52 protein-coding genes, 1 tRNA gene and 1 pseudogene are annotated in these 54,976 nt (G+C 60.9%); 30 read left to right on the plus strand and 24 right to left on the minus strand.

Translation table 11 applies throughout. From position 1 onward, the window contains the following. The first annotated feature begins 283 nt into the window (after nt 1–283). On the plus strand, nt 284–661 hold the full coding sequence (locus tag NW822_RS04760) for a hypothetical protein (RefSeq protein WP_414361752.1): 378 nt from the start codon (nt 284–286) through the stop codon (nt 659–661). A gap of 89 nt (nt 662–750) precedes the next feature. Here the strand turns inward: NW822_RS04760 and NW822_RS04765 are convergent. Then, a tRNA-Leu gene (locus NW822_RS04765) sits at nt 751–833 on the minus strand. Between the two features lie 120 nt (nt 834–953). Between NW822_RS04765 and tgt the strand changes: the two genes are divergently transcribed. From tgt to NW822_RS04790, 5 genes are all read left to right on the plus strand, one after another. Further along, nucleotides 954–2,057 carry a tRNA guanosine(34) transglycosylase Tgt gene (tgt, locus tag NW822_RS04770; RefSeq protein ID WP_414403683.1) on the plus strand — a complete coding sequence of 368 codons (1,104 nt, stop codon included), beginning with the start codon at nt 954–956 and terminating at the stop codon, nt 2,055–2,057. A gap of 114 nt (nt 2,058–2,171) precedes the next feature. Further along, nucleotides 2,172–2,303, plus strand: coding sequence for a hypothetical protein (locus NW822_RS04775; RefSeq protein ID WP_414403684.1), 132 nt, complete (start codon nt 2,172–2,174; stop codon nt 2,301–2,303). 21 nt (nt 2,304–2,324) lie between these two features. Beyond that, nucleotides 2,325–2,795: a hypothetical protein gene (locus NW822_RS04780; RefSeq protein WP_414403685.1), complete on the plus strand. Its 471-nt coding sequence runs from the start codon at nt 2,325–2,327 to the stop codon at nt 2,793–2,795. A gap of 331 nt (nt 2,796–3,126) precedes the next feature. Further along, nucleotides 3,127–4,368, plus strand: coding sequence for a hypothetical protein (locus NW822_RS04785; protein ID WP_414403686.1), 1,242 nt, complete (start codon nt 3,127–3,129; stop codon nt 4,366–4,368). A gap of 6 nt (nt 4,369–4,374) precedes the next feature. Further along, a complete protein-coding gene (locus tag NW822_RS04790; protein ID WP_414403687.1) occupies nt 4,375–4,713 on the plus strand; it encodes a hypothetical protein in 339 nt (112 codons plus the stop codon). Here the strand turns inward: NW822_RS04790 and NW822_RS04795 are convergent. From NW822_RS04795 to NW822_RS04810, 4 genes are all read right to left on the minus strand, one after another. Further along, nucleotides 4,710–6,389, minus strand: coding sequence for a hypothetical protein (locus NW822_RS04795; protein WP_414403688.1), 1,680 nt, complete (start codon nt 6,387–6,389; stop codon nt 4,710–4,712). The two genes, NW822_RS04790 and NW822_RS04795, sit on opposite strands and share 4 nt — an antisense overlap. A gap of 132 nt (nt 6,390–6,521) precedes the next feature. Next, nucleotides 6,522–7,430 (minus strand): shikimate dehydrogenase, encoded by a 909-nt coding sequence (locus NW822_RS04800; RefSeq protein WP_414403689.1) that lies wholly within the window; start codon nt 7,428–7,430, stop codon nt 6,522–6,524. A gap of 57 nt (nt 7,431–7,487) precedes the next feature. Further along, a complete protein-coding gene (locus NW822_RS04805) occupies nt 7,488–8,135 on the minus strand; it encodes an SIMPL domain-containing protein (protein WP_414403690.1) in 648 nt (215 codons plus the stop codon). 135 nt (nt 8,136–8,270) lie between these two features. Beyond that, on the minus strand, nt 8,271–8,582 hold the full coding sequence (locus NW822_RS04810; RefSeq protein WP_414403691.1) for a hypothetical protein: 312 nt from the start codon (nt 8,580–8,582) through the stop codon (nt 8,271–8,273). A 183-nt stretch (nt 8,583–8,765) separates the two neighbouring features. Here NW822_RS04810 and NW822_RS04815 point away from each other — a divergent pair, with 183 nt between their 5' ends. Beyond that, on the plus strand, nt 8,766–9,041 hold the full coding sequence (locus NW822_RS04815) for a DUF4404 family protein (RefSeq protein ID WP_414361735.1): 276 nt from the start codon (nt 8,766–8,768) through the stop codon (nt 9,039–9,041). A 433-nt stretch (nt 9,042–9,474) separates the two neighbouring features. Here NW822_RS04815 and NW822_RS04820 read toward each other — a convergent pair whose 3' ends face one another. After that, the gene (locus tag NW822_RS04820) at nt 9,475–9,687 is read right to left on the minus strand and encodes a DUF2555 domain-containing protein (protein WP_414361733.1); all 213 of its coding nucleotides are present in this window, start codon (nt 9,685–9,687) and stop codon (nt 9,475–9,477) included. Between the two features lie 100 nt (nt 9,688–9,787). Further along, nucleotides 9,788–10,138, minus strand: a complete 351-nt coding sequence (locus NW822_RS04825; protein ID WP_414361731.1) for a hypothetical protein — start codon at nt 10,136–10,138, stop codon at nt 9,788–9,790. 224 nt (nt 10,139–10,362) lie between these two features. On the opposite strand from NW822_RS04825, the gene gltX reads away from it, so the two are divergent. Beyond that, a complete protein-coding gene (gene gltX / locus NW822_RS04830) occupies nt 10,363–11,802 on the plus strand; it encodes a glutamate--tRNA ligase (RefSeq protein WP_414403692.1) in 1,440 nt (479 codons plus the stop codon). Between the two features lie 148 nt (nt 11,803–11,950). Here the strand turns inward: gltX and def are convergent, their stop codons facing one another. Beyond that, nucleotides 11,951–12,484 (minus strand): peptide deformylase, encoded by a 534-nt coding sequence (gene def, locus NW822_RS04835; protein WP_414361727.1) that lies wholly within the window; start codon nt 12,482–12,484, stop codon nt 11,951–11,953. Nucleotides 12,485–12,524: 40 nt separating this feature from the next. Next, entirely contained in the window at nt 12,525–14,114 is a 1,590-nt protein-coding gene (gene purF, locus NW822_RS04840; RefSeq protein WP_414403693.1) for an amidophosphoribosyltransferase, read from the minus strand. 542 nt (nt 14,115–14,656) lie between these two features. On the opposite strand from purF, the gene NW822_RS04845 reads away from it, so the two are divergent. The 3 genes from NW822_RS04845 (at nt 14,657) to NW822_RS04855 (ending at nt 18,987) form a co-directional block, all read left to right on the plus strand. Then, nucleotides 14,657–15,334, plus strand: a complete 678-nt coding sequence (locus NW822_RS04845) for a hypothetical protein (RefSeq protein ID WP_414403694.1) — start codon at nt 14,657–14,659, stop codon at nt 15,332–15,334. A 347-nt stretch (nt 15,335–15,681) separates the two neighbouring features. Next, the gene (locus NW822_RS04850) at nt 15,682–16,764 is read left to right on the plus strand and encodes a glycosyltransferase family 4 protein (protein WP_414403695.1); all 1,083 of its coding nucleotides are present in this window, start codon (nt 15,682–15,684) and stop codon (nt 16,762–16,764) included. A gap of 57 nt (nt 16,765–16,821) precedes the next feature. Then, nucleotides 16,822–18,987: a glycogen debranching N-terminal domain-containing protein gene (locus NW822_RS04855; RefSeq protein WP_414403696.1), complete on the plus strand. Its 2,166-nt coding sequence runs from the start codon at nt 16,822–16,824 to the stop codon at nt 18,985–18,987. Nucleotides 18,988–19,012: 25 nt separating this feature from the next. Here NW822_RS04855 and ispF read toward each other — a convergent pair whose 3' ends face one another. Both ispF and NW822_RS04865 read right to left on the minus strand, forming a co-directional pair. Then, nucleotides 19,013–19,486 carry a 2-C-methyl-D-erythritol 2,4-cyclodiphosphate synthase gene (gene ispF / locus NW822_RS04860; RefSeq protein ID WP_414403697.1) on the minus strand — a complete coding sequence of 158 codons (474 nt, stop codon included), beginning with the start codon at nt 19,484–19,486 and terminating at the stop codon, nt 19,013–19,015. 262 nt (nt 19,487–19,748) lie between these two features. Beyond that, on the minus strand, nt 19,749–20,063 hold the full coding sequence (locus tag NW822_RS04865) for a TIGR02450 family Trp-rich protein (RefSeq protein WP_414403698.1): 315 nt from the start codon (nt 20,061–20,063) through the stop codon (nt 19,749–19,751). Nucleotides 20,064–20,171: 108 nt separating this feature from the next. Between NW822_RS04865 and NW822_RS04870 the strand changes: the two genes are divergently transcribed. The 9 genes from NW822_RS04870 (at nt 20,172) to NW822_RS04910 (ending at nt 31,386) form a co-directional block, all read left to right on the plus strand. Beyond that, nucleotides 20,172–20,567: a hypothetical protein gene (locus NW822_RS04870; RefSeq protein WP_414403699.1), complete on the plus strand. Its 396-nt coding sequence runs from the start codon at nt 20,172–20,174 to the stop codon at nt 20,565–20,567. Nucleotides 20,568–20,690: 123 nt separating this feature from the next. Continuing rightward, nucleotides 20,691–22,043, plus strand: coding sequence for a TldD/PmbA family protein (locus NW822_RS04875; RefSeq protein WP_414361718.1), 1,353 nt, complete (start codon nt 20,691–20,693; stop codon nt 22,041–22,043). Between the two features lie 135 nt (nt 22,044–22,178). After that, a complete protein-coding gene (locus NW822_RS04880; RefSeq protein WP_414403700.1) occupies nt 22,179–23,648 on the plus strand; it encodes a glutamate-cysteine ligase family protein in 1,470 nt (489 codons plus the stop codon). A gap of 226 nt (nt 23,649–23,874) precedes the next feature. Beyond that, nucleotides 23,875–24,891: a M14 family metallopeptidase gene (locus tag NW822_RS04885; protein WP_414361714.1), complete on the plus strand. Its 1,017-nt coding sequence runs from the start codon at nt 23,875–23,877 to the stop codon at nt 24,889–24,891. Nucleotides 24,892–24,969: 78 nt separating this feature from the next. Next, nucleotides 24,970–25,824: a GTP-binding protein gene (locus NW822_RS04890; RefSeq protein ID WP_414403701.1), complete on the plus strand. Its 855-nt coding sequence runs from the start codon at nt 24,970–24,972 to the stop codon at nt 25,822–25,824. 84 nt (nt 25,825–25,908) lie between these two features. Beyond that, a complete protein-coding gene (locus tag NW822_RS04895) occupies nt 25,909–26,733 on the plus strand; it encodes a hypothetical protein (protein WP_414361710.1) in 825 nt (274 codons plus the stop codon). Nucleotides 26,734–26,745: 12 nt separating this feature from the next. Beyond that, entirely contained in the window at nt 26,746–28,833 is a 2,088-nt protein-coding gene (uvrB, locus tag NW822_RS04900; protein ID WP_414403702.1) for an excinuclease ABC subunit UvrB, read from the plus strand. Between the two features lie 78 nt (nt 28,834–28,911). After that, the gene (locus NW822_RS04905) at nt 28,912–30,714 is read left to right on the plus strand and encodes a mechanosensitive ion channel family protein (RefSeq protein ID WP_414403703.1); all 1,803 of its coding nucleotides are present in this window, start codon (nt 28,912–28,914) and stop codon (nt 30,712–30,714) included. Between the two features lie 18 nt (nt 30,715–30,732). After that, nucleotides 30,733–31,386 (plus strand): DUF721 domain-containing protein, encoded by a 654-nt coding sequence (locus NW822_RS04910; protein WP_414403704.1) that lies wholly within the window; start codon nt 30,733–30,735, stop codon nt 31,384–31,386. Here NW822_RS04910 and NW822_RS04915 read toward each other — a convergent pair. Further along, nucleotides 31,356–32,207: a prepilin peptidase gene (locus NW822_RS04915; protein ID WP_414403705.1), complete on the minus strand. Its 852-nt coding sequence runs from the start codon at nt 32,205–32,207 to the stop codon at nt 31,356–31,358. The two genes, NW822_RS04910 and NW822_RS04915, sit on opposite strands and share 31 nt — an antisense overlap. Nucleotides 32,208–32,275: 68 nt before the next feature. Beyond that, nucleotides 32,276–32,476: a hypothetical protein gene (locus NW822_RS04920; RefSeq protein WP_414403706.1), complete on the minus strand. Its 201-nt coding sequence runs from the start codon at nt 32,474–32,476 to the stop codon at nt 32,276–32,278. Nucleotides 32,477–32,796: 320 nt separating this feature from the next. Between NW822_RS04920 and NW822_RS04925 the strand changes: the two genes are divergently transcribed. The 3 genes from NW822_RS04925 (at nt 32,797) to NW822_RS04935 (ending at nt 35,447) form a co-directional block, all read left to right on the plus strand. After that, the gene (locus NW822_RS04925; protein WP_414403707.1) at nt 32,797–35,049 is read left to right on the plus strand and encodes a ComEC/Rec2 family competence protein; all 2,253 of its coding nucleotides are present in this window, start codon (nt 32,797–32,799) and stop codon (nt 35,047–35,049) included. Between the two features lie 96 nt (nt 35,050–35,145). Then, a complete protein-coding gene (locus tag NW822_RS04930; RefSeq protein ID WP_414361698.1) occupies nt 35,146–35,235 on the plus strand; it encodes a cytochrome b6-f complex subunit PetN in 90 nt (29 codons plus the stop codon). 47 nt (nt 35,236–35,282) lie between these two features. Continuing rightward, nucleotides 35,283–35,447 (plus strand): hypothetical protein, encoded by a 165-nt coding sequence (locus NW822_RS04935; protein ID WP_414403708.1) that lies wholly within the window; start codon nt 35,283–35,285, stop codon nt 35,445–35,447. On the opposite strand, the gene NW822_RS04940 is transcribed toward NW822_RS04935, so the two are convergent. From NW822_RS04940 to NW822_RS04950, 3 genes are all read right to left on the minus strand, one after another. Then, on the minus strand, nt 35,448–35,861 hold the full coding sequence (locus NW822_RS04940; protein ID WP_414403709.1) for a DUF309 domain-containing protein: 414 nt from the start codon (nt 35,859–35,861) through the stop codon (nt 35,448–35,450). Between the two features lie 4 nt (nt 35,862–35,865). Continuing rightward, nucleotides 35,866–38,385: a GAF domain-containing protein gene (locus NW822_RS04945; RefSeq protein ID WP_414403710.1), complete on the minus strand. Its 2,520-nt coding sequence runs from the start codon at nt 38,383–38,385 to the stop codon at nt 35,866–35,868. A gap of 123 nt (nt 38,386–38,508) precedes the next feature. Next, a complete protein-coding gene (locus tag NW822_RS04950) occupies nt 38,509–39,327 on the minus strand; it encodes a TatD family hydrolase (RefSeq protein WP_414403711.1) in 819 nt (272 codons plus the stop codon). 162 nt (nt 39,328–39,489) lie between these two features. On the opposite strand from NW822_RS04950, the gene NW822_RS04955 reads away from it, so the two are divergent. The 3 genes from NW822_RS04955 to NW822_RS04965 all read left to right on the plus strand — a co-directional run bounded on the left by NW822_RS04955 (nt 39,490) and on the right by NW822_RS04965 (nt 43,718). After that, complete coding sequence (locus tag NW822_RS04955) at nt 39,490–40,080, plus strand: thioredoxin family protein (RefSeq protein WP_414361690.1); 591 nt, start codon at nt 39,490–39,492, stop codon at nt 40,078–40,080. 393 nt (nt 40,081–40,473) lie between these two features. Then, the gene (locus tag NW822_RS04960; protein WP_414403712.1) at nt 40,474–40,677 is read left to right on the plus strand and encodes a hypothetical protein; all 204 of its coding nucleotides are present in this window, start codon (nt 40,474–40,476) and stop codon (nt 40,675–40,677) included. 122 nt (nt 40,678–40,799) lie between these two features. Continuing rightward, nucleotides 40,800–43,718, plus strand: coding sequence for an ATP-binding protein (locus NW822_RS04965; protein ID WP_414403713.1), 2,919 nt, complete (start codon nt 40,800–40,802; stop codon nt 43,716–43,718). Between the two features lie 4 nt (nt 43,719–43,722). Here NW822_RS04965 and rlmN read toward each other — a convergent pair whose 3' ends face one another. Next, nucleotides 43,723–44,811, minus strand: coding sequence for a 23S rRNA (adenine(2503)-C(2))-methyltransferase RlmN (rlmN, locus tag NW822_RS04970; protein ID WP_414403714.1), 1,089 nt, complete (start codon nt 44,809–44,811; stop codon nt 43,723–43,725). A gap of 122 nt (nt 44,812–44,933) precedes the next feature. Here rlmN and NW822_RS04975 point away from each other — a divergent pair, with 122 nt between their 5' ends. Then, nucleotides 44,934–45,530 carry a chromophore lyase CpcT/CpeT gene (locus NW822_RS04975; protein WP_414403715.1) on the plus strand — a complete coding sequence of 199 codons (597 nt, stop codon included), beginning with the start codon at nt 44,934–44,936 and terminating at the stop codon, nt 45,528–45,530. A 1-nt stretch (nt 45,531) separates the two neighbouring features. Here the strand turns inward: NW822_RS04975 and NW822_RS04980 are convergent, their stop codons facing one another. The 6 genes from NW822_RS04980 to ebsA are packed head-to-tail and all read right to left on the minus strand — an operon-like array spanning nt 45,532 to nt 51,325. Next, nucleotides 45,532–46,059, minus strand: coding sequence for a hypothetical protein (locus NW822_RS04980; RefSeq protein WP_414403716.1), 528 nt, complete (start codon nt 46,057–46,059; stop codon nt 45,532–45,534). Between the two features lie 39 nt (nt 46,060–46,098). After that, the gene (locus tag NW822_RS04985) at nt 46,099–48,045 is read right to left on the minus strand and encodes a DNA polymerase III subunit gamma/tau (protein ID WP_414403717.1); all 1,947 of its coding nucleotides are present in this window, start codon (nt 48,043–48,045) and stop codon (nt 46,099–46,101) included. Between the two features lie 57 nt (nt 48,046–48,102). Then, nucleotides 48,103–48,576: a hypothetical protein gene (locus NW822_RS04990; RefSeq protein ID WP_414403718.1), complete on the minus strand. Its 474-nt coding sequence runs from the start codon at nt 48,574–48,576 to the stop codon at nt 48,103–48,105. A 48-nt stretch (nt 48,577–48,624) separates the two neighbouring features. Then, nucleotides 48,625–49,278, minus strand: coding sequence for a dephospho-CoA kinase (coaE, locus tag NW822_RS04995; protein ID WP_414403719.1), 654 nt, complete (start codon nt 49,276–49,278; stop codon nt 48,625–48,627). An 18-nt stretch (nt 49,279–49,296) separates the two neighbouring features. Further along, nucleotides 49,297–50,964, minus strand: a complete 1,668-nt coding sequence (gene cimA / locus NW822_RS05000) for a citramalate synthase (protein ID WP_414403720.1) — start codon at nt 50,962–50,964, stop codon at nt 49,297–49,299. After that, nucleotides 50,954–51,325: a type IV pilus biogenesis protein EbsA gene (gene ebsA / locus NW822_RS05005; RefSeq protein ID WP_414361670.1), complete on the minus strand. Its 372-nt coding sequence runs from the start codon at nt 51,323–51,325 to the stop codon at nt 50,954–50,956. Before ebsA ends, cimA begins: the two co-directional genes overlap by 11 nt. Before the next feature lie 179 nt (nt 51,326–51,504). On the opposite strand from ebsA, the gene larE reads away from it, so the two are divergent. From larE to NW822_RS05020, 3 genes are all read left to right on the plus strand, one after another. After that, complete coding sequence (gene larE, locus NW822_RS05010) at nt 51,505–52,368, plus strand: ATP-dependent sacrificial sulfur transferase LarE (RefSeq protein WP_414403721.1); 864 nt, start codon at nt 51,505–51,507, stop codon at nt 52,366–52,368. Between the two features lie 3 nt (nt 52,369–52,371). Then, the gene (locus tag NW822_RS05015) at nt 52,372–54,174 is read left to right on the plus strand and encodes a DUF3769 domain-containing protein (RefSeq protein WP_414403722.1); all 1,803 of its coding nucleotides are present in this window, start codon (nt 52,372–52,374) and stop codon (nt 54,172–54,174) included. Between the two features lie 253 nt (nt 54,175–54,427). After that, on the plus strand, nt 54,428–54,709 hold the full coding sequence (locus NW822_RS05020) for a DUF1830 domain-containing protein (RefSeq protein ID WP_414361666.1): 282 nt from the start codon (nt 54,428–54,430) through the stop codon (nt 54,707–54,709). A 23-nt stretch (nt 54,710–54,732) separates the two neighbouring features. Here NW822_RS05020 and NW822_RS05025 read toward each other — a convergent pair. Further along, nucleotides 54,733–54,976: pseudogene (locus NW822_RS05025) on the minus strand (hypothetical protein); the annotation flags it as partial.

A 54,976-nucleotide genomic window follows, 5' to 3' on the forward strand; every position in this document is an offset into this window, starting at 1 on the left:
CTTAGGGATCTTATGCCCCCAAACGAACTAAGCGGGAGCCGTACTGCCTGACTTGAGGGAAATGCCCTTGTTCTGGGAGGGTGATCCCAGGGGCTTGGCTTTCAAGAAACTATCACGTAAAGGCAAGAAAATCTCGACGACCCTCGCTTAACACATTTAGCATTAGTTTTACTTATCTTAAAAATAAGCAGGTTCTAGTACTTTTAAGTTGAAACTTTCCGATTAGAGACTTATGATGGTCGGGCGGACTTCAGGATCAGGCTTTTGGGGGTAGGGCAGCCTTATGAACAAGCTTCAAGACAGTCTGGTGAAGGCTCTCACCATTGACGGAGCACTGGGCATCGCTTTGGGGGACTGGAAGACCGGAATGTGTCTGGGGTTTAAGGGCACCAACAGCCCTGCCTTTCCCGAAGCTAACCTGGAGCTGGCCATTGCGGGAAACACCGAGGTGATCCGCGCCAAGATGCGAGCTGCAGAGTCTCTTAAGCTCACCGACAGAATCGAAGAGATACTTATTATTCTGGAGACTCAGTATCACCTGATGTATCTAATTAAGCACATACCTGGGCTATTTTTCTATCTGGCTTTGGATCGAGAGAAAGGCAACTTGGCTCTTGCTCGTATCAAGCTCTCCCAAATTGAAAAAGAGCTGACTCTCTAACCTCACAGGAGTTCCGCAGCCAAGCAAGATTCTTTTAGAGCTTGCTCTACGTTGAGGTAATGGGGTAGGTAGCAACCAATCCAAAGAGATGCGGAACCGGGGACTTGAACCCCGATGGCATTGCTGCCACTAGAACCTGAATCTAGCGCGTCTACCATTCCGCCAGTTCCGCAGCGATCTATAAGCATGCCCAAGAAAGGGGATCCCTGTCAAGGGCTGGGGGGGTTTTAGAAGGGGATCCGACTCTTATGCTAAGCTCGGCTGCGCAGGCAGTGGATCCAGAGCGCTGACCTTGGCGGCTTTTACTTTTGTTTGCGAGGGCACCTGCCCCAACACGCAGGCGCGGGCGGGTTATTTCATTACCCCCCATGGCGAGATCCCGACCCCCTGCTTTATGCCGGTGGGAACGCTGGCCAATGTGAAAACCCTCACGCCTGCTCAACTCAAGGAGACCGGCGCCCACATTATCCTTAGCAACACCTATCATCTGCACCTACGCCCTGGCGAAGAGATCATTCAAGCGGCGGGGGGCCTGCACCGCTTCATGGCCTGGCCAGGCCCCATCCTCACGGATTCGGGCGGCTTTCAAGTTTTTAGCCTCAGCGCCATCCGCCAAATCGACGAGGAAGGGGTAACGTTTCGCTCGCCTTACGATGGGCGAATTATTCACTTCACTCCTGAGCTCTCCATCCAGATCCAAAATGCTTTGGGGGCAGACATCATCATGGCCTTTGACGAGTGTCCGCCCTATCCTGCCAGCCCTGAGGCGGTGGCAGCAGCGGTGCGGCGGACTACTCAATGGCTGAAGCGCTGCGTGGAAGCCCACCGCCGCTCCGATCAGGCTTTGTTTGGCATTGTTCAGGGGGGGGTTTACCCGGAGCTGCGTCGGCAGGCAGCGGAAGCAGTCTGTCGGCTGGATCTACCCGGCTATGCCATCGGCGGCGTCAGCGTAGGAGAGCCGGTGGAGCTAATGCACGCGGTGGTGCGACAAACAGCCCCCCTCTTGCCAGCCGATCGCCCCCGTTATCTCATGGGGGTGGGCACCTATGCCGAGATGCGGGCGGCAGTGGCTGCCGGCGTGGACTTGTTTGACTGTGTCATTCCCACGCGCTATGCCCGCCACGGCACCGTGATCAGCCGCGGCCAACGCTGGAACATCAAGAATGCCGAACACCGCCGCAGCCTGGATCCCATCGATCCTGAGTGCCCTTGCTACACCTGCCGCCACTTCAGCCGCGCCTATCTGTGCCACCTCATCCGCGCCCAGGAGATCCTGGGCTACACTCTGCTTTCCATCCACAACATCACGGAGCTCGTGCGCTACACCCAAAGAATGCGCCAGGCCATTCTGGAAGGCAAATTTCATGAGAACTGGGATCCGTGGCGCGAGGGCTGAGCCTCCTCAGGGGTCTTTGTTTACATCCCTTCTAAATACTCCCAGGCTAGCCTTCCTACTCGTTACGATGAGAGGACAGCCCAGCCTTCACCTTAGGGAGGAGCAAAGAGGAGCATGGCTATCCGCACCCTGCAAAGTGTCATTGAGCAGCATATTGCTGGGCTGCCTGGCCTTATTGCCGTCTTGATAGGGCGAGTTACGGATGGCAAAACGGTAGCCAAGGTAACTTACGCCAGCGACACCTAGGAAGAGCAGGCGCTGGAACTTTTGGGCACCTACGCCAGCGATCTATTGCAGGCCAACAACCGCCTTTGCCAAACGGTCAGCCCTGAGGAGGAGGCGGATTACCCCACAGCGGGCTCGTCTCAGGTGCGGGTGATTCTGAAGTCTTTCCCCAAAAGTCTCTACTTTGTTTTGTTTTTAACCCGCTCCATCATCGACCTCAAAGCAATTTCAGAGCGCATCAAAGCCATCCTCATCGACGGCAAACCGCTGCTGCCTCCTGTTCAAGACGACACTCTATCCACTGCTCAGGCTTTGATTAGCTACGCCAAGCGCTACGCTCCGGATCCCAACTTTGTCATGCTGCGCTTGTCCCTGAAAACGGGCATTGACCGCAACCGCCTTGAAAAAGGCACCCTGAACTCCCAGGAGCTCCACATTCTCCACAAAGCGGTATCTGACGTATTGGGGGTAGAGCACTTGCCTATTGCTTTTCCCAACACTCATTCTCGTTGAGCCAACACAACATGGCTTACGCTACGCTGCGCGAACCGATAGCTTACGGGCTTCCTGCTTCCCAGACTTATTTTTTGGTACAGAGGCCGCAGCGTTCTGCCGCCGTGCGACCCACGGCGGGAAACTCTCCAGAGATTTAACTTGTTCTCCTCAATTGCAGCACAACGGCTTTCATCCCGACACTGATTTGCTCTTGAGTAAACCCAATATGGCTTACGCCACCTACGGAACACAAATACAGTGCAGTGCTTCCCGTCGATTAAGCTAAAGGCTAAAGTTGTGGGAGTCGTTAACTGTTCTCCCTTCCTATCCCCTCGAGCTCAGGCCATCTATGTTGGAGCATTTACGCCTTGACCGCGCTCGCAAGCTAATTTCTCTCTTCGGTGAGCCGGTAATTTTCCACTGCCACCACTACAACCTATTTCTGCAGCAGACCATTGAGGATCCCGACTGGATTGATGGGGTGAGCATCCTGCGCACGGCAGCTCAGGAGATTTTCTACAGCTTGCTCCAGGGCGCTTTTAAAACCTTGGGAGTGCAGCAGGCAGCAGAGCGGCTGGCGGTGGCGTGCCAGTTGTTCGGCTTTCTCGGCTTGGGGCGACTGGAGCTGCAGGCCAGCCCCAGCGGTGGCGAAGCCCAGCTCACCCACTCCCACTACGCAGAAGGCTGGCTGAGCAAGTACGGGGATCAGGCTAACCGCACCCGCCCCATCGATCATCTAGCCGTGGGCTATGTGGCGGCGGCGCTGGATGCCACTTTTGGCGAGCTGGGCAGCTACACGGCAGAGGAAACGGAGTGCATGGCGGTTACGCGCAAGGATCGCTGCCTGATCCAGGCTACTCGGCTGCCACGGCCTCAGACTTTGGTTCCTAGCCCCGGCATGGGCAAGCTCATTGAATGTCCAGCCGATCTGCCCAAGCCGATAACAGCGGTGGACTATGACGCGGTCAACGAAGCTCTGTGGAGCCTGCCTTTGGCAGGAGATGAACGGGGGCAGATTCGCGCCTTCAACGTGCTGCTCACGCGCATGCCTGCCAATTACTACAACCGCATCCAGTACCGCTTTTTGGAAGAGCTGAAAGCAGTGCAACCCGGTCTGCAGCAGGTGGCAGAGGATCTAATTCGCGAATCGGGCCATGTCTGTGTCTTCTACACCTTGGGCAACATCATGGAGTCCCTGGAGTGGGAAACCCTTGTGGGGCCAATGCTGGAAAAGGATACCGACTGGATCCACGGGGCCTATGCTGTAGCCAGCAGCTTGGGGTTCGGTCGTTGGCAGGCTTTGGAGGTGGTGAGCAATCATTCCTGCCGGGTGGCTATTGACGGCAACTACGAGACCAACTACTTTTTGGCTTCCTACCCACGGGCAGACTATCCGAGCTGCTATTTTGCCCAAGGGGCGGTGCCGGCGCTGATGAACCTGGTTTACAACGGCAACATTCAGCAGAAGCCGATTCTGGATCAAGTCTTCTACAACCGCCTCTTCCAGCGGGGTGGGCTGTTTTACGGGAAGGAGACCAAAGCCAGAGAGAAAGGGGATCCCTGGTGTGAGTTCTACGCCGAGCGGATTTAGGGATCCATGCAGGTGCGCATCCTGAGGCGGCGAGAGTGTGGAAGGGGCTGGGCCACAGACCTGCTGCTGTCGCGCTGCCTGAGCTGGCCGGAGGTGGAAGAGCTAGCCCGGGAGATAGGGGCCACCTGCCGCTGTTTTCAAAAGCAACTGGTGTGGTTGGATCTGCCGGCAGGGCGAATTACCGCTTCCTTGCGGGTACCTCGCCTAACTTTGCGGCTCTACGACGCCGCTGTGGAAGCCCAGGTTCTAAACTGCTTGCAGCAGTTGGTGAAGTCGGCTGATCCTGAGGCCCAGGAGCTCTACAGCACTCCCTCAACAAGCGCCCTGCATGCTGGCCAGCCTTAGAGCTGACAAGTGCGACGGCTGTGCTCCAGCTCCGGTTCAATCCAGGAGAGGGAAAAGTGACTCACGCAGGGCAACTGGGGGAAGCGGCGGGCTAGTTCTGCCATCTGAATTTCCAAGCTGGGCCGTTTTCGCTGCGCTTGTCCCCACAGGCCGGCAATAGCCGGACACACAAAGGTTTGAGGAGAAGCCACAGCCAAGACTCGCTCCACTTGCTGCACCACACAGGAGCCATCCTCGCACTTGGCATAGGCCATCGGGTGCCACTCCATGCCGGGATCAAAGCGATCCCAAGGCTGGAGACGGGCATCAAACCCCTCTCCTACCTCCAGATTGCCCTCGGGGAAAAAGACGGCCCCGGTCGGGATCCCAAGGCTTTGGGCCGGTTGGGCAGCTTGCCGTAGGTAATCGAGGATCCCATGGCGGGCAAACTCGACGCTGAGCTGCCAGAGCTGCTCTTGCCAGCGCTCCTGTCGGAGAGCGGCGCTAGGGGTGGGCGTGGGATCCGGCGGCCCTGCTTCTGGACGGGGAGCCGCCAAATTCTCTAAACCGCTATTCCCTGAATCACCTTCTAAATCAGCAGGGGTGGAATCCCCATTCCCAGCTGCTCTGCTTTGGGCCATCCCGTCCCTTAGTTCTGGAGAAAGCGGCCGCTCCCTGCTTGCGCTAGGCTTGGGATTCCCTGGCTGGCGCCACCGGGGCTCTTCGGCATAGGTGGCATCCAGATGGAGAACATCCGCCACAGTAATATAGCCCTGGCTGAGGTAACGCTCCAGCAAGGCTCGGCCCGCCGGGTTTTCTGCCAAATCCAGGTAGGCTTGCCGGGCCGCCTCCCCATGGATCCACAGATCCCGAACAGTGGCTGCCACACTGGATCCCCCAGAGCCGCGGGGATAGCGAATGTAGTCGAAGAGGATCCCATCCGGCTGCCGCTGCAGGATGCGGCGGATTAGCTCGGCAAAATCCCGTCGCGCCACGGGATGGAAGGGATCCACAAACACCTCATCCGGGCTGCCCAAATCTTCCGCAAGGGCTGTCGCCGGATCTAAGACGGTGGTGAGGCCACGGCCGTTGCGGGCCAGAACTTTCTGGCGATCTGGGAGAAGCCCGTAGCTGTAGCCGAAATTGAGGGAAAACACCCAGGCATAGGCCGATAGCCCCCGCCGTCGCGCCGCCTTGAAAGCCAAATCCAACAAATCAGCATTGGGCTGCAGGCTGGGCCAGATCCCGCCCGCTCCATCAGGCAGAACGGAGCGGCCATCGTGAAGCGTCTCGATAAAAACTCGGTTGTAGCCCAGGTTCACCACTTGGTCAAACACCTGATCCAGTACGCCCGGCTTGGCATCACAGGGATGCAAGCGCACCCAAATGGCTTGGATTTGGGGCCAACGGCGGCTACGGCAGGCCATCAAGGCAGCGCGATGTTCGGCTAAGACTTGGGTGTATTCGGCCCAAGCGGCCTCTGACTGGGTGGCCCGCTGGCGCAGTTGAGCCTTGCGCGCCACTTCCTCAGGGGGTTGCCGGCAGAAGGCATCGAGCTGAGGAGCAGACAGGGATCCTGTCTGGTTCTCGCTGCCCTGAAGCGCGGAACCGGAGTCCGGGAAAAGAGAATGGCCAAACCTAGGGAATTGGGCCTGGGCGGCAATTCCGGATCCCAGCCACATCAGTGCGCCAAGCACACCTACAAGCCATTTCCGCTGCCGCCTCGGCAACCTGAACACCCTTAACCCCATCGAGAATTGCTTTAGCTCTATCTCCCCCTAGAGATCGGCAGGCCCGAGGCAATTGTTCCCGCCCCCAGCCAATTGCGCTCAACTTTGAGAGGAGAGCTGGGGCTTGGGATCCCTTGCCCTATCTGCCTCAATCTGGGCCAACTGCTGCCGGGCCGCCTGCCGCATCACCTCCACCGGCACAGGCTTGCCCCCCAGCCAGAGGGAGAGGGCCTTGGCCCCCTGGTGGATCAGCATCTCCAGGCCACTGATGGGGGTATGGCCTAACTCTGCGGCCATACGCAGCAGGGGAGTGGGATCCGGTACATAGATGAGATCGTAGACAACGGCGCCAGCGGGCAGAAGGTGCAGCTGCTCCCGGCTAAGGGGAGACAGCTCGGCAGGGGATCCCGGCTTGTACATGCCCACGGGGGTGGTGTTGACCACAAGGGAAGTCTCGGGCAAGTGGCGATCCAGCTCGGCCCAGCTCAGCGTTTCCACCTGCGGCCAGGTCTGTTGCAAAGCCTGTAACTTCTCAGGGGATCGCCCGGCCACCCGTACTGGCCCCAACTCCAACTCCAAACAGCCCTGGATGGCCGCCCGCGCCGCCCCGCCACAGCCCAGGATCAGGGTCGGGATCCCTTTTTCCAAGCCCCGCAAAGGCTGAACAAAGCCGTCGATATCGGTGTTGGTGCCGCCCCAGCCTCCCTCCGGCAAGGCGTAGACCGTGTTTACTGCTCCCACCTTTGCCGCCCGCGCTTCCACCTGGCTGAGCAAAGGCAGAATCGCCTGCTTGTGGGGAATGGTGACGTTAAACCCCCGCACCCCGATGGCCGCCAGCCCGGCCACCGCCACCGCCAAGCGCTCTGCCGCCACCGGAAAGGGCACATAGCAGTAGTCTTCTCCCATGGCCGCCAAAGCGGCGTTGTGCATCGCCGGGGATAGGCTGTGGGCCACCGGATCCCCGATCAGGCCCAGTAACTGGGTGCTTCCTGAAATCCGTCTGTCCACTCTAGTCCCTTAAGGGATCCCTCTAACGTCCTCAGATCCAGAAGCGCAGGGGAGCAGCTAGTAGCGGATCTCCAGGGTAACTTGGGCACGCACTGTCTGCCGCCCTCCTTCCACTGGCGTGGAGGCTGCCTGTAGACGAGCGTACTCGGCTCCACCGCTGCCTGCTAGAGGGAGCAGGGGTGCAACATAGCTATCGCTGTGAACCTGGATGCCCTCCACAGAACGGATGCTCAGGTTCAAGGCCTTCAACACATCGCTGGCTTGACGTTGGGCATCTTCCACGGCCTGGGTCAGGGCACGGCTGCGCGCCTGCAGTAAGGTGGCCTCATCCGCTCGGAAGCTGACCGATTCCACCTGGGTGGCTCCGGCGGCCACGGCTTCATCCAGCACCTCTCCGGCTCGGGCTATGGGTACTTCAAATTGCAGGCTGTTTTGCCCCTGTACCCCGGTCAGGCGGGGTGGGCTCTGCTGGTAGTCGTATTGGGGATAGAGAGAAATGCCGGTGGTCTGCAGGGCGCTCACCTGCAGCTCTTTGAGGCGGTTCACCAGGCGTTCCGAGCGCTCGGCCACCTGTTGCTGGACCGCTTGGGCTGTCTCCCCTTGGAGCACCACCCCCAGCCGGATTACGGCAATGGAGGTTTCCACTGCAACAGATCCCTGGCCGGTTACCGTCAAGGTTCGGGATCCCTCACCGGGACTGGCCATTGCCCCGCCTCCAGCGATTGCGTTCCAACCCAACAGTGCCAGCGCCAGTACCACGCCCAGCCAGGCCACCCCCTTCAGCCTTTTCCATCCTTTGAGCCTGTCCATTGCTTCCCCCTTTCAGTCGTTAACCCCAGCCTACTCCCACCGTTCCTCCACCTGATCTGACAAAAGCCCCAGCCACCAGTTCCCTAACCTCACCCAGCCGCTGCGTTCTTGCCCCCCCGGATTGCGTATCCGCACATAAAACACGCGTTGATACATGGAAGTGCTGCCGGAAAAAGGCCCCAGCCGCCAATACCGCGGCTCCCGGCTCAGAATGGAGTAGCCATGCTTTGCCGCCCACCGCTGCAGCAGCTCCTGGCTGCGTCTTTGTTCCCAGACAAAAATTCCCAGGAACAGGGCAACGGCAACCCCTGTCCCCAGCAGGGCCAATGCCAGCTCAGACATAGGGATAGACAGCAAGGCTATTGCCCATCCTATGGGAGTTGCTCCAAGGCTGGGATCCCCGGCTGCAAAAGTTAACCTTTGCCGCCTCAGCCGCTCCCAAAAGAGGGATCCCCGCTCCTGCCCACAGGGCGTATGATTGAGTCAGCGTGGTCAAAACTCGATTTTAATAAGGTCTTTTTGAGAATGGCTGCCTCGAAACTGCGACAACTGCTGCATGACCTGGATGTTGAGCTGCAAAAAACCCCTGGCTTGGATGAAAAGCAGCGGCAGCACATTGCCGCTATTCGCCAGGAGGTAGAGGCGGTGCTGGCCGAGCTGGGATCCCCAAGCAAGGGCCAACAAAACCAAGGGCGCAAAGATCGCATTGGGGAAGCGCTGGCCCTATTTGAAACCTCTCACCCCAACCTCACCCTGATCCTGGAGCAAGTGATCGACACATTGGCAGGGATGGGTCTGTAGTTCCCCCAGTGGGTATCCGAGGGTTTCAGAATGAACAGCCAAGACCGCTTAGATCGAGCAGAACAATTCCTAGCTCAGGCAGCCGAGCAGATTGCGGCCAACAGCCGCGAGATCCAAGAGCTACGCCAGGCCATCCGAGAAAGCCACGAGCAAAATATGGCCCAGGCGCAAGGTTTGAGAGACTTACAGGAAGTTGTCCGCGAGACCCGCTCAGATTTAGCACACTTGGCTGAATGGGCTGAGGAAGTAACTCAAGCTCTCATCACTCTTACTGCATTGCAACAAGAGCACGAACGCGCCATCCAGGCCATCAACCAGCGTCAGATCGAGAATGACCGGAGGTTTAACGTTCTTCTCGAAGAAGCGCGCTATCTTATTCGCAGACTTCCTCTCCCCCTTCTACTTGAGGAGGGGGAATTCTTTCTGAGCAAATCTAGTCCTCATCCACTTCCCACTCCAACAGGTGGGCGTAGGGAGCCACCAGCTCGGGAGAGTAAAAGGCAATAGCCCGCAGGGTGTGCCAATCTTCTAGGCAGTCAAAGACGTTAGGGTACTCGTTGCGCTCCAGCCGCTCTGCAATGGCCGCCACATCGGCTGCAGTGAATTGGCGGGGATCCCTGGCTTCTACTTTGGATCGGGCAGACATAGGTAGCCTGAAACACTACAAGCCGATCTTAGCCTCTCGGCCCGACGCCCCCTGGCCGAAAACGCAAATTTGCAACAGGGCAGGCTGGGATCTGCCTTGACTAGCGGAGGAGCTCGGAGTCTAAAACAGGCTCTGTCTGGGTGACGCGATAGTAGCCGGCCTGGGTGCGAACCGAGGCTTGATAGGGGCTGGGCAAATCCAGCGAGCGCAAGGGCGGGATGTTGGTGCGCTGGTTGAGCAAAGTGGTGAAGAAGGCGGTAACTTGCTGGGCCTGGGAGCGCACCACTTCCTCAGGGAAAATGACTGGATCGGCCTCCTTGCCCGTATCCAGCAAGATTCGATCTAGAGCCTCCCCCACCGGATAAGAAGGGTAGGCAATTTGGGCAAAAGCCGATCCAACCGGGATCCCGGCAGCCAGATAGCCCAGAACAATTGCCAAGGTCAGACGCATGTGCTGTGGTTCCTCCTACGCTACAGCTTGTTCCTCAACACCGGAAAAAGCAGGATCTGGGCTTTGCCCACCAACTTTTACCCCCAAGGAGCCTACCTCTTGACCGGCAGCTAAGGCGGATTCTACCCAAAATGCGCCAACTGGCAACCGCTTGCGGATCCCAACGTGACAAGGGATCCCCTTGCCGACTAGGATGGGGATGCTCTGTTCGGGAGCTGTTGCCTGTGAGTGTTCGCGTTCGTCTTGCCCCTAGCCCAACTGGCAACTTGCACATCGGCACTGCCCGGACGGCGGTGTTCAACTGGCTCTACGCTCGCCGCCACGGTGGCCAGTTCATTTTGCGCATCGAAGACACGGACCGCGAGCGCTCTTCCCCCCGCTACACCCGCAACATCCTAGCGGGGCTGGCCTGGCTGGGACTGGACTGGGACGAAGGGCCTATCTACCAGTCCAACCGCATCGCGCGCTACCGGGAAGTGGTGCAGCAGCTTTTGGAGCGGGGGTTGGCCTACCGCTGCTACGTTACTGAGGAGGAGCTGGAAGCAATGCGGGCTGCCCAGAAGGCCGCCGGCAAAGCCCCCCGCTACGACAACCGCCACCGTTTTCTCACGGAGGAGCAGCGACGGGCCTACGAGGCCGAGGGGCGGCAGCCGGTGATCCGATTTAAGATTGAGGAGCCGATGGAGGTGTCGTGGGTGGATCTCATCCGTGGCCCCATTACCTGGAACACCCAGGACTTAGGGGGGGACATGGTAATCGCGCGGGCAGATGGCTACCCTCTCTACAACTTGGCAGTGGTGGTCGACGATATTGACATGGGCATCACCCACGTCATCCGCGGCGAAGACCACATTGGCAACACCCCCAAGCAGATCTTGCTCTACCGCGCACTGGGGCATGAACCGCCGCAATTTGCCCATTCTCCCTTGATCCTGAACCAAGAAGGGAAGAAGCTCTCCAAGCGGGATGGAGCCACATCGGTAACCGAGTTTCAGCAAATGGGCTTTTTGCCAGAGGCCCTCAAAAATTACCTGGCTTTGCTCAGTTGGTCTCCCCCGGATGGGGAAGAGATTTTCCCGTTGGAAAAGGCGGCTACGATGTTTGACTTCGACCGGGTCAACCGGGCCGCTGCTCGTTTTGATTGGGACAAGCTGAACTGGATCAACAGCCAGTACATCAAGCGGCTTTCGCCAGCGGAGTTGGTGGAGCGACTTACCCCCTTTTGGCAGGCGGCGGGATTTGATCTGACATCGGTGCCCGATCCCACCTGGTTGGAGGATGTGGCCTGCCTGGTGGCTGAGGGTATCGACCGCCTGGCGGAGGCCCCTCCCCTGAGTCGCTTCTTGTTTGTAGAGCCCCTTAGCTACAGCCTGCCTGCCCTGGAACAGTTGCGCTTGCCAGGAGTCGTAGAGGCGATGGCCGCCACAGCATCTGCGTTGGCCACCGCCGAGCTGCCCCAGCCAGTTACTGCCGACAGCCTACAGCCGCTGGTGGAGCAGGTGGCTCAAAGCCAGGGGATGAAAAAGGGCTTGCTCATGAAAAGCCTGCGGGCTGCTTTGACAGGGGAGCTGCAGGGACCGGATTTACTGACCTCTTTTGCGCTATTGCATCGGCGAGGCTGGGCTCTGGGGCGGCTGGAAGCAGTGCGGAAGGTAGTGGCCTAGCTATCTCTCTGGCCGCCGACCAAACCGCGCAGCAGTGGGGCGAACCCAGTTTTCTTGGGCTAGGTCGGCTTCCCCTGGCTGGACAACAAAAGCGCCGCCCGTGGGATTTGATAGCCCCAGCCTAGCCTGGGGTGGCTAGACGCCTCAGCTAGGGCAAGGTGTACTCCCGCCCCAGAATTTGGGCTTGATACTCGGCTTCAGTCAGCACTTGCTGCGGCTGCCGATCTAGGAACAACTGGCCCAAGAGGTGATCGTATTCGTGCTGGAAAATCCTTGCTGGGAAGCCCTGCCAAGTTACCCTCTGCTGGACACCTTCTGGAGTGTAATACTCCACCTCCACCTCGCGGGCGCGGGCCACTAGGCCACGGCAGTTGGGTACGCTCAGGCAACCTTCCCACCCCAGCACCTGCTCCTGGCTCAAGGCCAAGGGACGGGGGTTAACCATGACCACCGGCTCCATCTGGGGTGCGTCGGGATAGCGAGGGTTGGGGCGGGAGGCCACAATGATGACCTGGAGGGGGGATCCCACCTGAGGAGCAGCCAAGCCCACCCCCTGGGCCTCCTTCAGGGTAGCCAACATGCCTTCTACGAGATCCTGCAAGGCCGGCGTTCTGAACTCTGTCACTGGGTTGGCTACTTGCCCTAGGATGGGATCCCCTAGTTGTCGCAGGCGCAAGGTCATAACGTGCTCTCAGACCCCTCTGCAGACTCTCCAGCATTTCCTAGCGATCCTTGCGGCTGGCTGCCGTCTCCAGAGCCAGCTTGGAGCGCTTCAGCCCTTCAGGAACGGGAATGGGGTAGTGACCGGTAAAGCAAGCAGAGCAGAAGGAATTGGGATCCTGGCCTGTAGCGGCCAGCATGCCTTCCCAGCTCAAGTAGGCCAGTGAGTCCACCCCAATCTTCTCAGCAATTTCTGCCACCGAATACTTGGCGGCAATCAACTGATCTTGGCTGTCGGTGTCAATGCCGTAGAAGCAGGGATGGGTAACTGGCGGGCTGGAGATGCGCATGTGAACCTCGGTGGCCCCCGCCTGGCGCAGGGCCTTGACGATCTTTTGGCTGGTGGTGCCCCGCACAATTGAGTCGTCTACAATCACAATCCGCTTCCCCCGCAGCACGTCTTCGAGGGGGTTGAGCTTCATACGAATGCCCCGCTCCCGCATCGACTGGGTGGGTTGGATAAAGGTGCGGCCCACGTAGCGGTTTTTAATTAGCCCCTCGGTGTAGGGGATCCCCAACTGGCGGGCATAGCCAATGGCTGCCGGTGTGCCGGAATCAGGCACTGCTATTACCCAGTCAGCTTCCGCCGGGGCTTCTTTGGCCAGTTGTTCCCCCAGCCGCACGCGGTAGGAATAGAGGCTCTCTCCATGCATGCAACTGTCGGGGCGGGCAAAGTAGATCATCTCAAAGATGCACAGTTTGGGGTTGGGCTCCGCCCAGCGCAGGGATTGCAGCCCTTGACGGTCAATCCACACCAGCTCCCCCGGCTCCACCTGGCGCAGATAATCCGCCCCGATGATATCCAAAGCACAGGTTTCTGAGGCCAACACGTAGTGCAGCGGCCGGGCTTCAGGGGGGTTGAACGTGCCGTCGCTGCAGAGGATCCCTGCCATCTCCGGCTGCAGCAGCTCCTCTAGGGCAGGGTTGCTGCTCAAAAACCCCAACACCAGTGGGCGCACGCCATAGGGATCCCGCGCCCCCATCAGGCCTTCTGGCGTACCGATAACCAAACTGAAAGCCCCGCGGCAGCGCCGCAAAGCCTGACAGGTGGCTCCCACCCAGTCTTGACCTTGGTTCACCGCTTGGGCAATGGCGTGGGCAATGCACTCCGAATCAGTGCCACCGGTGAGGTGGCACTCGGCAGCTTCCAGTTCTTTGCGCAGCTCTTCGGCATTAACCAAGTTCCCATTGTGAGCCAAAGCTAGGGGCCCCAAGCGGGTTTCCACAATCACCGGCTGAGCATTGGCCATGCGGCTGGATCCAGTCGTGGAGTAGCGGGTGTGGCCTACTGCCAACTCACCCGTTAACTGGGCTAGGTTGACCTCATCAAAAACCTGCGAGACCAACCCCATTGCCTTGTGAACCCGGCAAAAGGCTCCCTCAAAGGTGGCAATGCCCGCCGATTCCTGGCCACGATGCTGCAGGGCAAATAGCCCAAAGTAGGCCAGCCTAGCCACCTCCTCCCCTGGAGCCAGAATCCCAAATACTCCGCAGGCCTCTTTGGGCCCTTCCTGGTTGTTCCAGGATTCGGCAGGCCGCTCTTGCGCCCCTTCCTGAGCTGGCGATGGTTCTGCTCCCACCTTCGCTGCCATGGATTCTCGTCTTGCTAACGACTCCCAACACTCCTCTTCGTCGAGTCAACACAACATGGCTTGCGCCACGCTGCGCGAATAGAGTACGGCTTCCTGCTTCACCGACTTGTTGGTCCAGAGGTCTCAGCGTGATGCCACCGTGCAACCCACCGCGGGAAACTCTCTAGAGAGTGAACTTGCTCTCCTCAATTGTGGCACGAACGGCTTTCATCCCGACCCTGATTGGCTCTTGAGTAATCACAGTTCACCCATGCAGTGCGGGGCTAACCCGAGCGCTCTTGAGATCCCGCCGCCAGGGCGGATCCGCAGCAGGAGCCACTCATAGTGTTTGCGAAAAGATGAGGCTCTATCTATAGTGTTAGGAGCACCTGCGAGATTCTGCTTTCGCCGTCAAGGGAGCAGGACTGTGCGGGTTTTGAGTTGAACACTGCCGAGACTCGGTTTTCCTAACAAAGCCCCCAAGCTTGTGTTGTGAGGAGCTAAAGCCCATGAAACAGCCGTCCTCTGGATTCCGCCGCAGTTGGGCGCCAGCAGTCTCTTGGATGAAAGCCAGTGTAGCCGCCTTTCTGTCGTTGTCACTGGTGGCCTGCCAAGAAGATGGCCGCGAGCAACCCTCAGTCACCATTACTCCTGTGCCAGTAACGGTTGTGGCGCCAACACCCACGCCTTTTCTCGTCCCCAGTCCCCTCCCGACGCCTTTGCTCACCCCGACCCCCACTCCACTCTGGAATCCTTTCCCCAGCCCCAGTCCTTCCCCCACCACACCTTTCTCAGCAGAGCCACCTTCGATTGCCGTGGTGGCCCTGACGGACGCCCGACAGACGGTGCCCTTCAATGTCTTGGTGGCCGTTACAACTCCTGCGGGTTTGGGCAGCGGCATCAGCTTCCGGGTGGAAATCCGACAGAACCCTCTCACCCTCACGTTTGATTTCACCGCCGCTGCCGCCGGCTGCCAGCCCAACAGCAGAACCTGCATCGGCACCCTTCCCATCACCATTCCGGCCTCTGCCCCCCCTGGAGATTACGAGGTTACGGCCATGGTAGCAGACAGCCAAGGCCGCATTGCCTCCGCCAAAGCCCCCTTGCGGGTACTGCCGCCGCCCGTGGCGCCAACCCCGACCGGCACGCCCAATCCTTTTCCCTCCGTGTCGCCTTCGCCCAGCCCTTCCCCTCGTCCCAGCTTTCCGCCTACGCCAACACCTAGCCCTAGACCCACCTAACCAGCGGAGACAGTTCTTTGCAGTGGAGCTGGAGTGCCTGCAGGGCAGCAGCTGTTCAACTCAACGGCCAGCCCTCTGCCCCTCGAGGCCGCTGAGGATGCTGCCGAGGCTCCTCGCTTGCTGGACCTGGGATTTGGGGAATTTTCGCAACCCCCGCAGCAAGCTTAACCAGCTGGCCTAGGGGGTTAGGCCTGGCTCTGGCGGGATCCCTTACTTTATCCTGTTTTTTATCCTGCTTTAGCCAAGGGGTTGTTAGCAGCCAGAAAATTCACAACTGTAGGGCCAGGGTCAGCGCTCAGAAACACCAACCACCCTGGACGGCTACTTACTTAGTTGGGAGGATAACGATGCGCATTGCCCAGATTGCCCCGTTGCACGAGAGCGTGCCCCCCAAGCTCTACGGCGGCACGGAGCGGGTGGTTTCTTGGTTAACTGAAGAGCTGGTGCGACGCGGGCACGAGGTGACTCTATTTGCCAGCGGCGACTCCCAGACCCAAGCGCGTCTCATCCCTTTTCGGGAGCGGGCTTTGCGGCTGGATCCCACGGCTATTGACACGGTGGCTCCCCACATCCTGATGGTGGAGAAAGCCTTTCAGATGGCCAATGAGTTTGACATCATCCACGGCCACATTGACTACTACCCCTACGCCCTGGCCCGCCGCCACCCTGAAGTTTCTTTTTTGGCCACCCTGCACGGGCGGCTGGACATTCCGGAGCTGCAGCCGCTCTACACCGAGTTTCAGGACATCCCAGTGGTCTCCATCTCCAATGCCCAGCGGCGGCCCCTGCCCCAGGCGCGCTGGGTGGGGACGGTCTATCATGGCTTGCCCCTGAATCTCCACCGTTTCTATCCAGAAAAGGGAGATTACCTGGCTTTTCTGGGCCGGGTCTCGCCGGAGAAAGGGCTGGACACGGCCATTGAAATTGCCGCGCGGGCAGGGATGCCCCTGAAAGCTGCTATCAAAATTGACGCCGTGGATCGCCAGTACTATGAGTTAGAGATTAAGCCTTTGGCCAGGCGCCACCCCAATGTGGAGATCGTGGGGGAAATCACTGACCAAGAGAAGAGCGAGTTCTTGGGCAAGGCCTATGCGGTGCTGTTTCCCATCCGCTGGCCGGAACCCTTTGGGCTAGTCATGATTGAAGCGATGGCCTGTGGCACGCCGGTGATTGCCACTCGCTTTGGCTCGGTGCCAGAAGTGATGGCCGACTGCCGCTCCGGCTTTATTGTGGACTCGGTGGAGGAGGCAGTGGAGGCGCTGGAAAAGGTGGGATCCCTTGACCGAGCGGGGGTGCGGCAGGCGTTTGAGGAGCGGTTTAGCGTCGAGAGGATGGTGTCGGAATACGAAGCTCTTTACAACCAATTGGTGAACGAACGGCAGGAGCGCTCGAAGAAAGCCACCCCCGGCCTGTCAACCCTGCCCAGGTAAAGCTGGGGCTATCTGGGGGCTCCTGTTTTGCTCCTTTGGTTGGGTGGGAAGACGCAGATGGCCGAAGACATTATCCAGATTCAGGATCAGTACTACATCCGCGCCAGCGCTTCCTTGGTGGAGGCGCGTCCCCATGTCCTCAAGCAGGACAACTGCTTTGCTATTTTTGACCGCCTGGGCAACATGCGCCCCCTCGGCATCCGGGATCACGGCCTGTTCCGCGACGATACCCGCTTTTTGTCGCGGCTGGTCTTGGATTTGCAGGGGAAGCAGTTTCTGTTGCTCAGCTCGGAGGTGCGGGAAGACAAGGATATTCTGGCGGTGGATCTCACCAACCCCGAGTTCACCACCTCGGAGGGGCAGTTCATTGAGCAGGAGACGTTGCACGTCCTGCGCACCACTTTTTTATGGAACAACGTGGCCTATGAGCGGATCCACCTTCACAACTACGGTTTGGAGACGCTCCGCGTGCCCCTTACCCTGCGCTTTGAGGCCGATTTTGCCGATATGTTTGAGATTCGCGGCATCCGGCGGACAAAGCGGGGACAACTGCTGCCAGCCCAGGTGAGCTCAGAAGGGGTAACCTTGCGCTACCGCGGCCTGGACGGGGTGGAGCGGCAAACCCGGATCCTGTTTTCCCCTCCTCCGGACGTGGTTTCGGAAAAGCTGGCGCAGTGGTGGGTGCCGCTGGCGCCGCAGGAGGAGCGGGATTTGGAGGTGAGGGTCGTCTGCAGCTATGGCGGCGAGGAGATCCCGCCCTTAACCTACCAGGAGGCGCTGCAGGCAGAGCGGGAGCAGCGGGCGGCGCTAAGAGCTTTGGCCCACCGCATCGATACCGGCAACGCCCAGTTTAACGAGTGGCTCAACGCCTCGCGGGACGACCTGGTGATGATGCTGGCCCGCACCCCCTATGGGCTCTATCCCCACGCCGGGGTGCCTTGGTTTGCCACGGTCTTTGGCCGCGACGCGCTAATCACCGCCTTGGCCACCCTCTGGTGGTTCCCCGACTTGGCCCGGGGGGTGTTGCTGTACCTGGCGGCCCACCAGGCGCAGGAGGTGGATCCCAGCCGCGATGCCGAGCCCGGCAAGATCCTGCACGAGCAGCGCTACAGTGAGATGGCTAAGACCCGCGAGATCCCCTTTGGCAATTACTTCGGCAGCATCGACGCCACTCCTTTGTTTGTGGTGCTAGCAGGGCGCTATGTGCGCCGCAGTGGGGATCTCGAGCTGTTGCGGCAGTTGTGGCCGAATATCGAGGCAGCTCTCCACTGGATGGACACCTACGGGGATCCCGACGGCGACGGCTTTTTGGAGTATGCCGGCAAGGCGCGGCGGGGCCTGCGCAACCAGGGCTGGAAAGACTCGGAAGATGCCATCTTCTATGCCGACGGATCCCTGGCCGAGCCACCCATAGCCCTGTGCGAGGTGCAGGGCTACGCCTACGAGGCCAAGCTGTTGGCGGCGGAGATGGCGGAGCTGTTGGGGCGGCACGAGCAAGCAGCGCAACTGCGCCAGCAGGCCCAGAAACTGCAGCAGCGGTTTTGGGAGCAGTTTTGGTGCGAGGAGCTGGGCGGCTATGTCCTAGCTTTGGACGGGCGCAAGCAGCCCTGCCGTGTGCGCAGCTCCAACATGGGCCACTGCCTGTTTTCCGGGATCGCCCACCCGCAGCATGCCGAGCGCATCGCGCGGCAACTTTTGGAGCCTGCTTTTTTCAGCGGCTGGGGCATCCGCACCCTGGCGGAAGGGGAAGGGCGCTACAACCCCATGTCCTACCACAACGGCTCCATCTGGCCCCACGACAACGCCCTGATTGCAGCAGGTTTGGCCCGCTATGGCTACAAGGCGGAGGCAGCCCAAGTATTGACGGCCCTGTTTGATGCCAGCCAGTTTCTGGAGCTGCGGCGGCTGCCGGAGCTGTTCTGTGGCTTTCGCCGGCGCCAGCGGGAAGGCCCCACTCTTTACCCGGTGGCCTGTCTGCCCCAGTCGTGGGCAGCGGCCAGTGTGTTCCTGCTGCTGCAAGCCTGCCTAGGCCTGGAGATCGACGGGCTGGCCCAGCAGGTGCGCCTCACCCAGCCCACCCTGCCCCTGTGGCTGCCCTATGTAACTCTTGAGAACATCCAGGTGGGGCGGGGATCCCTGGACATTGGCCTGTATCTTCAGGCAGGAGGGGTGGGGATCAACGTCCTTAGGAGCACAGGGGATGTGGAGCTAACGGTGAGGTAGGGATCCAGCCCAGGAGCAGCTACCCTCAGCGTTCCACCAGCAGGGCCACGGCAAAGGCAGCCATGGCCTCCCCCTGGCCGATGGGGCCGAGTTTTTCGTTGGTGGTGGCCTTCACGCCTACTTGTTTGGGCGATAGTTGCATGGCCTCGGCTAGACGAGCCTGCATGGCGGGGATGTGGGGCTTGAGCTTGGGCTGCTCTGCCACCACGATGCTATCGACGTTGGCAATGCGCCAGCCCTCTTGGCTTACCAACTGCACCACCTGCTGCAGGAGGAGAATGCTGTCTGCCCCTTTCCAGCGCTCCTCTTCCGGGGGAAAGTAGTAGCCAATGTCCCGCAGGGCGGCGGCTCCTAGGAGGGCGTCCATGATGGCGTGGGTGAGCACGTCCGCGTCGCTGTGGCCCAACAGACCCTTTTCATAAGGGATCCGGATCCCGCCTAGGATCAGGGGGCGCCCTTCTACGAGGCGGTGGATGTCATAGCCCTGGCCAATACGCACTGTTGCGGCTCCCTTGGGAACACCAGCGAGACTTTTGCCAACTTCCCCCCCGCAGAGGTGAAACTGCCGCTATCTATTCTGCCGACTCGAGAGGAGAGGAGCAGATGGGACAGGAGGAACCGCTGTAGCAGTCGAAGCAGATAAGGTGGGACTTCCCGTAGGGATTGGTACAGCGCTTGGCCCATGGATAGTCGCCGTAGCCGAGCTCTTTCCCACAGACATCACACCTGGGCATCGTTTTCTCCTCAAAAAAGTCTTGTAGCTAGAAGAATACAGCGCTAGAGGGATCCGGGGATCCCTGAACCCCCAGAGAGCCAGATCCGCAGGGGATCCCGTCTTCCAGCGGCGTCCAGCCCGGCTGCCAGAGATCCCGGTTTTTGAGGGTGGCGGCGTTGACCCAGAGGCGCACCTGGGGATCGCAAACGGCCCTCAGCTCGGCAAACACTAGCCCCCCTTGCCCCTCTTGGCGAGCGGTGACCTGAAAATGGCGCCAACCCATCACAGGCTGAACAGAAGTCCACTTGGAGCCCAGCAGATGGGGAAAGCGCTGTTTTCGGCGGGGTTTGCTGCGAGCCATAAGTAGAGAGCTCCAGGGCTGTCCTTGGCTGGATGGGGGAGACCGGGGGCGATAGGATCGCTAAGGGTGCTTCGGCATTCCAAGCTACCTACCTCAGCTTATCTACCTATGGTGCAGCACGAGCAACGGCTTGGGTTCTCTTGGCAGCAGGTATTGCTGATCCTCCTGGCCTGCCTGGTTTGGGCAACGGGACTGCCCCTGGTGGCGTCCAGCGCCTGGGCAGCAACCGAGCCGGCACTCTCTGGCAAACTCACAGGGCCGGAGTGGCGCCAGGCGGATCCTGAGGCCAAGCAGGCGTTTTGTCGCAAAGCCTTTCAGGCGTTTCGGGCCTCTCCTGCCCAGAGCTACATCATCAGCTCCAATGTGCAAGCTTTGACCCCAGAAGGTCTGTGTCAGCGGCTGGATCAGTTTTATCAGTACCCCATCCACGACGAGATCCCGCTCAACCAAGCCGCCAACATTGCCCCCTTGCTGTTCTCGGATCAGCCGCTGGAGCAGCCCTGATGCGGCAGGGATCCGCAAAACTCCCGAGCCTGAGCAACCCCTCTGCCCCCTGCTGCTAGGGCGGGTCTTGGCAGCAGGGTCGATAATAGAACTGTTCTCTTGCAGATCTAGATCTCAAGTTCTATGGCCGGCTCCGTCATTGCTCCCGAAAACCTGCTGGATCTCTGCGAACAGGGGGTGCAAAAGGCCCTGGCTGCCGGAGCTGACCAAGCAGAGGTGTTTGCCAACTCAGGCCGCGAGACGGAAGTAACTTTTGAGAAAAATGACCTCAACCTGGTTCGCACTAGTTGTGAGACCCTGTTTGGCATCCGGGTTTTCTGCGGCGGCAGGCTGGGCTTTGCCACTTCCAACCGCCCAGAGGATCTGGCCGAGACAGCAGCTGAGGCGGTGGCCATGGCTAAGGCCTCGCCGGCGGATCCCCTCAACGGCCTGCCGGATCCCCAGCCTCTGCCCCAGGTGCCCTTTGCCCTCGACCCGGGCCTACTGGAACTGGATGCTGCCGAGCTGACGCAACTGGGATCCCAACTGGTGGAGTGGGTACGCTCTCAAGACCCCCGCATCACCATTGACAGCGGCTCCTTTAGCGTGGAAGAGGACACCGTGGCCATTGCTTCTTCCACCGGCATCCGCGCCAACTACCACAGCGTCGAGGCGGGTGGATCCCTGTTTGGCATGGCCATCGATGGGGATGAGGTGGGCAGCTTTGCCTACGACGGCGACAGTGTCCAGAAGCGGGCGGATCTGGTGCCGGCCCTGGAGCGGGCTTTTAATCGCTTTGTGCAAAAGTGTGTGGGGGCTCTAGGGGCTAGGGAGGGGGAGAGTTTTCGCGGTCCCATCGTCCTGCCCCCGGAGGTGGTGGAGGAGTTTCTGGGAGACCTCCTCTTTGTGCTGGGGGCAGACGCGGTGCGCAAGGGCAAAAGCCCCCTGGCGCAGAAGATGGGATCCCTGATTGCTAGCCCCCTGTTGACCTTGGTTTCCGAGGGACTGGGCTTGCCCGGCTATCTCATTGAGCCCTTTGACCGCGAGGGGATGCCACGCCAGGTTACCCCCCTGATCCACGAGGGGATCCTCTGCAACTTCATGTACAACAGCTACGAAGCCCGGGCTGCTGGCGTTCCCTCCAATGGCCACGCCACCGGGGGGGCGGGCAGCTTGCCAGGAGTGGGGCCAGCCTGTTTGAGGGTGACCCCGGGAACGACGCCCCTGGCGGAGCTGTACGCGATGGAGCGGGGCATCATTGTCACGCGGCTTTCCGGCAGCAGCAACCCCATCACAGGGGATTTTTCTGGGGTGGTGAAGGGGGGCTTTTTGGTCAAGGGTGGCGAGAAGCGCCCCATCCTGGAGACCACCATTGCCGGCAACCTCTACGACTGTTTGCGCAATATCTCTGCCATCTCCCAGGAAGTAACCGTTTTCAACGGCACGGCTGCCTTTCCCGCTCTGCGCATTGAAGATGTCTCGATCACGGCAGGCTGAGCCAGCTCAGTGGCCTAGCCAGCACCCTTAGGCTAGGACCTGGCCAGGAAGCGACAGCGGCAAACTGCCACCCCCCGCGATCCCCAGTAGCAGCGATACAGTGGTCTTATTCCCAAAAGCCGCGGAGTTGTTTCCATGGGCCAGGAGATCACCTGCCTGAGTTTTAGCGACGAAGACTTTACTGAGTTCAAAGCTCGGCTGCAGCAAGAAACAGATTTGCTCGAGCGCTGGCTGGCCGGCGTGCCGGGGCTGGATCCCGCCTGTCGGCCCTTTGCCCAGGGATCCCTGGTGGGCGGGTTTGAGCTGGAAGCGTGGCTGGTCACCCCCCAGGGAGAGCCGGCCCCGATCAACTCCGCCTACCTGGAGGCCGTCAACAACCCGCTGGTGGTGCCGGAACTGGCCCGCTTCAACATCGAGATCAACGGCCGGCCTCAGGTTTTGGTCGGCTCGGCTCTGCGGCAGTTGCAGCAAGAGCTGGCGCAGACCTGGGATCACTGCTGCCGAGTGGCCGAGCAACTGCAGGCGGGGCTGGTGATGATCGGCATTTTGCCCACGCTGCAGCAGCAGCAGCTCACTTTGGAGATGATCTCGCCCCGCAAGCGCTACCTGGCCCTCAACGAGCAGATCCTAAACCTGCACCGGCGCGAGCAACCTTCAGGGATCCCGCCCCTGGGGCTGGCGATTGCAGGGCCTGCCACCCTGCTGCGCGTCACCCACCCAAACGTTATGCTGGAGGCAGCCACCACCTCCTTTCAGATCCATCTGCAGGTGTCGCCCCACCAGGCAGCCCGCTACTTCAACGCTTCTCTCCTGGTGTCGGCCCCCCTGGTGGCCCTGGCAGCCAATTCTCCCTATCTGTTTGGGCACGACCTGTGGGCGGAAACCCGCATCCCGGTGTTTGAGCAGGCGTTGGATGGCCCACCCCCCCTCGCCCCCACCCACCAAGCTCGCGTTACCTTCGGGCAAGGCTATGTCCAGGAATCCCTAATGGAGCTGTTTTGGGAAAATCTGCACCGCTACCCGGTGGTGTTGCCGCAAAGGCTAGCTGCTGCTCCCTCAGAGCTGGCCCATCTGCGCCTGCACAACGGCACCATCTGGCGCTGGAACCGCCCCCTCATCGGCTTGGATCCCGTTCCCCACCTGCGCATCGAACAGCGGGTGACTGCAGCAGGCCCCACCCTGCCGGACATGATTGCCAATGCGGCCTTCTACTTTGGCCTGGTGCAAGCTCTAGGATCCCAACCCCTTCCTCCGGAGCAGGAGCTGAGCTTTGCCCAGTGCCGCGCCAATTTCTACGCGGCCGCCCGCTTTGGCCTCGAGGCCCCCATCACCTGGCTCAAGGGGTGGCAGGGATCCCTGCGCCAGTTGTTGTTGCAAGAGCTGCTCCCGCAAGCAGAGGCGGGCTTGGCGCAACTGGACTTGGACCCCCAGGATATCCAGGAGTACCTGGGCATTCTCCGCGCCCGCGTCGAGTCGGGGCAGAATGGGGCCACCTGGCAGCGCCGCTACGTGGCTCGGCATGGTAAAGATATGCAACAATTGACCTGTGCCTACTGGGAACGACAGCGGCAAGGTCAGCCGGTACACACCTGGGATCTCGGCTAGGGAAGCCGGCAGGGGGGATAAGTCACCGCTTGAGGGATGCTTTCTCAAAAGTCAGGGCGACGACCTAAGCCACAAGCACGACAGCCAGTTGTTGATTTCCAGCTAAGGATGAGACAGTTCGCTACCCCAATCTCCCTTTCCCCTCTCCCGTTGGGAGAGGGGCTGGGGGTGAGGGCTTCTTAAGCAGCCAAAAGGTTTGCGTTGAGGTGCTTGCCCAAAAAACCGTATGCTCACCGTTCTCGATCACCTGCCGGAGCAACTCCTAGATTTAGAAGCCCATCACCTCTATGACCGATTGGGCGGGCCAACCCTCATCCATCTGGCGGGACGGCGGGATCCCCCTCTGTTTGTTTCCGTCCTGCTGCACGGCAACGAGACTACCGGCTGGCAGGCAGTGCGCCAGCTTCTGCGCTGCTACCGCGGGCGGGAGTTGCCTCGCTCCCTTTCCCTGTTCATTGGCAATGTGCAAGCTGCCCGCCACGGGCAACGGCGGCTAGACGGCCAACCGGACTACAACCGCATTTGGGGCCCCGGCTCCACTCCCGAACACGCTATGGCTCAGGCCGTCCTGCGGCAGATGCAGCAACGCGGCGTGTTTGCCAGCGTTGACCTCCACAACAACACGGGCACCAATCCCCATTACGCCTGTGTCAATTACTTAGATCGCTCTACCTTGCACCTGGCCACCTTATTTGGGCGCACCGTCCTCTATTTCACCAAGCCAGAAGGGGTGCAGAGTATGGCCTTTGGGCGCTTCTGCCCGGCGGTAACCCTGGAATGTGGCAAGCCGGATCAGCCCCACGGCACCCAACATGCCTACGAATTTCTGGAAGCCTGCCTGCACCTGTCGGCGCTGCCGCAACGCCCCGTCCTGCGACAAGATATTGATTTATTTCACAGCGTCGCCATCGTCAAGATCCCGGAGGAGGTGAGCTTCAGCTTTGGGGAAGCGGGGGAAGCACCCAAGGGATCCCAGCCACACCTGCGCTTTCTCCCCGATTTGGATCTCCTCAATTTTCGGGAGCTCCCTCCCCACACCTGCATCGGCTGGACGAACAACGGCTTCCACCTGGAGGTCCAAGACGAGCAAGGCCAAGATGTGGCGGAGCGCTTTTTCTATACCCAGAATGGGGAAATTCGCACCCGCGTGCCCCTGGTGCCGGGCATGCTCACCCTCAATAGCCGCATCATCCGCCAAGATTGCCTCTGCTACCTGATGGAGCGCTACTCGCTAGCGGGTTGAGTTGAGGGATGCACAAGCAGTCCTGGAGCTAAGCTAGTAGAGCTCCTGAAGAGAAGCCGCCGGTCAGCCGCAGGGAGAATGAAAGCCCAGCTTCCGGTTACGATTTTGACGGGTTTTTGGGGCAGGGGCAAAACCCCACTGCTCAGGCGCCTCTTGCAGGAGGAGGGGCTGGGCAGTGGAGTGATCCGCAACGAGTTGGGTGGGATCTCCATCGAGGGCAACCTAGCCCACCTGGCTGCAGGAGCGCTGCTGCAGCTTAGCAATGGCTGTCTCTGGGGCAGGGTGCGGCAGGACCTTGAAGGGGCCGCTGGGGAGCTGCCCCTGCCTGCCCAGGCGTTGGACTACCGGGTAGCGGATCCCAGGCAAGCAACCGAGCTATTTGTCCAGAAAACTTTCCGCCCGGAGCTGCGCCTTGCGGCCGTGGTAACCTTGGGCCACGGGGCCAAGTACTGGCGCAATTTCCAGCGCTCCCAAACTGTTGCCCACCAGATTAGCAGCGCCGACCTCCTGCTGCTCAACAAAGCGGATGGAATCACCGCTGCTGAACTTGACCTGCGCTGCTACAACTCTGCGGTCTCTTGTCTGCTCACCACCCCAGTTCCCCTGGCCTGTATTTTGGAGGTGCCCGCCTTTTGCCCGGAACTCTGGGATCCCCAGCTCTCCGCTGCCGAGGCTGAAGCTCACGCCTACCCCAGCCACCGCCTAGCCCCAGACGGGAGCCAATCCCTGAGCTTTCAACTGCAGCAGCCGCTGGGGGACTGGCGGCAGGAGGTGCCGGAGACCCTTGTTTGCGCTAAGGGAGTACTGGGGTGGACGAGCCACAGCGGGTTATGTTTCACCAGCTGGGCTGTCGGCAGACCCTCTCGTTGGAGTGAGCAGGGGATCCCCGGGAGCGGCGCCTGTCCAAAAGGGTCTTCACTGGCAAGGGGCTAGACCGGGAAGCCCTGGCCGCCGGCCTCAAGCAGGTGTGCCGCTCAACCGCCACCTGCCCATAAGTTTTGGGAGGGGAGAATGGCCATGACTCGCAGCAAACTTTCAGAGCAGGAACACCAGCAGATTGTCAATGCCTACCGCAGCTCGGTGGCTACTGTTGCTGAATTGGCGGAGCAATTCCGAGTCAGCCTCTCCACCATCACCCGCGTTCTCAAGGAAAATATCCCTCCTGAGGAGTACCAGCGGCTCATTCAGCTCAAACGCTCAGCAGCCCGCCGCAAAGACAAGGGCAAGGAACTTACCCTTCCCCTAGACACTCCCGAGGTACCCCAGCCGCAACAGGGTCTGTTTCCAGAGGCTGCCGACGCCTCCCCTCAGGCGGGCGAGGGAGAGGGGACAACAGGAGCAGAACTGCCTCCTGAAGCATTGCCGGCCCACCTGGTGGCTGAGCTACAGGCAGATCTGGCCGCAGACGAAGACAGAGAGCTGGAAGAAGAAGAGGAAGACGAGGAGGACCCTAGCGACGATTTTCTAGACAGCGCAGAGGCAGGACCAGATCTCCTCGCAGAGCCTGTCCATCAAATTCGGGTGCTCCCCCTGGAGGAGCTGAATCCGCCTGAGACCTGCTATGTGGTGGTGGATCGCTACCAAGAATTGGCCACCCGCCCCCTCAGGGAATTTTTGGGGCCGGGATGCTTGGAAGGGATCGAGAATGCCAATACGCTGCCCATTTTTGACAACCACAAGGTGGCTCGGCGCTTTTCCGAAATGAGCCGCCGGGGTAGCAACACCCACCCGCCCTACCGGGTCATCCAATTTCCCGGCTACATTCTGGAAATTGTGCGCTCGCAGTTGCAAAAAAAAGGCATTACTTACCTGCTGGTAGATGGACAGATCTACAGCTTGTAAAGGATTAGACCTATGTCCGAGTTTCAACTGGTTTCCCCCTACCAACCTACCGGGGATCAGCCTAAGGCAATTGCTGGCTTAGTGCAGTCAATTTTGGAGGGCCATCGCTTTCAAACTCTGCTGGGGGCAACCGGAACTGGCAAAACTTTTACCATTGCCCATACTATCCAGCAGATTGGCAGGCCGACCCTGGTGATGGCCCCCAACAAAACCTTGGCCGCACAACTGTGCAACGAGCTGCGCGAGCTTTTTCCCTACAATGCTGTTGAGTATTTCATCAGCTACTATGACTACTACCAGCCGGAGGCCTATGTGCCCAGTACCGACACCTACATTGCCAAGTCCTCTTCCATTAACGAAGAAATTGACATGCTGCGGCACTCGGCTACCCGCTCCCTCTTTGAACGGCGGGATGTCATCGTTGTGGCTTCTGTAAGCTGCCTCTATGGCTTGGGCATGCCGGAGGAATACCTGAAGGCTTCCATCCCCTTCAAAGTTGGCCAGCAAATTGACCAGCGGCAAGTCTTGCGGGATCTAGTCAGCATCCAGTATGAGCGCAATGATCTGGAACTGGTGCGGGGGCGGTTTCGCGTCAAAGGGGATGTGTTGGAAATTGTGCCTGCCTACGAAGACCGAGTCATTCGCATTGAGTTTTTTGGCGACGAGATTGAGGCCATTCGCCTCATTGACCCAGTAACAGGTCAAATCCTCACCAGCGTCAGCGCCCTCAGGGTTTATCCAGCTCGCCACTTTGTAACACCAGAAGAGCGGCTAGAACAGGCCATCCGCAGCATCGAGCAGGAACTGGAAGAGCAGCTAGCTCTCTTTCGCCGCCAGGGCAAGCTCTTGGAAGCCCAGCGGCTAGAGCAGCGCACCCGCGCTGATCTGGAAATGCTGCGGGAGGTGGGCTATTGCAACGGCATTGAAAACTACTCCCGCCACCTGACAGGGCGCAAGGAAGGAGAGCCACCTGCCTGCTTAGTGGACTACTTTAAGGCCAACGATTGGCTCTTGGTGGTGGACGAATCCCACGTCACGGTGCCGCAAATCCGTGGCATGTACAATGGGGATCGCGCCCGCAAACAGGTGCTAGTGGATCACGGCTTTCGCCTGCCCAGTGCCCTCGACAACCGCCCCCTCAAAGCCGAAGAGTTTTGGGCCAAAGTCCACCAATGCATCTTTGTTTCCGCCACGCCTGGCAACTGGGAACTGGAGCAAAGCGGAGCCCAATTTGAAACAGTGGTGGAAAACGGCAAAACCCTAAAGTTCTATGTGCCGGGTACGGGTCGGGTTGTAGAGCAGGTCATTCGGCCCACCGGCGTGGTGGATCCCGAGGTGCATGTGCGCCCTACCGCCGGGCAGATCGAGGATTTGCTGGGGGAGATCTATCTGCGGCTAGAGCGCTCGCAGCAGGGCCCTGCCGAACGGGTAATCGTGACCACCCTCACCAAACGCATGGCCGAAGATCTCACAGAATACCTGCAGGAACGCGGCATCCGCGTTCGCTACCTACACTCTGAGATTACCCCCATCGAGCGCATCGAGATCCTCCAAGATTTCCGGGAAGGAGCTTTTGATGTCCTGGTGGGAGTCAATTTGTTGCGGGAAGGGTTGGATTTGCCGGAAGTCTCCTTGGTGGCCATTTTGGATGCGGATAAAGAAGGATTTCTGCGGGCGGAGCGATCCCTAATCCAGATGATTGGGCGGGCAGCGCGCAATGTTCGCGGCACGGTGGTGATGTACGCCGACACTCTCACCAGCAGCATGGCCCGGGCTATTGCCGAAACCCAGCGCCGCCGGGAAATTCAATTGCAATACAACCGCCAGCACAACATCACCCCCAAGCCCATCGTTAAGAAAAACAGCAACGCTATTTTGTCTTTTTTAGCCATCTCCCGCAAACTCAACGGCAGGGATCTAGAAAAAGCCTTTCCAGCACCAGATGAGATCCCGCTATCAAAAATTCCAGAGCTAATTAGCGAGCTAGATGCAAAGATGAAGGCGGCGGCTAAAAACCTGGAATTTGAAGAAGCTGCCCGGCTGCGCGACCAGATTAAAAAGCTGCGCCAACGGCTTTTGGGCCACCCTCAGAGCCTCTGAACGCTTAGCCTACCTCCCTTGGGATTTGCTTGTGCCACCATAGGCATACCGCCAAGCCTCCCCGGGATCTCTGCAACCATGGGTGTTTGTCTCCGCCGCGCCATTCGAGAGTCCCTCCTCCTGAAGGGAGCTGTGCTAGGGCTGACGGTGGGGATCGGTCTCTGGCTTTCCCCTGCCGTCTCTGCCCCCCTTGAGGGCCGCCTGGCTCAGGCCCTCGAGCTACAGACTCCTGGCCTTGCCCCTGAGGGATCCCCCCCTCCGATCCCGTTGACTGGCCAAGAGGGCACAGAAGTCTTGGTGGGGAAGGTCCCCGTGTTTCGCCTGCAGACGGCAGAGTACCCCAGTGACGTGCGGGCCGATAACGTGCGGGCCATCATCGAGCGCTTTTTAGAAGAAGGCCAGTTGCCAGAGCCAGAGGTGCGGGTGGCCCAGGAGGCCAATGGGCAGTACGTCCTCCGTCTGGGAGAAAGAGGCCGCTTTGAGGCCACCCAACGGTATTTGTTTACTGTCACCTATGCCGATGCGGCTGCCGAGCGCAGGATACCGCTGGGCCAGGTGAGCCTCAACGATGTGCGTCTGGTGGCCAACAGTTGGGCACGACGGCTGGAACAAGCCATTGCCGAGTACCGGCAGGATCGGCTGGATCTGCAGCGGACGCGGGATCCGCGCGTGCTGCTGTTTACTCTCCTAGCTGGGCTGGCCACTTTGGCGCTGGGGTTCTTTCTCTGGCGGCTGTTTGACCGCAGCCTTGTCCGCCTGCAGAGGTGGCTAGAGCTCCGGGCCGACCCAGGCTGGGGCAGCTGGATTGACGTGGGAGGATCCCTGCTGCGCAGCCTGGGGGCAATGCTGATTGCCGGCATCTCGCTGGATCGCGGCATCAGCTTCATACCCCCCCTGCGACCCTTTCAGCGGGCTTTTTACGCGCGCCTGGAGCAGGTGGTGGACACGGCGCTGGGCGTTCTCACCCAACCGCTGCCCAATTCCCATGTTTCCATTGCTAGCCTGTTGGTTTTCTTTGTCCTGGCCGCTCTGGTTTTTACGGTTGCCCACTACATCAGCGTTGGCTTGAAGCGGCGACTATTAGGTCGCCTTGGGCTAGACTTGGGCACCCAGGAGTCGACGGCGGCCATCTTCAAATACGTCCTCACTCTCTTTGGGATCCTGCTGGTGCTGCCCTTTAGTGGCCTCAACCTCAGCTCCTTAGCTGTGATTGCGGGGGCGGTGGGCTTGGGCATTGGCTTTGGCCTGCAAAACCTTTCCAACAACTACATTAGCTACCTCGCCATCCTCCTGGAGCGCCCCATCCAGATTGGGGATCTGGTCGAAGTGGATAACTTGCTGGGCACGGTGGAGCACATTGGCCCGCGGGCAACTGTCCTGCGCACCTTGGATCGCATCTTTGTGATTGTGCCCAACTCCCGCTTCACCGAGTCGAAGGTGGTGAACTGGAGCTACCGGGATCCCCGCTGCCGCATCCACATTCCCGTAGGTGTAGCCTATGGCTCCGATACGGCCGTGGTTACCGAAGCCCTCCTTGCGGTTGCTAGAGGGAATCCGCGGGTTCTGACCAACCCGCCTCCGCAGGTGTGGCTTAGATCTTTTGGGCCCTCTTCCCTTAACTTTGAGCTGCTGGTGTGGATCAACCGTCCTCAGGATCAATTTGTCTTGATTAGCGAGCTCAACTTTGCCATTGAGGCAGAGTTTCGGCGGCGTGGGATCCGCATCCCCTTCCCCCAGCAAGATATCCACATCCGCAGCTTGGAAGGACTAGTTTCCCTCAGCCCCGATGGCGGATCCCGTTCTCTACCTGATGCCGCTTCCATCCAGTCGGCCCTCAGCGAAGCAGCCCAGTTCCTGGAAGACAAAAGCGGCCTTTCCTAAGGATTAGGGCAAGACCCCATGCTGCAAAGCCTAGAGCATGTGTTGGCAAGTTTCAGCGCTCACCCCCTTTGGGCCGAGCTTAGCCAAATGCAGACCCTGCGGCAGATCTGGCCGGAAGTGGTGGGAGAAGCGGTAGCCGCGCAAACCCATCCCGTCAACCTGCGCCGTCAGGTGCTGCAGGTGGCCACCTCTACCCCTGCTTGGGCTCAGAACCTCACCTTGCAGCGCCAACTGATTCTAAAGAAACTCAACAGCCGCCTGCCCTCTCCCCTCACTGATATCCGCTTTAGCCCCGCTGCTTGGCATGCCAGATCTGGCTTGGCTAACTCTTTTGCCGCCGATGCGGAGCTGGTGGACAAGTTCTACCCCCTTTCCCCTGCACCGCCAAAGCGGCCTGCTGCCCCTCGCTGCTCTTGCTTACCTCCCTCTTCTGAGGAGGTCAAAGCTGCCTTTGAGCGCTGGGCTCAGCGAGTGAAACAGCACCAGACCCGGCAAAACCTGTTCCCCTGCCCTGCCTGCGGCTGCCCCACCCCTGCCGCCGAGCTGGAGCGTTGGTTTGTCTGTGGGTTTTGCCATCGCCAGTCCTTGCGGAGGCCCGGCCCTCCCTACCGCGACTGGCAGGAGCTGAACAGGCGTTCCCCCTACTCCAGCAACCCCGACCAGCGCAGGTAGGCTTCGACCAGCGGGGAGCCTGCCAAGGCAGCCACAGCCCCGCCTAGAGCCAAGTAGGGTCCAAAGGGGACGGGTTTGCCCAGGCGGGCCTTTCCTTTGGCCAGGGCCAGCAAGTTAGCCAGCAAGCCCAACCCCGAACCCACTAGGAGGGTCACCCCCACCCCCTGCCAGCCCAGCCACATACCAATCAGGGCAAGCAACTTGCCATCTCCTCCGCCTAGGGCCTCCCGCCGCAAAACCCGGCGGGCCACCAAGCCAATACCCTCCAACAGCCAAATGCCGAGCACCGCGCCAGCAATCCCCGCCACCACTGACCAGCCCATGGCGGCCAGGGATCCCGACCCTTCCCACCAGGGCAGGAGCAAGCGGGCCAGCAGCCCCGCCACCAAGCCGGAGCGGGTGAGCGCTTCCGGCAGCAGAAACGTATCTAGGTCAACCAGGGCCAGCGCCAGCAGCCAGCTCAACAAGACACAGGTGAGGATCCCGCGGGGGGAAAACCCTAAGATGGCGATGCTGAGGCCAAACAGCCCCAGGGTCAAGGCCTCAACGGCAGGGTAGCGCCAGGCAATGGGATCCCCGCAGTGGCGGCAGCGACCCCGCAGCAGGAACCAACCCAGGAGGGGGAGGTTTTCCGTGGGGCTCAGGGGGGTCTTGCAGTGGGGACAATGGGATCCGGGATAGAGCAGAGAGAGACCCCGCGGCAGGCGGTAGACCACCACGTTGATAAAGCTGCCCACACAAGCCCCCAGGACCAACACCAGCACCCAACCCAGCAGACGCAGTTCCCAGGGGCTGTTCGTGTCGACGTTGCTCAGCCACATTGCGCAAGCGCTGCTTAGCAGCGCAGAAGGTTGAGCAGGGCAGCCAAAGCAAGGGTAGCCCTTCTGCCTCACTGCAGCGGCTCCAGCTGCTGCAGGGGGATGAAGGTTTCTTGGGGTAGCAGAATGGGAAACTCAGAAAAGATCAGATCCCCTCGCAGGGTACGGCGGTGGATGACCACACCCCGCGGTGGCTGCTCCACCACCTCTGGTCGGTGCTGAAGATGAAGCTGGTAGATCTGGCGAGCTGCTTGCAGCAAAGTGCTGTCCATGTGCGCTTCCCCACCTTGCGAAGCCCACTATCACCCTAACGACATTCCCAAATGGGATGGAACAGAGGGGAGCGGATCCGCCTCCCCTCGCAGTAGCCTCAACCCTAGGATATCGCCCTCACGAGCCAGTGGGCCATCTTTCGCAAAACTGGCAAGAGGAAGTTTGCGGGCTAGGGATTGGGGGGTGCGTTGCCCCTCTGCCGGGAGAAGGCGGCTGGTGGCAATTGTCTTGCGGGGTTGGCAACCGTTCAAGGTTAAGACAAGGCCATGGATCCCACCTGAGCGCAACAGTAGAGTGGGAGCAAGGGCGCTGAAAGGGGATGGAGAAAACCTATCTGCTGGGGCTGGGCTGGATCCTAGGCCTGTTGCTGCGGGCCTGGCCAGCGGTAGGGGGCTGGGGGTGGGGGATCCCGCTGGCGTTGGGATTGGCGGGATCCCTGCTGTGGCGGCGGCAACGGCGTTTGGCCCGCACCTGGCTGGCGATGGGGCTGGTGGGGTGTCTAGCCTGGACCTACCTGGGCTGGCGACAGCCGGTTCCCGGCCCAACGGATATCAGCCTGCTGGCCCCACAGCCGCAGATGAGTCTGGTGGGCACCGTTCTTTCAGAACCCCGTCCCACCCGCAGCGAGCGGCGGCAGTTTTGGCTTGAGGTGGAGCAGGTGTTGGAGCCCAACTCCACCGTTCGCCAGGTGAGCGGCAAGCTCTACGTCACTGCCAGCCCTGAAGCTCTCCCAAGCCAGGCTCTCCATCCCAGCCAGCGGGTGCGCCTGACGGGATCTCTCTACCTCCCCAGTCCAGCCCTAAACCCAGGCAGCTTTGATTTTCAGGCCTATCTGCAGCGCCAGGGAGCTTTTGCGGGGTTCAGCGCTCGCGAGGTGATTCCCCAACCGGGCGGGAGGGGCTGGGGAGGTTGGGTGTTGCGGCGGCGGGTGCGGGAGGCGTTCATTGCCGGGCTGGGGGAGCGGCAGGGGAACCTCTTGGCTTCCTTGGTGCTGGGATCCCGCGCTGCGCAATTGGATTTTGATTTGCAGGATGCCTTTCGGGAAGTCGGTCTGGCCCACGTCCTGGCGGCCTCTGGGTTTCACGTGTCCCTGGTGGTGGGGGTGGTGTTTGTCCTAACGCGGCGGCTGCCGGTGCGCCTGCAGCAAGGGATCCTCCTGGCGGTCTTGGGGCTTTACCTCACCTTGACGGGGTTTACGCCTTCGGTGTTGCGGGCGGCAGTGATGGGGGTGGCGGCCATGCTGGTGCTGACGGAGCCCAGACTGGAAGGAAAAGTTAGGCTTGACCCCCTGGGGACGCTGCTGGTGGCGGCAGTTTTGCTCTTGATCTACCAGCCCCTGTGGATTACGGACTTGGGGTTTCAGCTTAGCTTTGCTGCCACCCTGGGACTGCTGGTGGGGACGGCGCCGATCGTGTCCCGGCTGGACTTCTTGCCGCCGGCGGTGGCTACCGCTCTGGCCGTTCCGCTGGCCGCCCAGATCTGGATCCTGCCGCTACAGGTGGTTATCTTTGGCCGCATCCCCACCTACTCGCTGCTGGCCAACCCGCTGCTATTGCTTCTAGTGGTGCCGCTGCTGGTGGCAGGGTTTGGGGCGGCCCTGGTGGCCTTAATCTGGCCGGGGCTGGGATCCCTGCTGGCCCGGCCCTTGACGTTTTTGCTCACCCCCTTGATTAACTGGGTGAGCTGGATGGCCAGCTGGCCCCTAAGCTCCTACTACACCGGCAGGGTCTCGTTGCTGCAGTGCCTGCTCCTCTACGGGGCGCTAGTGGCCCTGACCTTTTGGCCCCGCTGGCGGCGGGCTTTCCGCTGGCAGGGCACTGCTCTGGTTATGGCCGCCATCCTGCTGGGGCCAAGGCTGTGGCCGGGGCCGCCAGTTCAGATCACGGCTTTGGCCAGTGGCCGTATCCCCATCCTGGCCATCCAAGCCGAAGGACGCCACCTCTTACTGAACAGCGGCGATCCCCGCTTGGCCGAGCGTACGGTGCTCCCTTTTTTGCGGCAACAGGGCCTGCGCCGTCTGGAGGGGGCGGTGGCCATGACCTCTGCCGGCTCGGCCAATGGGGGCTGGGAGATCCTGCTTTCAGCTTTCTCCATCGGGCAGTTCTGGGACGGGGGCGGCGTCAATGCCGCCTCGGACAGCTACCTGCGCTCTCTTAGCGCCGTGCAAGCTGCCGGGATCCCCTATCAAGTCTTGCGGCCTGCGGATTGGATCCCTTTTTCGGAGCGGCTGAAGCTGCAGGCTGTCCACACCAACCCTCTGGTGTTGACCCTGGAGGCGGAGGGATCCCGTTGGCTGCTCTTGGGATCCGCCGGCACCAACGTCCAGGCCGAGCTAGCCGGATCCCCCCTGCTGCCGGCCCAGATCGACTGGCTGTGGTGGGATGGGGGATCCGTAATCTTGGACTTGCTGGAGCGCTTTCAGGTGCAGGCAGGCATCAGCTCCGGCCCTGTTGGCGAGGCAGTAGCTACTTGGTTTCGGCAAAAGCAGCGGCCCCTCTACATTGCCGAGCGCGTTGGAGCGGTAACCTGGTCGCCCCGGGGCGTGCAAACCCTGAGGGCGCAAGATCTCTAGCTCCTCCCCCCCAGTCGGGCTCTAGGGGGGAGGCGGGGGGATCCCATCCCCTAAAATGGGATTACCTCGATGGACTCTCTTTGCTGAGCTAGAGCTATGGACATCATTACCCTTGGCTGGGTTGCCGTTGCTGCTTTCTTTGCCCTTTCCATTGCCTTTGTGGTCTGGGGCCGTAACGGCATGTAGCGGATCCCGCCTGGCCCTGTTGTTGCTAAAGGACTTCCTCCTGCTCTATGGAACTTGACGTGTCCTGGGTTGTCCGCCTTGCCTACGGCAGCATCTTTTTGCTCTTGCTGGCTGTAACGCTGGGGGTTGGCTACATCACCTTTGTTGACTGGCGGGATCGGCGGCGGCGCCAGGAGGCAGAACGGCAAGCTCGTCGCTCCAAGCGGCGGTAGCTACTGGGGTTCTGGGAGATTCCAAGAAGCCTCGCGATCGGGCCTGTCGTCAACGGTTCTCAGGACAGGAGGGGCCACCCAGGGCAAGGGATCCTCAGGCTGGAGGCAAAAGAGCTCTTGCAGGAGACTCTGGTTGGCTTCCCAGAGAGCTTGCAGGTTGTAGCCGGCGTAGGTGGGCAGAAAGTCGGCCAGCTTGCGGTTGGCCTCCCCCAGCAGGATCATGCAGCCGCGGCGGTTGCCGTTTTGCAGGTGGTAGTAGGCCACGGCGGTTTGCAACAGCCCCTGGTAGAAGCGCCGCTCCGGATCTGTTGCCTCCATCCACAGCGCCTCCAGGGTGTCGTGGCAGGCGTAGAACTCCCCCCGGTTGAATTGCCCAACGGCTAGTTGCAGCGCTTCTGGGTGGCCATCGCTCATGGGTCTAGGCACAGTTGCGACTCAGGGGCGGCTGCTGCAGGGATCCCTGCGGCAACAGCAGGGTAAAGCAGGTCTTGCCGTGGCCGCTTTCTACCCAGACGCAGCCTCCCAGCCGCTGCATCCACTGCTTGACCAAAGCCAGCCCCAGGCCGGTGCCGCCCCGCTTCCAGGGATCCCCGCTGGGGATGCGGTAGAACTTCTCAAAGATGCGCTCCCACTCGCTGCGGGGGATCTCCACCCCCTCGTTGATAACCCGAATTTGCACTTGTTCAGGGCTGAGGCGGCCCGCCGTCACCGTGATGCGGTGGTGAGGCGGGGTGTACTTGCAGGCGTTGTTGACCAGCTCCTGCACCACCCGCTCCAGACCCACCTGATCCGTCACTATCTTGCCCACCTTCGGGTCAATCTGCCACCGCAACTGTTGCTGATTGGCCTGGGCCCGCTGCACAAAGGGCTGGAGCACAGTGGGCAGCCAGGCGGCCAAGGACACTTCTTCAAGATGAAGGGGTTTGGATCCCTGCTCCAGCCGCTGCAGATCCAGCAGATCGTTGACCAATTCCGCCTCGCGCTCGCACTCCTGCTCCAGGATTTGCAAGTATTGCTCCCGTTTTTGCGGGGTGCGGGCCACTTTCAGCAGTTGGATGGCCATTTTCATGTTGGTGATGGGGGTGCGCAGCTCGTGGGAGACGGTGCTCAAGAAATCATCTTTGAGGCGGTTGAGGCGTTCCAGCTCACTGATTTGCTGCACCGAGGCCTGGTAGAGGCGAGCCTGGCGGATGGCGATGGCACAGTGATCCGCCACCTGCTGCACTACCCGCACCTCCAGCTCATCAAAGCACTCGTCTGCCGGCTTCACTAGCCAGAGATCCCCCACCAACCCCTGGCCATCCCGCAGCGGACATACCAAGAGGGTTAGCCCTTCCCGCCGCGGGATCCAGCTTTGCCCCGACAAATGGCACAGTTGCGCCGCTTGCCCCCTTTGCAGTTGCCGGTAGAGATCCGGGTAGTCGGCTAGGGTTAGAGTGATCCCGCCGGCGGGCGGCAGGGCGGCGGTGTATTCGTAGCGCACCGTGGCCTGGCCGGCCTCCAGATCGTAGAGACAGAGATCGCAGCCTTGGATGGGCAGCCCTAGGGCCAACTCCCGCACCACTGCCCGCAGGATCTGGGCTTCGTCCAGGGTGGTGCGCACCTGGTCGGTAACCCGCTGCAGGAGGGCGTCCATTGCTAGAGAGCGCTGCAGGGCCGCGGTCCGCTCCTGCACCTCCTGCTCCAGACGGGCGTTGAGATCTTGCAACTGGCGGTAGAGCTGGTTTTGCGTGATCGAGAGGGCCAGGTGTACAGCAGCGCGGCTGACGAGCTCCAGGTCAGAGGCCGACCACGCCTTGGGCTCGTCAATTTTCAGCTCCCGCCAGGCGGCAAAAGAGATCAAGGGCAGTTGTTGACGGGGATCCTCCCCACCTTCCCCTTGGGCGGGCCAGCGGTAGCCGGCCCAGTGGGTCTCTTGGCAGATGGCGCCACGAAACACGCTCAGCCAGCCCAGCACCTGCTCCTTCCAAAGCAGCGGTACCGCCAGCAGCCCGCGGATGGGCGTCTGCTGCACCTGTAACTGCAGTTCTGGCCACTTCTCCAGTTGCGAAAGCGACCAGGTTCTCACCCCGTTCCCTGCCAACTTGCCTCGTCCCACCTGCTCCTGCAGCCAGGCGTCGTACCCTGCCGGCGGCTGGCTCCCATAGCCGTGGAGAGTCTCCAAGCCCAGGAACTGGAGGCGCAGCCGTGCCCCGATCCCTTGGAGCTGGGCGGTAAGCTGCTCCAGGACGGTGCTCAGGGTGGTTTCGGGGTGAAGCGGCGAGTACACCAGCGCCGCAATTTGGTTAATCAAGCGTTCCTGCTGCGCCTTCTGCCGCGCCTGCTCCAGCAACTCCGCCTGGGCAATGGCAATCGACACCTGATCCGCCACCAACTGCACCACCTGCAGCTCCTCAGCAGAGTAGGAGCGCGGCTCGGCGTGGTGGGAGACCAAGAGCCCCCACAATTGCTGGTGATGCAGGAGGGGCACCACCAGGGAAGAGGCCACCCCCATACACTTGAGGTAATGGGCATGGCAGGGATCCACCGGCCGCTGCGGCACCTCTCCCAGAGGCAAAGGCTGGGCCTGGGCAAAGCGGCCCAGAGGCTCCGGCTGGCTGAGGGAGCGGGTTTGGCCCTCCACATCCACAATGACCCGCACCTGGGCCAGGCGAAACAGCTGCCGCGCTTGCTCAGGAATATCCCCTGCCGGAAAAGACAAACCCAGGAGAGAGGGCAGCCGCCCCGGCTGGCGCGCTTCCGCCACCACCGTTCCATGACCTTCCGGGTCGAAGCGGTACACCTTGACCCGATCCGTGCCCAAAAAGGCCCGCACCTCCTCTACCGTTGCCCTCAGGATCTGATCCAGCTCCAAAGATTGCCGGATCTGGTGGGTAATGCGGTTGATGAGGACATCCCGGCTGGTGCAGGCTGCAGGGGCCAAGTTTTCCGTAGCCATCTCTCCATGAGGGAGCAAAAGTATTGGAAGCTACACTCCCTCTTTCACGATAGCGCCCCCTGCCGGGAAGTTGCAGAGCCGCAGGGGAAAAGCTTAAGGAATTCAAAAGTTCTCCACTCTCCTTCACAAAGGGGGCTGGGGCAGGCGGAAGAGGCGGGCGGCATTTTGGCTGGTCTGTTGGGCCAGGTCTTCCAAGGAGATCTGCAACAGCTCCGCCAGAGTTTGGGCTACCCGCTGCACGTAGGCCGGCTCGTTGCGCTTGCCGCGGAAGGGGGTGGGGGCCAAAAAAGGGCAATCGGTTTCCACCAAAAGCTGGGACAAGGGCACCTCCAAGGCCGACCGGCGCACGGTCTCGGCGTTCTTGAAGGTCACGATGCCGCTAAAGCTGATGAAGCAGCCCAGCTCTACAAAGAGCCGCGTCTCCTCCGGGGATCCACTCCAGCAGTGCATCACCACCCGCAGCGGCCCCCCAGTGGCCAGGGCCTCCTTGAGGAGTTCGTAGGTGGCTGCTGCCGCCTCGCGGCAATGGACGATGAGGGCCAAATCCTGCTCCTGGGCAATGGCAATGTGGGCGCGGAAGGAGGCTTGTTGCCGCTCGATATCCGCCGGGTCGGACTTGTAAAAATCTAAGCCCGTCTCCCCGATGGCCACCACCCGCGTGTCGCTGGCGGCCAACTGGGCGATCTTTTCGGCCAGATCCGGCTGCCACTGGCGCGCCTCCAAAGGGTGCAGCCCCACCGACAAAAAGACTTCGGGGTACTGGTTGGCAATGGCCTGCAGCTGGGGAAACTCTGCTGGCGTTACACAGGAGTGCACCAGGTGCCGGATCCCGGCCTGGCGCCAGCGCTCGGCCACCTGGGGCAGATCTTCTGCAAAGTCGGGATAGTTCAAGTGGACGTGGGTGTCCACTAGGGGAGCAGCGGACAAGACGGTGGGGCTCAAGGCTTAGCTCCTGGACAAAGTGCTACGGACTTCATCCAAATTGTAAAGGCTGTTCCCGGCCTACTTGGGATCCTCAAGTTACTGGCGCGATCCCCTGGTGAGGTTTTCTGGGGAGGGGGATGAGCCATGATGATTAAGGAAACTTTACGCTGGAGGTTTGCTATGGCCCGTACTCCCTCGACCATGCTACCTTTGGGCACCCCGGCCCCAGACTTCAGCCTGCCGGATGTGGTAACTGGACAAACCATTTCCCTCTCCACCTTTGCCGACAAGCCCGCTTTGCTAGTGATGTTCATCTGCCAGCACTGCCCCTATGTGAAGCATGTGCAAGAAGAGCTGGCCCGTATTGGCAGAGATTACAAGGACCGCGGCGTCGGCATTGTAGCCATTAGCGCCAACGACGTGGAGAATTACCCTGAGGACAGCCCCGAGAACTTGAAGAAAATGGCCGAGACCTTGGGCTTTACCTTCCCCTTCTGCTACGACGAAACCCAAGAGGTGGCCAAGGCCTTCAGGGCTGCTTGCACCCCTGACTTTTTCTTGTTCGATGCAGAGCGCAAGCTGGTGTACCGGGGCCAACTGGATGACAGCCGTCCCAGCCTGACGGATGTGCCGGTCACCGGCAAAGATCTGCGGGCAGCCCTGGATAACCTGCTAGCAGGCAAGCCCATCGATCCCAACCAAAAGCCCAGCCTCGGCTGCAACATCAAGTGGAAGCCCGGCAACGAGCCTGACTACTTCAAGCAAGCCTAAGCCTCCCGCAGGGCGGATCCCGAGCTTCCCGGAGAGCTGCTGCCGAGGTCACCCCATCTTCGCCCTGGCGCATGGGCTCGCAGGCAACCCCCCGCAAGGGGGGTTGCTCGTCCTTGTTTCCGCCAGATCGCGTACAAAAAACATAGAAATCGCTTACGTGATATCCCGGAGCACTTGCTAAAGTCGTTATAGGTAGAAGTACGGAGAAAACAGCATGCAGGCCCCTCTCGACTTAACCCTAGATTACCGGACTTACCGCTTGGCAATGGTGCTGAGCGAGAACCTCTCCCTGGGGAAACTGCGGAGGGTTTCTCTAAAGTGGCAGGACACGGCTCCTGCTGCAGCTAAGGCTCAAGCGTCCCTGAAGTAAGGAAAGCCCAAACGGAGACAGCCATGAATACCCCCAGTATCCAGGAAGTAGTTGCGCAAGTGTTTCAGAGTAGCTTCCTCAGCCTAGAGCAAGAGAGCCTCATCAACGAACTGCTTTTGCAGGGACGTTACTCGGAGGCCGACCTAGAAATTCTGGATCAGTTGACCCTGGCGCTGCTTAGCCAAAAGGTTGCAGTGGAAAAGCCAATCTCGGCTTCTGCGGCCTAGCCACTCAAAATCTGGCCCTGGTGGTAGGTTAACCCTTGCTAGAGTAGAGAGAGTATTTCCTGGGACAGCTTTCTCGGCCCATTGGGAAGATGACCGTCGGGGAGCATCTCCCAGGCCATCCCATGCAATCTTCCTGGAGTTCTTCCCAAGGGCAATCCCGCTGGTCTCTCCAACCCATCCCTTTGCGGGTGGCGCTGCTGTTGCCGCTGCTGTTGGCAGTGGCTGGGGGGGCAGGCGGGGTGGGCTATCTCTCCTGGCGGGCTGGGCGGCAGATGGCGCTGCAATTGGCCGAGCACCTGAAGAGGGAGGTTCACCATCGCACTGAAGAGCACCTCAGGCGCTATCTCCAAGCTCCCCTTCAGATCAATGCCCTCAATCAAGGGGCAGTGCAGTGGGAGCTACTGCCCAAGTTGGCCGCACTTCAGCCGCAAGATCTGGAGAGGCTTGAGGCCTATTTTGCCCGCCAGTTGCAGCAGTTTCCCGAGCTGAGCTACATCGGCTTTGTCTCAGCGGAGGGGGGGTTTGTAACCGCCCGCCGCCACGCCGATGGGTCGATTTGGACTTACCACACGCCGGGCCTGAAGCCGGGATCCGTCCAGGGCCGCCAGCGGGATCCGGAAAGCGGGGCTCCCACCGGCTTGACGCGGCAGTTGGGCTGGGTGGATTTGCGGCGGCTGTCTTGGTTTCCCGGGATCCTGCAACAGGAAGAGGCCCGCCGTACCTGGGTGGTGAGCAACTTTTTTGTCGAGTTTCCCAATCAGAGGCCGGAGCGGCTGATCCTGACAGCGCTGCCCTTGGCCGAGGCGGAGGGGCGGGTTTACGGCAGCTGGGTGGCTGCTCTCTCGGCTCAGCAACTGCAGGCTTTTCTGGAGGATCTGCAGGCCAGCTTGGCGTATCCAGGGGTGAGCTGGTTGCTGGATGAAGAGGGCCAGGTGGTGGCCGGCACGGAGGAGCTCTCTCCCCAGCCGCTGCTGCTGGCTGTGCAAGAGCAGGTGGGATCCTGGGCAACGGCGGCCTCTGAAGGTTTGCTGCGCCTTAGGGTGGACGGGATCCCTTACTGGGTGCAGGTGACGGCCATTCAGGATCAATGGGGGCCGGGCTTTTACTTCGTCTACGGGATCCCGGAGGGCGCCCTTTTAGCCCCTGTCTATGCCAGTGCTCGGCAGGCGGCCCTGTTGGGGGGTGGGCTGCTGCTGGGCTTTTTGGCCGCCGGGATCCTCCTCAGCGAAGCCCTCTCTCGTCCGCTGCGCCGCCTTACCCAAATAGCGGAGCAATTTGTGCACACTGGGATCCCGGCCTGGCCCCCTGTGGATCCCGGCCCTATCCAAGAAGTGCAGATCCTGGCCAAAGCTTGGCAGCAGGCGACCACCAACCAACAAGCTTTGCTGGATCGCCTCTGGCAACAGCAGCAGCAGTACCGCGCTGTGGTGGAGCAGCAGACGGAGCTGATCTGCCGCTCTTTGCCCGATAGCAGCCGCATCACCTATGTCAACCCTGCCTACCTGCGCTTTTTTGGCCGTTCCGCAGAAGAAGCGATAGGTAGCCGTTGGGTGGACTCTCTACCGCCGCAAGAACGGGAGGCGGTGCTGCAGTCCCTTGCGGCTCTGACGCCTGAGCACCCTTACCACCGCAGCGAGCGGGAGTACCCCGGCGAAGATGGCCAATCCCGCTGGGTGAGCTGGGTGGATCAGGGCATTTTCGACAGCCAGGGCCAACTGGTGGAGATCCTGTCGGTGGGGCGGGAGATCACCGAGCAAAAGCGGGCCCAACAGCAGCTAGAAGCCCTCAACCGCGAGCTGGAAGCCCAGGTGGCGCTGCGCACTGCCAGGCTGGAGCAGGCTTTGCGCTTCGAGGCGGTGCTGCGCTCCCTCAGCGGCCAGATGGTGGCCAGCCTCAAGGAGGGGGAGATCCTGGAAGAGGTGGTCAAGAGCCTGGCCGAGGCCCTCAACCTAACCAGCTGTCATATTTTCTTGACCGGCGCCGATGGATCCTCCTGGATCCCGGCTTGCTCGTTTCCGGAGAAGGCGGATCCCGCCTACCTCAACGACCCCGAGCTGAGGCACCTGCTGCACTCCTATGCTTTTCTCGAGCAGCCCTGGGAAGTCCACTGCTGTTGTCAAAAGGAGCGAGGCGGGCACTGGGTACAGCTTTTGGCTTGCTCCCTTCGGGACAAGCAAGAGCGGCTGGGGCTGTTGCTGTTGGAGCGGCAGCAGGAGTTTTCCGAAGCCGAAAGGCAACTGGCCTATCAGGTGGCCAACCTGTCTGCTCTGGCTCTGCGGCAGGCCCGTCTGTATGAGGCGGCCCAGGCCCAGGTAAAGGAATTGGAGCGGCTCAACCTGCTCAAGGACGATTTCTTGAGCACCGTCTCCCACGAGCTGCGCACCCCCATGACCAATGTGCGCATGGCCCTGCAAATGTTGCAAATAGCCCGCGATAACCCCGAGAAGCAGCAGCAGTATTTCGCCATCGCCCTCAAGGAATGCAACCGCCAAATTGAGCTCATCAACGACCTGCTGGACATGCAGCGGCTGGCAGCCGAGAAGTATCTGCTCCAACCCGAAGAGATCTTCCTGCCGCGCTATTTGCGGGATCTGGTGGCGGCAGTTCAGCCCCTGGCCCAGGCCAAAAACCAAAGTTTGCAACTGCATCTAGAAGAGGGGATCCCACCCCTTGAGGCGGATCCCACGGCTCTGGGCCGCATCTTGCGCGAGCTGCTGCACAACGCCGTCAAATACACCGCCCCCGCGGGATCCATCCACCTGCAGGGGGCCCGGGAAGGAGAAGGGATCCTCTTTGTCTGCAGCAACAGCAACGAGATCCCGGAGTCGGAGCTGCCCCGCATCTTTGAGAAGTTCTACCGCATCCCGCAGTCAGATCGCTGGAAGCACGGCGGCACCGGCCTGGGGCTGGCCTTGGTGAAGCAACTGGTGGAGCACATGGGGGGCCAGATCTCCGTCAGCAGCTCGGAAGGATGGACGCATTTTCGCGTTTGGCTGCCTTCTGCCCCGCCGGTGGCAACTGCAAAAAAACTGGGGACTTGAGCGTCTAGGGACGGCCAAGGGCTGGCCCAGGGGAAGGCAAGGGCGCGGGGGAAGCGGTCAGAAAGGATCCCCGTAGTTGACCACAGGCCGCGTTGCTATCCAGGCCGCGGGTTTGGCGCACGCTGGCCCGCACGTGGTGCTCTTCAAGCAGCCGGACGAACTCCGCCACTCGCGCTGGGTGGGGGCGCTGATAGTTGGCCTCGGCAATGGGGTTGTACGGGATCAGGTTGACGTGCAGGCGGGCCCCCGCCTGGCTGGCCTGCTGTAGCAGACGCGCCAGTTGGCGGGCATGGAGGGGCAGATCGTTCACCCCCGCTAGCAGTGTATATTCAAAGCTGACCCGCCGCCCGGTGCGCAGCATGTAGTCGCAGCAATCCCGGATCAGGGCCTCTAAGGGGTAGTGGGCTGCGGAAGGGATCAACTGCTGCCGCAGCTCCTGGTTGGGGGCATGCAGGCTGACGGCCAAGGTAATCTGCAGATTCTGCTCTGCCAGCCAGGGAATTTGCCGGGGCACGCCCACGGTGGAAAGGGTAATGTGCCGCTGGCCAATGCCGATATCTTGGTGGAGGCGGCGGATGGCCTGCACCACGGTGTCGCGGTTGAGCAGGGGCTCCCCCATACCCATGAAGACCACGTGGCTGACGCGGCGGCCAAAGTCCTCCTGCACCGTTAACACCTGATCCAGAATTTCGTGCAACTTGAGGTTGCGCCGGTAGCCCATCTTGCCAGTGGCGCAGAAGTCGCAGGCCATGGGGCAGCCCACCTGGGAGGAAACGCAGACAGTTAGCCGCTTGGCGGTTGGGATCCCCACCGTCTCAATCAACTCCCCATCCGCTAGCTGCAGCAGCAACTTAACGGTGCCGTCGCGGGATTCTATCCGCTGCACAACCTGGGAGCGCCCCACAGGATAATCCTGCAGCGCCTCGCGCCAGGCTTTGGGAAAGACCGTCACTTCCTGCAGGGAGCGGATCCCTTTTTGGTAGAGCCAAGTGTGCAGTTGTTGGCCGCGGTAGGCCGGCTGCCCCTGCTCAACTGCCCACTCTTTCAAGGCAGCCAAAGATTGCCCCAGCAGAGGAAGAGGTGCCGCAGACATAGGCCAAGTGGCAACAGATTGCATTCTTCTACTCTAGCTCGCGGCCCTCAAGGCTTGCTTTGGCAGCTAGGACGAGCATCTTGGATAATAGGTTTGCCCTTGGTTAGGATTTTGCCCGCGCTATGTCGGTTTCGCCGCAACTGGCCCAACTGGCCACCTGGATGGCCGGACATTTCAACAATCTGCACCAGGCGCTGGCCGAGCCGGTTTGGTTTGCCAACATTCACGTCTACCAGTGCCCCCTGCCGTGGTCGGTGTTTCAGGGGATAGGGTTTTACGTGGAGCAACTGTACGATATCTACCCCGACCAGCCCTACCGGCAGCGGGTCATCCATCTCTTCGAGACCCCCGAGGGGATCCGCATCCAAAACTACGCCCTGACCTCTCCAGAGGCCTACAAATGTGCCGGTCGGAACTTAGAGCAATTGGCCCGCCTGAGGGCGGCAGAGCTGGAACTCTTGCCCGGCTGTGTAATCCAGGTGGAGTGGACGGGATCCTGCTACCGGGGCCGCAGCGTGCCCGGCAAAGGCTGTATCGTCGAGCGCAAGGGCAGAACCACCTACCTCTATAGCGAGTTCGAGATTGGGGCCGACTACTTCCACAGCCTGGATCAGGGCCGCGACCCGGAAACGGACCAAGTGGTCTGGGGATCCCTTTCCGGGCCCTTTCGGTTTGTTAAGAAACAGGATTTTTCCTGCTACTTGCCCCGCTGGAGCTAAGCTAGCCCCCCGTCCAAACCCAGAAGGCAAGGATCCCATCCCAGAGCAAGAGCAGCAGGGCGCAGCCGCCCAGTAGCGCGTACATCCAGGGCTGGACATAGGGGCGCAGCCCATCTATCGCAAGGCCAGTGTGGTGACGCACCAGCGCCACCAGTTCCCGGAAGCGGGCTACCCGCATGGGCAAAAGGACGCGATCCCCCCTTCGGCTGACCAGGTAGTACACCAGGCCCCCTTGGCTGGTGGAGCGGGGTTCAAGGCGCTCGACATCGGCCCAGCGGATTTGCCACTCCTGGCGCAGCCAAGGCGGAACCCAGGCGGGGTAGGTGGATTGCATGCCCACCTCGTCCACCTGAACCTGCTGGCTTAGGGATCCCACGAGCAGCCCCCATCCCACCAGCAGTGCCGCCAGCAGGGATCCCAGCGCTAGGGGCGTTCCTTGGCGGGCTAGCAACAGCGGTAGGGGCAGGACCAGCGCCCAGTACAGCGCCTGGACTGAGAAGCGGATCAAGGGCGAGATGGGGAAGATCATCCCTCAAGACGCAGGGGTTGAGACAATCCCAGCCTAGCGCTAAAAAGGCTGCCCTTCCTCTTCGGGGGGCAGAGGGGCCTGGCCTGTCAACAAGCCGTCGGTTTCACCCAAGTCTGGAGCCCCCTCCAGGGCAGACAGGTCCGCTGCTGTCTCTGGGGGCGCGGCCAGGATCCCTTGCAAATCCACCAGACTGCCGCTGAAATGGTCAGCAAAGCGGCGGGCCACCTCCGCCAGCTCATGGGCCAGGTCGTAGGAGGGTGGCCTTGCGGTTTGCACCACTGGGGCAGTAGATTGCCGGGCCCTCAGCTCCGCCTGTCTTGGAAGAGAGAGCTCGGGGGAAGGAGGGCTGCTCTCCAACCTTGAGTCACGGGCCGCAGCTGGGCCAGCATGCCCCTCCCGTAGGCGAGGCGGTGGCTGTACCACCAGCTTCAGCCGCACCGGGCGCTGCAGCAGGTTGTAAAGAGCAGAGTGGACCTCGGCTTCTTTGCTGCGCACCTTCTCCACCAGGCCCTTATTGGGAAAAGCAAGGGTAATTTCTAAGGTCTCCGTCCCCTCGAGCCAAACAAGAGCCTCCTGCTGCAAATGGCCGGATGCCAATAGCCCTCGCGTGATGGGGCGGAGGTTTTCAAGAAACTGCTCCCAGTGGGGCCGCAACACCTGGGCAGGCGCCGGATCCTTTGCCTTTTCCGGAGGGAGCGGCTCTTGTGGGCTGGGTCCTTGCGGCAGGGGCGTCAAGTCCCCTGCTGGGCTAGGGGAAGGGGTGAAGGACTCTGGGGTGGCTGTTGCCGTAGCCCTCTGCTTTTGTTCTGCTGGGGTGCGGGGGGAGGCATCGACAGTTTTCTCAGCAGAAGGTAAGCCCGCAGAGGCAAGGGGGATCGCGGCGCTGGCTGCAGCCCCTGGGCGCAGCTGGCCCAGCAGATCCAGCAGAGCAATTTCCAGCCACAGCTGGGGTTGCCCGCTCTGGCGAATTTGCGGCTCGCACTGGCGCAGATGGCTCTGGATTGCCAGCAGCATCTCTACGGAGTAGCGAGGGGCCCGCTGTTGCAGGGCCGCCCAGGTGGGATCCGTTACCGCCGCCCAATGCCGTTGCTGGGGGGCCGTCTTGGCCAGGAGCAGATCCCGGTAAAAAGCCGCCAGGTTCTGCAGCACCACCAGCGGCTCTTTGCCCCGCTCCAACAATTGCCGCGTTTGAGCCAGCACCCCCTCTACATCCTGGGCCAGCAGGGCATCCGTCAACTCCAAAAGCTGCTGTTCCGGGATCCCGCCCACCAGATCCCAGACAACTTCTGGGGTGATGGATCCCTCTAGCAAGCTAAGCTGATCCAGCAGGCGCTCGGCGTCCCGCAGCCCGCCCTGGGCAATTTGGGCTACTAGCTGCAGGGCTTCTGCTGTGATGGGGATCCCTTCCTGGGCGGCGATCTTGCCCAGGTGGGCCACCATGTCGTCGAGGGGGATGCGGCGGAAGTCAAAGCGCTGGCAGCGGGAAACGATGGTGGGCAGAACCCGCTGCGGGTCGGTGGTGGCGAGGACAAACACCACGCGGGGGGGCGGCTCTTCCAGGGTCTTCAGCAAAGCGTTGAAGGCCGCGTTGCTGAGCATGTGACATTCGTCAATGATGTAGACCTTGTAGCGGCTACTCACCGGCGCAAACTGGGCCCGCTCGATTAGCTCGCGGATGTTGTCCACGCCGGTGTGGCTGGCGGCGTCAATTTCAATCACATCCAGAGAAGAGCCGGCGGTGATGGCGCGGCACTGGCTGCACACCTGACAGGGATCCGGCGTCGGCCCCTGCTCGCAGTTTAAGGACTTGGCCAAAATGCGGGCGCTGGAGGTCTTGCCCGTGCCGCGCGGCCCGCAGAACAAATAAGCCGGCGCCACCCGGTTTTGTCGGATGGCATTGGCCAGAGTCTGCACTACTGCTCCTTGACCGACGACCTCGGCAAAGCGCTGCGGGCGGTATTTTAGGTGCAGGGGCTCATAGGCCATTTCCCAAATCTCCGAGCAAGCAGCGCCTCGACTGCGCTCCTAGGGCTGGGGCGAAACTCAAGGGCGAGGCGGAGAGGGGTCCTGGGGATCCCAGCGGCGCAGGCCAGGGAGAGAGGGGAGGGGCAGCTTCCAGCTTGGGGTATCCAACTGATCCATGCCCTGCAGCCGGTAGCTGAGCTGGTCCAGTTCCCGCTTAAGCCGGCGGTTTTCTGCCTGAAGGGCAGCAATGCGCTCGCGGATGGGCTGTAGGCGGGCCTGCAGCCTGCTGCGGTAGAGCTGCGGCAGCTCCTGGAGCAGATGCTCCAACACCTGCTTTTCTTGGTAGAGCTGCTCAATTTCTGCCTCGTAGCTGCGCAGTTGCCGCTGCTGCTTTTCTTGGCGCAACTCCAAAAGATCAATTTGGCTCTGCAGGAGGCGGTTGCGCTCTTGCAAAGCCTGGATCTCCTGCTCCCGCGCCGCCAGGGCTTGCGCCCACCAGGACTCCGGCCTGCTGCTGCCAAGCGTTTCACCGCCGCAAAGCGCTTCTTGCATTGCGTTTGCCTCAACTCACCCAAGCGCAAGGGATCTCCATCCGCTACTCTATCCAGCCTGCTGCGGCGAGGCCAAGGGTTTCTGCCCCACTGCCGCCAGGGCTTGTTGCACTTGCGCTTCCAGCTCCGCCAGGGATCCGGAATTGTCCAGCACCACCTGGGCACGACGGGCCTTTTCCTCTAGGGGCCACTGGCTGGCCAGGCGAGCTTCAATTTCTGCTGGCGTCAGCAGGGGATCCCGCTGGGCCAGGCGCTGCCGCTGCTGCTCAGGGGTACAGGTTACCACCCAGATCTCGCTGACCCAGTTTTCCATGTGGGCCTCAAACAGCAGCGGGATCATCAGGCAAACGGTGGGAGAGCCGTCCTTTTGAGGATTTGCAGGCGGCGCAGAAGCTCCGTGGGACTCGAGAAACTCCCGCAGCCGCGCTTTGACAAAGGGGTGGATCTGGGCCTCCAACCAGGCCCGCTCGGAAGCATCGGCGAACACAATTTGCCCCAACCGCCGGCGATCCAGCTCTCCAGAGGGATCTAGAATGGCCGGGCCGTAGCGCTGCAGCACCCGCTTGCGGAGGGGAGATCCCACCGCAAGGGCCTGGCGGGCCATCTGGTCTGCATCGGCCACTGGGATCCCGTGCCGTTCCAAAATGCGGGCCACCGTGGATTTGCCAGTGGCTATGCCGCCCGTCAGGCCGATGATTCTCATGGTGGCTGAAGATCCCCCTCAAGGTGCAGCCATTTGGGCAGAGGGTGGGGAAAGGCAAGGTTCTGGCAAGAGGCTGTACTCAAAGCCTTCCACCAAGGCCCGGCAGGAGGCTTCGATGATGTTGGTGGAAACTCCCACCGTGGTCCAGCGGCGGTGGCCATCGCTAAACTCCACCAGCACCCGCGTTTTGGCTGAAGTGCCGGCCTGGCCATCCAGAATCCGCACCTTGTAGTCGGTCAGGTGAATGACCTCTAGTTGCGGGTAAAACTCCAGCAAGGCCTTACGCAGCGCCCCATCCAAAGCGGCCACTGGCCCATTCCCTTCCGCTGCCGTCACCCGCGTCTGCCCCCGCACGGCAATCTTCACCGCTGCTAAGGACTGCACCTCCGCTGCCTCACCACTGGGATCCCAGTTCCTGCTGCTCCAGTCGGAGCGGGTGGTGGCGCTGACATGGAAGCTGAGCACCTCAAAGGGCTGGGAGCGCTGCCCCAACAGGCTGCGCACCAGTAGCTCAAAGCTGGCCTCGGCCGCCTCAAACTGGTAGCCCTGCAGCTCCAGGGTTTTCAGCCGCTCTAGGATCAAGCGCGCCTGCGGATCCGACTTGTCCAGCCGGATCCCGAAGCCGGCCACCTTGCTGAGGATATTGCTGAGCCCCGCCTGTTCCGAAACCACGATGCGCCGGCAGTTGCCCACCTGCTCCGGGGCAATGTGCTCGTAGGTGAGGGGGTTTTTCTGGACAGCGCTAACGTGGATCCCGCCCTTGTGGGCAAAGGCCGACCGGCCCACAAAGGGGGCATGGTCATCGGGGGCCAGGTTGACCACCTCGCTAATGGCCCGGGAGATTTCTGTGAGGAGTTGCAGCTTGCCCTCAGGGAGACAGCGGTAGCCCAGCTTCAGTTGCAGGTTGGGGATGACGCTGCACAGGTCGGCATTGCCACAGCGCTCCCCATAGCCATTGATGGTGCCCTGCACCATGCGCGCTCCCGCCTGGACCGCCGCCAGGGCATTGGCCACAGCAGTGCCGGAGTCGTTGTGGGTGTGGATCCCGATGGGCAAATGCCCCAAGTGATGGGATTCTGCCAAAACGGCTGCAGTGATGGCGGCAATCTCGTGGGGCAGGGAGCCGCCGTTGGTATCGCAGAGAACCAGCCACTCCGCCCCTGCCTCGGCAGCCGCTACCAGGGTTTGCAGGGCGTAGTCGGGGTTGTGGCGGTAGGCATCAAACCAGTGCTCAGCATCGTAGATCACTCGGCGCCCCTGAGAGCACAAATAGGTGATGGTGTCGCGGATCATGGCCAGGTTTTCAGCCAAGGTGGTGCCCAGCCCTTCAGTAACATGCAGATCCCAGGACTTGCCGAACACCGTCACGTAGCGGGTGCCCGCTGCCAAGATGGCTTGCAGCAGGGGATCCTCAGCCGCCCGCCGCCCTGGTTTGCGGGTGGAGCAAAAGGCCACCAGCTCCGCCTGCTCCAGCGGCTCTTCCCGCATCTGCCAGAAAAACTGCACATCCTTGGGATTGGCCCCCGGCCAGCCGCCTTCGATGAAAGGGATCCCCAGGCGATCCAGCAGCTTGGCAATTTGCACCTTATCTTGCACCGACAGGGACAACCCCTCCCGCTGCGCCCCATCCCGCAGCGTCGTGTCGTAGAGGGTGATGGCAACTGGAGAATTGGCCTCAGTCTTCATACCGCATCAGCTTTTTGTAAAAGGCGGTGGTGAAATTGGGCGGCTGGCCCCGCTGCATTGCCGCTACCACATCGATGAGGTAGTCCACAAACTCATAGTTGGCTAGGGAGAGCTGATAGGTCAGATCTGGGTCTTGGTCGAAGATAACCTGCACCACCGTTAGGTCGGAGGGCAGAGGCAACACGGGCCAACTGGCCAAGAAAGGGACGGGCTTGTCTCCTTCAATGGGCCGCTGTCCCTCTAGGCTGCCCTTCTTGTAAAGGCCCACGGCTAGAGCCAGGTACTGCCGGCGGGCAAGGGCGTAGTAGGGCTGATAGAGGGCCACCTCTGGCGGGCTGGCCGGTTCAACCTGAAAAGTCATGGCAGGTCAGAAGGAGAGGCAGGGATCTCCCTGCCATCCAGCCTACCGCGTCGGTGGCCCACTGGCCTAGAGAGGGGCCTTGAAAGCCTTGGATAGTCAGGAAGCTCCAGGAAACAATAGACTAAGGAAACACCCCCTGCTTTCTGCTCTGGCCCAAACCTTACTGCCTGCCTAGCCTCATGCACGCACCTGTTGGCCCTGCCACCCTAGATCCCGCTTTGCGGCACAAGTTTCGGCAGCTTGTCCAAATCTTCGCCGACATGAAGCGGGTTGTAGTGGCCTACTCGGGAGGGATCGATAGCAGCCTGGTGGCCAAACTGGCCTGGGATCAGTTGGGGGAGCAGGCTCTGGCTGTCACCGCCGCTTCCCCGGCGCTTTTGCCCGAAGACCTGGAGGAGGCCAGCCGGCAAGCCCAATACATTGGCATTCGCCATCAGATCGTTGAGACGCAGGAGTTGCAGGATCCCCGCTATGCTGCCAACCCCCCGAACCGCTGCTACTTCTGCAAAAGTTACCTGTACACCACGCTGCTCCAGCTGGCTAAAACCCAGGGGTACGACTACGTGGCCGATGGCCTCAATGCCGACGATTTGGCGGACTACCGGCCAGGGGTGCAAGCCGCCCGGGAGCGTGGCGTGCGCTCCCCTTTGGCAGAGGTGGGGATGAGCAAACTGGAGGTGCGGCAGTTGTCTCGCCACTTGGGTCTGCCCTGGTGGGATAAGCCGGCCCAACCCTGCCTCAGTTCCCGCTTTCCCTATGGCGAGGTCATCACTGCCGAGAAACTGCGGCGGGTGGGATTGGCTGAGCGCTATCTGCGCAGCTTGGGCTGGCCTCAGGTGCGAGTGCGCTCGGAAAAAGATACTGCCCGCATTGAACTCCCCCCCCACCAGATCCGAGAGTTTGTGCAAAAAACCGATCTAGAAGCGCTGGTCAGGGCTCTGCAATCGTTTGGCTACCTCTACGTCAGTCTCGATTTGGAGGGCTACCGCAGTGGCAAGCTCAACCGCGCCCTCAACCCTCCCCAGCCTGGGAGTTTGAGCTGAAGCATGAAGGGGTTTTGGTGGCTCTGGCTTTGCTTGGGGGTGTTTGGTCTGGCCACGGCTGCTCCTGCCTCAGCCCAGAAAGGCCAGGTGGCAGCCGCCCAGCCTGTGGAGACAAGTACCCTCGCAGCCCTTGCGGATCGCACATTGCGGCTACGCGCCAACCGGCAAACCTTTGATCAGCGGGCCCAGGTTTTCTTGGCCGAAGGAAACGTTGAGATGCGGCTGGGCCGCTCTGTACTGCGGGCAGACCGCCTGCGCCTTGAGCTGCAGCAGCGGCGGGCGGTGGCCGAGGGCAATGTCTCGGTGGAGCTGGAGCAGCAGCGCCTCCAGGGATCCCGCCTGGAATACGACTTTGAGCAAGAGCGAGGAGTTCTAGAAGAAGCCTTTGGCCAGCTGGATCTTGGCCAGCTGCCGGCTGCCGGACTCTCGCCCCAGCGTCTGGTGCGCTTTCGGGCTGCTCGCATCCGCTTTGATGCCAACAGCTGGGAAGGGGAGCGGGTGCAGTTGACCAACGATCCCCTGGAGCCGCCGGAGCTGGAGATCCGCAGCCCACGGGTGACTTCCACCTTGCAGGCCGATGGCTCCAGCCTGTTGCTTGCTGAGGTGGGGCAGGTGGTTTTCGACCAGGTCTTTTTTTTGCCCCTGCCCCTGCGGCTGCGTTTTGACTCCTTGAAGCGCCAACCGCCCCTTAGCCTTTTCTACGATGACTTCGACCGAAAAGAGCTGCGGCGCGGTCTAATCCTGCAAGCCAACATTGAGCTGCTGCAGGATCCCCATCTCAGTTTGGTGTTCTCCCCGCAACTGTATCCCCAGCGCCTCTGGGGGAGCCTCCAAGGGATCCGCGACGGAGTTGGGCTGCGAGCGGAGTTGCGCTGGCAGCAGCCCCCTGCCCAAACCTCCCTGTTTGCCGAGCTGCGGGGGGTTGTCTTTGAGGAGTTTGCCCAGCGCCTGCGAGCCCAGCTCGAACATCGCGTTACCACCGGCAACGGCGGCCAGGTGACCTACACCTACGCCTACCGGGAGCGCTTCTTTAGCGGGCGCCTGGGGTTCCAGATCGTGGAGAATCGCTTTGGCGCTAGCTACAGTTCGCCCACCCTTCGCCTTGGCAACACCGGCTTGGATTTCCGCTACCGCCTAGCTGCCGATTACCTCGACGCCCTCGGACAGCTCGGCACCATCGACCCTGATCCCCAGCGGGCTTTGGCCAATACCAAGGAGCGCATCCAGCTTGCCCGTCTGCAGCTGGGGGCAACCCTAACTCGTTCTTTTCCCCTCTGGCGGCCCCCCAAGAGTGCAGCCGAGCCGCCGCCCCGCTTTTCCGCTTTGCCCGTGGAACAGGGGATCTGGCTCAACACTGGCCTCAGCAGCAGCCAGTCCTTCTACTCCAATGGCCGCACCCAAAGCTACACCGCCGGCAGCATTGGCCTGGAGGCGGTGATTGGGGCTTTTGTAGCAGATGCCTTTGACTACACCAACTTGAGGGTAACCTACTCCAATGGCTTTCTGGCCGGGGCCTCGCCGTTTTTGTTTGACCGCATCACCACCCGGGAGCAGCTGGTCTTGGGCTTTCTGCAGCAGCTGTATGGCCCGCTGCGAGTGGGGGCAGAGACGGCGCTGGATCTGCAGTCAGGCCAGCAAGTGGATATTACCTACCGCCTCAGCTATGACCGCCGCACCTATGGCCTTAGCTTGCAATACAATCCGCTGCGGCAGTCAGGAGCGCTAGAGCTACGGGTGGAAGGCCTGAACTGGGATCCCAGCGGCGACCCTCTGGAGCCTCGAGGAGCTTTGCTCCCAGAGTCTTGAGCAAGGAAAAAATGTAATTCTGGCTACTGCTATCTGGAGATTTTCTATAGCAACTGCGCCCCTCTGGGAAGGGATCCCTGGCTCAATCCAGCCTGTTCCCAAAAGGCATTTTAGAAATCGGAACCGTAAGAACAGAAGTCTTTTGGGACTTAGTTTTTGTTAATTGGGATCGCCGTATCGCAGGCTACTGCAATGATCCCCAGACGGTGCTAGCGTAGATGACAAGCTGAGCAAGGCAGGCTGGTGAGCTATTATGCAAACTCTCGATGCCATCCCCGCGAAAAAACAAGCAGAGCGAATAACCTGTAGCTATATCAATGCAACCAGCTCAATTCAGGTGGCTCGCATTACCAACATTGAAAACTGGTACTTTGAGCGGGTAGTTTTTCCTGGGCAGCGGCTGCTGTTTGAGGCGCTGCCAGGAGCCAAGCTGGAGATCCACACAGGCATGATGGCCAGCTCCATCCTGACAGACATCATCCCCTGCGAAAAGCTGCGTGTGAGAGAAACGGAGCCGGTGACGGTGGTTGGTTAAGCCTCCAGGCCACAGAGCAGAACTTAGGTCTTGTGGCTTTGCCGCCTCTCCTCTTTCCTGGCCGGGCGAGGGGAGGGCTTGGGTGGCAGGGGGATCTCGAGAAAACGGGCGCTCAGCCTCACGGGGCTGGTCTCGCGCTGGGGCGGCGGCCACGGGATCCCGAGCCAGCGAGCCGTGAGCTCCAGCAGGCTGGGGGGCGGCGCTGGCGTAGGAGGGGGCGGTGGTGGTGGGGTAGGGTAGAGATCCAGGCGTGGCGGACGGGGGGTG

The organism is Synechococcus sp. H70.2 (assembly GCF_047462275.1).
In the GTDB taxonomy this organism is placed as follows: Bacteria; Cyanobacteriota; Cyanobacteriia; order Thermostichales; family Thermostichaceae; genus Thermostichus.

Coding starts and splice junctions, on each gene's coding strand:
- NW822_RS04760 (WP_414361752.1), top strand. CDS start 284: ATGAACAAGCTTCAAGACAGTCTGGTGAAGGCTCTCACCATTGACGGA.
- NW822_RS04775 (WP_414403684.1), top strand. CDS start 2,172: ATGGCTATCCGCACCCTGCAAAGTGTCATTGAGCAGCATATTGCTGGG.
- NW822_RS04785 (WP_414403686.1), top strand. CDS start 3,127: ATGTTGGAGCATTTACGCCTTGACCGCGCTCGCAAGCTAATTTCTCTC.
- NW822_RS04790 (WP_414403687.1), top strand. CDS start 4,375: ATGCAGGTGCGCATCCTGAGGCGGCGAGAGTGTGGAAGGGGCTGGGCC.
- NW822_RS04805 (WP_414403690.1), bottom strand. CDS start 8,135: ATGGCCAGTCCCGGTGAGGGATCCCGAACCTTGACGGTAACCGGCCAG.
- NW822_RS04810 (WP_414403691.1), bottom strand. CDS start 8,582: ATGTCTGAGCTGGCATTGGCCCTGCTGGGGACAGGGGTTGCCGTTGCC.
- NW822_RS04815 (WP_414361735.1), top strand. CDS start 8,766: ATGGCTGCCTCGAAACTGCGACAACTGCTGCATGACCTGGATGTTGAG.
- NW822_RS04820 (WP_414361733.1), bottom strand. CDS start 9,687: ATGTCTGCCCGATCCAAAGTAGAAGCCAGGGATCCCCGCCAATTCACT.
- NW822_RS04825 (WP_414361731.1), bottom strand. CDS start 10,138: ATGCGTCTGACCTTGGCAATTGTTCTGGGCTATCTGGCTGCCGGGATC.
- def (WP_414361727.1), bottom strand. CDS start 12,484: ATGACCTTGCGCCTGCGACAACTAGGGGATCCCATCCTAGGGCAAGTA.
- purF (WP_414403693.1), bottom strand. CDS start 14,114: ATGGCAGCGAAGGTGGGAGCAGAACCATCGCCAGCTCAGGAAGGGGCG.
- NW822_RS04845 (WP_414403694.1), top strand. CDS start 14,657: ATGAAAGCCAGTGTAGCCGCCTTTCTGTCGTTGTCACTGGTGGCCTGC.
- NW822_RS04850 (WP_414403695.1), top strand. CDS start 15,682: ATGCGCATTGCCCAGATTGCCCCGTTGCACGAGAGCGTGCCCCCCAAG.
- NW822_RS04855 (WP_414403696.1), top strand. CDS start 16,822: ATGGCCGAAGACATTATCCAGATTCAGGATCAGTACTACATCCGCGCC.
- NW822_RS04865 (WP_414403698.1), bottom strand. CDS start 20,063: ATGGCTCGCAGCAAACCCCGCCGAAAACAGCGCTTTCCCCATCTGCTG.
- NW822_RS04870 (WP_414403699.1), top strand. CDS start 20,172: ATGGTGCAGCACGAGCAACGGCTTGGGTTCTCTTGGCAGCAGGTATTG.
- NW822_RS04875 (WP_414361718.1), top strand. CDS start 20,691: ATGGCCGGCTCCGTCATTGCTCCCGAAAACCTGCTGGATCTCTGCGAA.
- NW822_RS04880 (WP_414403700.1), top strand. CDS start 22,179: ATGGGCCAGGAGATCACCTGCCTGAGTTTTAGCGACGAAGACTTTACT.
- NW822_RS04885 (WP_414361714.1), top strand. CDS start 23,875: ATGCTCACCGTTCTCGATCACCTGCCGGAGCAACTCCTAGATTTAGAA.
- NW822_RS04890 (WP_414403701.1), top strand. CDS start 24,970: ATGAAAGCCCAGCTTCCGGTTACGATTTTGACGGGTTTTTGGGGCAGG.
- NW822_RS04895 (WP_414361710.1), top strand. CDS start 25,909: ATGACTCGCAGCAAACTTTCAGAGCAGGAACACCAGCAGATTGTCAAT.
- uvrB (WP_414403702.1), top strand. CDS start 26,746: ATGTCCGAGTTTCAACTGGTTTCCCCCTACCAACCTACCGGGGATCAG.
- NW822_RS04905 (WP_414403703.1), top strand. CDS start 28,912: ATGGGTGTTTGTCTCCGCCGCGCCATTCGAGAGTCCCTCCTCCTGAAG.
- NW822_RS04910 (WP_414403704.1), top strand. CDS start 30,733: ATGCTGCAAAGCCTAGAGCATGTGTTGGCAAGTTTCAGCGCTCACCCC.
- NW822_RS04915 (WP_414403705.1), bottom strand. CDS start 32,207: ATGTGGCTGAGCAACGTCGACACGAACAGCCCCTGGGAACTGCGTCTG.
- NW822_RS04920 (WP_414403706.1), bottom strand. CDS start 32,476: ATGGACAGCACTTTGCTGCAAGCAGCTCGCCAGATCTACCAGCTTCAT.
- NW822_RS04925 (WP_414403707.1), top strand. CDS start 32,797: ATGGAGAAAACCTATCTGCTGGGGCTGGGCTGGATCCTAGGCCTGTTG.
- NW822_RS04930 (WP_414361698.1), top strand. CDS start 35,146: ATGGACATCATTACCCTTGGCTGGGTTGCCGTTGCTGCTTTCTTTGCC.
- NW822_RS04935 (WP_414403708.1), top strand. CDS start 35,283: ATGGAACTTGACGTGTCCTGGGTTGTCCGCCTTGCCTACGGCAGCATC.
- NW822_RS04940 (WP_414403709.1), bottom strand. CDS start 35,861: ATGAGCGATGGCCACCCAGAAGCGCTGCAACTAGCCGTTGGGCAATTC.
- NW822_RS04945 (WP_414403710.1), bottom strand. CDS start 38,385: ATGGCTACGGAAAACTTGGCCCCTGCAGCCTGCACCAGCCGGGATGTC.
- NW822_RS04955 (WP_414361690.1), top strand. CDS start 39,490: ATGGCCCGTACTCCCTCGACCATGCTACCTTTGGGCACCCCGGCCCCA.
- NW822_RS04960 (WP_414403712.1), top strand. CDS start 40,474: ATGAATACCCCCAGTATCCAGGAAGTAGTTGCGCAAGTGTTTCAGAGT.
- NW822_RS04965 (WP_414403713.1), top strand. CDS start 40,800: ATGCAATCTTCCTGGAGTTCTTCCCAAGGGCAATCCCGCTGGTCTCTC.
- rlmN (WP_414403714.1), bottom strand. CDS start 44,811: ATGTCTGCGGCACCTCTTCCTCTGCTGGGGCAATCTTTGGCTGCCTTG.
- NW822_RS04975 (WP_414403715.1), top strand. CDS start 44,934: ATGTCGGTTTCGCCGCAACTGGCCCAACTGGCCACCTGGATGGCCGGA.
- NW822_RS04980 (WP_414403716.1), bottom strand. CDS start 46,059: ATGATCTTCCCCATCTCGCCCTTGATCCGCTTCTCAGTCCAGGCGCTG.
- NW822_RS04985 (WP_414403717.1), bottom strand. CDS start 48,045: ATGGCCTATGAGCCCCTGCACCTAAAATACCGCCCGCAGCGCTTTGCC.
- NW822_RS04990 (WP_414403718.1), bottom strand. CDS start 48,576: ATGCAAGAAGCGCTTTGCGGCGGTGAAACGCTTGGCAGCAGCAGGCCG.
- coaE (WP_414403719.1), bottom strand. CDS start 49,278: ATGAGAATCATCGGCCTGACGGGCGGCATAGCCACTGGCAAATCCACG.
- cimA (WP_414403720.1), bottom strand. CDS start 50,964: ATGAAGACTGAGGCCAATTCTCCAGTTGCCATCACCCTCTACGACACG.
- ebsA (WP_414361670.1), bottom strand. CDS start 51,325: ATGACTTTTCAGGTTGAACCGGCCAGCCCGCCAGAGGTGGCCCTCTAT.
- larE (WP_414403721.1), top strand. CDS start 51,505: ATGCACGCACCTGTTGGCCCTGCCACCCTAGATCCCGCTTTGCGGCAC.
- NW822_RS05015 (WP_414403722.1), top strand. CDS start 52,372: ATGAAGGGGTTTTGGTGGCTCTGGCTTTGCTTGGGGGTGTTTGGTCTG.
- NW822_RS05020 (WP_414361666.1), top strand. CDS start 54,428: ATGCAAACTCTCGATGCCATCCCCGCGAAAAAACAAGCAGAGCGAATA.